Annotated in this window: 51 protein-coding genes, 1 pseudogene and 1 riboswitch (1 of these 53 running past the window's edge); of the genes and pseudogenes, 30 read left to right on the forward strand and 22 right to left on the reverse strand. The window is 65.3% G+C overall.

Annotated elements, in window-relative coordinates:
* The first annotated feature begins 207 nt into the window (after positions 1 to 207).
* Positions 208 to 990, forward strand: a complete 783-nt coding sequence (locus tag ASC89_RS00310; protein ID WP_055993712.1) for a hypothetical protein — start codon at positions 208 to 210, stop codon at positions 988 to 990.
* Here ASC89_RS00310 and ASC89_RS00315 read toward each other — a convergent pair.
* Positions 987 to 1,373, reverse strand: a complete 387-nt coding sequence (locus tag ASC89_RS00315) for a hypothetical protein (RefSeq protein WP_055993717.1) — start codon at positions 1,371 to 1,373, stop codon at positions 987 to 989. The two genes, ASC89_RS00310 and ASC89_RS00315, sit on opposite strands and share 4 nt — an antisense overlap.
* Positions 1,374 to 1,516: 143 nt before the next feature.
* Between ASC89_RS00315 and ASC89_RS00320 the strand changes: the two genes are divergently transcribed.
* From ASC89_RS00320 to ASC89_RS00355, 8 genes are all read left to right on the forward strand, one after another.
* A complete protein-coding gene (locus ASC89_RS00320) occupies positions 1,517 to 1,990 on the forward strand; it encodes a hypothetical protein (RefSeq protein ID WP_156384438.1) in 474 nt (157 codons plus the stop codon).
* Positions 1,991 to 2,244: 254 nt separating this feature from the next.
* Positions 2,245 to 3,297, forward strand: a complete 1,053-nt coding sequence (locus tag ASC89_RS00325; protein ID WP_055993723.1) for a LacI family DNA-binding transcriptional regulator — start codon at positions 2,245 to 2,247, stop codon at positions 3,295 to 3,297.
* 110 nt (positions 3,298 to 3,407) lie between these two features.
* Positions 3,408 to 5,084 carry an ABC transporter substrate-binding protein gene (locus ASC89_RS00330; protein ID WP_055993726.1) on the forward strand — a complete coding sequence of 559 codons (1,677 nt, stop codon included), beginning with the start codon at positions 3,408 to 3,410 and terminating at the stop codon, positions 5,082 to 5,084.
* Between the two features lie 180 nt (positions 5,085 to 5,264).
* Positions 5,265 to 6,248, forward strand: a complete 984-nt coding sequence (locus tag ASC89_RS00335) for an ABC transporter permease (RefSeq protein ID WP_055993729.1) — start codon at positions 5,265 to 5,267, stop codon at positions 6,246 to 6,248.
* A 58-nt stretch (positions 6,249 to 6,306) separates the two neighbouring features.
* On the forward strand, positions 6,307 to 7,326 hold the full coding sequence (locus ASC89_RS00340) for an ABC transporter permease (protein WP_082533098.1): 1,020 nt from the start codon (positions 6,307 to 6,309) through the stop codon (positions 7,324 to 7,326).
* Positions 7,319 to 8,287, forward strand: coding sequence for an ABC transporter ATP-binding protein (locus ASC89_RS00345; protein WP_156384439.1), 969 nt, complete (start codon positions 7,319 to 7,321; stop codon positions 8,285 to 8,287). Before ASC89_RS00340 ends, ASC89_RS00345 begins: the two co-directional genes overlap by 8 nt.
* Positions 8,269 to 9,255, forward strand: a complete 987-nt coding sequence (locus ASC89_RS00350; RefSeq protein WP_055993737.1) for an ABC transporter ATP-binding protein — start codon at positions 8,269 to 8,271, stop codon at positions 9,253 to 9,255. Before ASC89_RS00345 ends, ASC89_RS00350 begins: the two co-directional genes overlap by 19 nt.
* Before the next feature lie 19 nt (positions 9,256 to 9,274).
* On the forward strand, positions 9,275 to 11,002 hold the full coding sequence (locus tag ASC89_RS00355) for a glycoside hydrolase family 9 protein (RefSeq protein WP_082527888.1): 1,728 nt from the start codon (positions 9,275 to 9,277) through the stop codon (positions 11,000 to 11,002).
* 23 nt (positions 11,003 to 11,025) lie between these two features.
* On the opposite strand, the gene ASC89_RS00360 is transcribed toward ASC89_RS00355, so the two are convergent.
* Positions 11,026 to 12,081: an acyltransferase gene (locus ASC89_RS00360; RefSeq protein WP_055875437.1), complete on the reverse strand. Its 1,056-nt coding sequence runs from the start codon at positions 12,079 to 12,081 to the stop codon at positions 11,026 to 11,028.
* 220 nt (positions 12,082 to 12,301) lie between these two features.
* Between ASC89_RS00360 and ASC89_RS00365 the strand changes: the two genes are divergently transcribed.
* The 3 genes from ASC89_RS00365 to ASC89_RS00375 all read left to right on the forward strand — a co-directional run bounded on the left by ASC89_RS00365 (position 12,302) and on the right by ASC89_RS00375 (position 16,334).
* Entirely contained in the window at positions 12,302 to 12,997 is a 696-nt protein-coding gene (locus ASC89_RS00365) for an ABC transporter ATP-binding protein (RefSeq protein ID WP_055993740.1), read from the forward strand.
* Positions 12,994 to 15,549: an ABC transporter permease gene (locus ASC89_RS00370; protein WP_055993743.1), complete on the forward strand. Its 2,556-nt coding sequence runs from the start codon at positions 12,994 to 12,996 to the stop codon at positions 15,547 to 15,549. Before ASC89_RS00365 ends, ASC89_RS00370 begins: the two co-directional genes overlap by 4 nt.
* A gap of 176 nt (positions 15,550 to 15,725) precedes the next feature.
* Positions 15,726 to 16,334 carry a hypothetical protein gene (locus ASC89_RS00375; protein ID WP_055993746.1) on the forward strand — a complete coding sequence of 203 codons (609 nt, stop codon included), beginning with the start codon at positions 15,726 to 15,728 and terminating at the stop codon, positions 16,332 to 16,334.
* Between the two features lie 250 nt (positions 16,335 to 16,584).
* Here the strand turns inward: ASC89_RS00375 and ASC89_RS00380 are convergent, their stop codons facing one another.
* Positions 16,585 to 17,478 carry a carbohydrate kinase family protein gene (locus ASC89_RS00380; protein WP_055993749.1) on the reverse strand — a complete coding sequence of 298 codons (894 nt, stop codon included), beginning with the start codon at positions 17,476 to 17,478 and terminating at the stop codon, positions 16,585 to 16,587.
* Positions 17,475 to 18,398 carry a pseudouridine-5'-phosphate glycosidase gene (locus tag ASC89_RS00385; protein ID WP_055993752.1) on the reverse strand — a complete coding sequence of 308 codons (924 nt, stop codon included), beginning with the start codon at positions 18,396 to 18,398 and terminating at the stop codon, positions 17,475 to 17,477. Before ASC89_RS00385 ends, ASC89_RS00380 begins: the two co-directional genes overlap by 4 nt.
* Before the next feature lie 507 nt (positions 18,399 to 18,905).
* Between ASC89_RS00385 and ASC89_RS00390 the strand changes: the two genes are divergently transcribed.
* From ASC89_RS00390 to ASC89_RS00410, 5 genes are all read left to right on the forward strand, one after another.
* Positions 18,906 to 19,994, forward strand: coding sequence for a polyamine ABC transporter substrate-binding protein (locus ASC89_RS00390; RefSeq protein WP_055993755.1), 1,089 nt, complete (start codon positions 18,906 to 18,908; stop codon positions 19,992 to 19,994).
* A 51-nt stretch (positions 19,995 to 20,045) separates the two neighbouring features.
* Positions 20,046 to 21,194, forward strand: a complete 1,149-nt coding sequence (locus tag ASC89_RS00395) for an ABC transporter ATP-binding protein (RefSeq protein WP_055993758.1) — start codon at positions 20,046 to 20,048, stop codon at positions 21,192 to 21,194.
* Between the two features lie 151 nt (positions 21,195 to 21,345).
* The gene (locus ASC89_RS00400) at positions 21,346 to 22,302 is read left to right on the forward strand and encodes an ABC transporter permease subunit (RefSeq protein ID WP_055993761.1); all 957 of its coding nucleotides are present in this window, start codon (positions 21,346 to 21,348) and stop codon (positions 22,300 to 22,302) included.
* Positions 22,303 to 23,112: an ABC transporter permease subunit gene (locus ASC89_RS00405; RefSeq protein ID WP_055875408.1), complete on the forward strand. Its 810-nt coding sequence runs from the start codon at positions 22,303 to 22,305 to the stop codon at positions 23,110 to 23,112. It abuts the gene before it with no gap.
* Between the two features lie 327 nt (positions 23,113 to 23,439).
* A riboswitch (FMN riboswitch) is annotated at positions 23,440 to 23,591 on the forward strand.
* 112 nt (positions 23,592 to 23,703) lie between these two features.
* The gene (locus ASC89_RS00410; protein ID WP_055993764.1) at positions 23,704 to 24,687 is read left to right on the forward strand and encodes a DMT family transporter; all 984 of its coding nucleotides are present in this window, start codon (positions 23,704 to 23,706) and stop codon (positions 24,685 to 24,687) included.
* 64 nt (positions 24,688 to 24,751) lie between these two features.
* Here ASC89_RS00410 and ASC89_RS00415 read toward each other — a convergent pair whose 3' ends face one another.
* From ASC89_RS00415 to ASC89_RS00430, 4 genes are all read right to left on the reverse strand, one after another.
* Positions 24,752 to 25,870, reverse strand: a complete 1,119-nt coding sequence (locus ASC89_RS00415) for a Gfo/Idh/MocA family protein (RefSeq protein ID WP_055993767.1) — start codon at positions 25,868 to 25,870, stop codon at positions 24,752 to 24,754.
* Positions 25,871 to 26,044: 174 nt separating this feature from the next.
* Positions 26,045 to 26,950, reverse strand: a complete 906-nt coding sequence (locus ASC89_RS00420) for a sugar ABC transporter substrate-binding protein (protein WP_055993770.1) — start codon at positions 26,948 to 26,950, stop codon at positions 26,045 to 26,047.
* A gap of 81 nt (positions 26,951 to 27,031) precedes the next feature.
* On the reverse strand, positions 27,032 to 28,045 hold the full coding sequence (locus ASC89_RS00425; protein WP_055993773.1) for an ABC transporter permease: 1,014 nt from the start codon (positions 28,043 to 28,045) through the stop codon (positions 27,032 to 27,034).
* Between the two features lie 156 nt (positions 28,046 to 28,201).
* Positions 28,202 to 28,978 carry an ATP-binding cassette domain-containing protein gene (locus ASC89_RS00430; protein WP_055993778.1) on the reverse strand — a complete coding sequence of 259 codons (777 nt, stop codon included), beginning with the start codon at positions 28,976 to 28,978 and terminating at the stop codon, positions 28,202 to 28,204.
* A 242-nt stretch (positions 28,979 to 29,220) separates the two neighbouring features.
* On the opposite strand from ASC89_RS00430, the gene ASC89_RS00435 reads away from it, so the two are divergent.
* Positions 29,221 to 30,066, forward strand: coding sequence for a MurR/RpiR family transcriptional regulator (locus tag ASC89_RS00435; protein WP_156384440.1), 846 nt, complete (start codon positions 29,221 to 29,223; stop codon positions 30,064 to 30,066).
* A 187-nt stretch (positions 30,067 to 30,253) separates the two neighbouring features.
* On the opposite strand, the gene ASC89_RS00440 is transcribed toward ASC89_RS00435, so the two are convergent.
* The 3 genes from ASC89_RS00440 to iolG form a co-directional block, all read right to left on the reverse strand.
* A complete protein-coding gene (locus ASC89_RS00440; protein WP_055993781.1) occupies positions 30,254 to 31,084 on the reverse strand; it encodes an SDR family oxidoreductase in 831 nt (276 codons plus the stop codon).
* Positions 31,085 to 31,171: 87 nt separating this feature from the next.
* Complete coding sequence (locus tag ASC89_RS00445; protein WP_156384441.1) at positions 31,172 to 31,525, reverse strand: hypothetical protein; 354 nt, start codon at positions 31,523 to 31,525, stop codon at positions 31,172 to 31,174.
* Between the two features lie 155 nt (positions 31,526 to 31,680).
* Positions 31,681 to 32,667: an inositol 2-dehydrogenase gene (iolG, locus tag ASC89_RS00450; RefSeq protein ID WP_055993787.1), complete on the reverse strand. Its 987-nt coding sequence runs from the start codon at positions 32,665 to 32,667 to the stop codon at positions 31,681 to 31,683.
* A 160-nt stretch (positions 32,668 to 32,827) separates the two neighbouring features.
* Between iolG and iolC the strand changes: the two genes are divergently transcribed.
* The 6 genes from iolC to purU all read left to right on the forward strand — a co-directional run bounded on the left by iolC (position 32,828) and on the right by purU (position 39,832).
* Positions 32,828 to 34,708 (forward strand): 5-dehydro-2-deoxygluconokinase, encoded by a 1,881-nt coding sequence (gene iolC, locus ASC89_RS00455; protein WP_055993790.1) that lies wholly within the window; start codon positions 32,828 to 32,830, stop codon positions 34,706 to 34,708.
* 157 nt (positions 34,709 to 34,865) lie between these two features.
* Positions 34,866 to 36,710 carry a 3D-(3,5/4)-trihydroxycyclohexane-1,2-dione acylhydrolase (decyclizing) gene (gene iolD / locus ASC89_RS00460; protein WP_055993793.1) on the forward strand — a complete coding sequence of 615 codons (1,845 nt, stop codon included), beginning with the start codon at positions 34,866 to 34,868 and terminating at the stop codon, positions 36,708 to 36,710.
* 118 nt (positions 36,711 to 36,828) lie between these two features.
* Positions 36,829 to 37,746, forward strand: coding sequence for a myo-inosose-2 dehydratase (gene iolE / locus ASC89_RS00465; RefSeq protein WP_055994850.1), 918 nt, complete (start codon positions 36,829 to 36,831; stop codon positions 37,744 to 37,746).
* Positions 37,747 to 37,806: 60 nt separating this feature from the next.
* On the forward strand, positions 37,807 to 38,058 hold the full coding sequence (locus ASC89_RS28330) for a hypothetical protein (protein WP_055875375.1): 252 nt from the start codon (positions 37,807 to 37,809) through the stop codon (positions 38,056 to 38,058).
* A complete protein-coding gene (gene iolB, locus ASC89_RS00470; RefSeq protein WP_055993796.1) occupies positions 38,039 to 38,833 on the forward strand; it encodes a 5-deoxy-glucuronate isomerase in 795 nt (264 codons plus the stop codon). Before ASC89_RS28330 ends, iolB begins: the two co-directional genes overlap by 20 nt.
* 147 nt (positions 38,834 to 38,980) lie before the next feature.
* Entirely contained in the window at positions 38,981 to 39,832 is an 852-nt protein-coding gene (gene purU, locus ASC89_RS00475) for a formyltetrahydrofolate deformylase (protein ID WP_055875369.1), read from the forward strand.
* 140 nt (positions 39,833 to 39,972) lie between these two features.
* On the opposite strand, the gene ASC89_RS00480 is transcribed toward purU, so the two are convergent.
* Entirely contained in the window at positions 39,973 to 40,854 is an 882-nt protein-coding gene (locus ASC89_RS00480; protein ID WP_055993799.1) for an NmrA family NAD(P)-binding protein, read from the reverse strand.
* A 145-nt stretch (positions 40,855 to 40,999) separates the two neighbouring features.
* Between ASC89_RS00480 and ASC89_RS00485 the strand changes: the two genes are divergently transcribed.
* Positions 41,000 to 41,359, forward strand: coding sequence for a helix-turn-helix domain-containing protein (locus tag ASC89_RS00485; RefSeq protein ID WP_244488393.1), 360 nt, complete (start codon positions 41,000 to 41,002; stop codon positions 41,357 to 41,359).
* Between the two features lie 190 nt (positions 41,360 to 41,549).
* Positions 41,550 to 42,488, forward strand: coding sequence for a DMT family transporter (locus ASC89_RS00490; RefSeq protein WP_055993805.1), 939 nt, complete (start codon positions 41,550 to 41,552; stop codon positions 42,486 to 42,488).
* 130 nt (positions 42,489 to 42,618) lie between these two features.
* Here the strand turns inward: ASC89_RS00490 and ASC89_RS00495 are convergent, their stop codons facing one another.
* The 9 genes and pseudogenes from ASC89_RS00495 to ASC89_RS00535 all read right to left on the reverse strand — a co-directional run bounded on the left by ASC89_RS00495 (position 42,619) and on the right by ASC89_RS00535 (position 51,798).
* Positions 42,619 to 43,665, reverse strand: a complete 1,047-nt coding sequence (locus ASC89_RS00495; RefSeq protein WP_055993808.1) for a sulfate/molybdate ABC transporter ATP-binding protein — start codon at positions 43,663 to 43,665, stop codon at positions 42,619 to 42,621.
* Positions 43,666 to 43,697: 32 nt separating this feature from the next.
* Entirely contained in the window at positions 43,698 to 44,591 is an 894-nt protein-coding gene (gene cysW / locus ASC89_RS00500) for a sulfate ABC transporter permease subunit CysW (protein ID WP_082533101.1), read from the reverse strand.
* Positions 44,584 to 45,537, reverse strand: a complete 954-nt coding sequence (locus ASC89_RS00505; protein ID WP_055993811.1) for a sulfate ABC transporter permease subunit CysT — start codon at positions 45,535 to 45,537, stop codon at positions 44,584 to 44,586. The genes cysW and ASC89_RS00505 overlap by 8 nt, the downstream gene beginning before the upstream one ends.
* Before the next feature lie 4 nt (positions 45,538 to 45,541).
* Complete coding sequence (locus tag ASC89_RS00510) at positions 45,542 to 46,573, reverse strand: sulfate ABC transporter substrate-binding protein (RefSeq protein ID WP_082533103.1); 1,032 nt, start codon at positions 46,571 to 46,573, stop codon at positions 45,542 to 45,544.
* A 403-nt stretch (positions 46,574 to 46,976) separates the two neighbouring features.
* Positions 46,977 to 47,405 (reverse strand): Rrf2 family transcriptional regulator, encoded by a 429-nt coding sequence (locus tag ASC89_RS00515; RefSeq protein WP_055993814.1) that lies wholly within the window; start codon positions 47,403 to 47,405, stop codon positions 46,977 to 46,979.
* Positions 47,406 to 47,946: 541 nt separating this feature from the next.
* A pseudogene (locus ASC89_RS00520) lies at positions 47,947 to 49,698 on the reverse strand (cation:proton antiporter); the annotation flags it as partial.
* Positions 49,699 to 49,879: 181 nt separating this feature from the next.
* On the reverse strand, positions 49,880 to 50,893 hold the full coding sequence (locus tag ASC89_RS00525; RefSeq protein WP_055993819.1) for a zinc-dependent alcohol dehydrogenase family protein: 1,014 nt from the start codon (positions 50,891 to 50,893) through the stop codon (positions 49,880 to 49,882).
* A gap of 178 nt (positions 50,894 to 51,071) precedes the next feature.
* Positions 51,072 to 51,362, reverse strand: coding sequence for a 4a-hydroxytetrahydrobiopterin dehydratase (locus tag ASC89_RS00530; RefSeq protein WP_055875348.1), 291 nt, complete (start codon positions 51,360 to 51,362; stop codon positions 51,072 to 51,074).
* A 115-nt stretch (positions 51,363 to 51,477) separates the two neighbouring features.
* Positions 51,478 to 51,798 carry a hypothetical protein gene (locus ASC89_RS00535; RefSeq protein WP_055875345.1) on the reverse strand — a complete coding sequence of 107 codons (321 nt, stop codon included), beginning with the start codon at positions 51,796 to 51,798 and terminating at the stop codon, positions 51,478 to 51,480.
* An 86-nt stretch (positions 51,799 to 51,884) separates the two neighbouring features.
* Between ASC89_RS00535 and ASC89_RS00540 the strand changes: the two genes are divergently transcribed.
* The 4 genes from ASC89_RS00540 (at position 51,885) to ASC89_RS00555 (ending at position 56,333) form a co-directional block, all read left to right on the forward strand.
* Positions 51,885 to 52,328 (forward strand): MarR family winged helix-turn-helix transcriptional regulator, encoded by a 444-nt coding sequence (locus ASC89_RS00540; RefSeq protein WP_055993822.1) that lies wholly within the window; start codon positions 51,885 to 51,887, stop codon positions 52,326 to 52,328.
* 33 nt (positions 52,329 to 52,361) lie between these two features.
* The gene (locus ASC89_RS00545; protein ID WP_055993825.1) at positions 52,362 to 52,934 is read left to right on the forward strand and encodes a hypothetical protein; all 573 of its coding nucleotides are present in this window, start codon (positions 52,362 to 52,364) and stop codon (positions 52,932 to 52,934) included.
* Between the two features lie 124 nt (positions 52,935 to 53,058).
* Entirely contained in the window at positions 53,059 to 55,389 is a 2,331-nt protein-coding gene (locus tag ASC89_RS00550) for a bifunctional diguanylate cyclase/phosphodiesterase (RefSeq protein WP_055875336.1), read from the forward strand.
* Positions 55,390 to 55,541: 152 nt separating this feature from the next.
* On the forward strand, positions 55,542 to 56,333 hold the full coding sequence (locus ASC89_RS00555; protein ID WP_156384442.1) for an N-acyl amino acid synthase FeeM domain-containing protein: 792 nt from the start codon (positions 55,542 to 55,544) through the stop codon (positions 56,331 to 56,333).
* Between the two features lie 183 nt (positions 56,334 to 56,516).
* Here the strand turns inward: ASC89_RS00555 and ASC89_RS00560 are convergent, their stop codons facing one another.
* Positions 56,517 to 57,671, reverse strand: partial view of a glycoside hydrolase family 127 protein gene (locus ASC89_RS00560; RefSeq protein ID WP_055993828.1) — the 3' portion only. 750 nt of this gene lie beyond the right edge of the window; the window shows 1,155 of its 1,905 coding nt (coding positions 751-1,905); the start codon falls outside the window, past its right edge; it ends in the stop codon at positions 56,517 to 56,519.

The raw sequence follows: 57,671 nt of genomic DNA on the forward strand, positions 1-57,671 counted from the left end.
CCCGCCTCGGTTACGGCTCTCAAACCAGCTCGATTCGACTGTCGCTGAACAATCGCTGTCCCACCGCCCATCGGTGATCCAGCAGTTCCGTGCGTTTCAGTCAATTGTGGATGCCGCGACAATAGAGCAAACGAACGGCGACGCTTTCCATCGCCTTGACTTTGAAAGGAGCAATCGTATCGTTGCCCCCCGGACGAGGGGCAAATAATGACGCAACCGCAGCATCAACGGCACAGCGGCTGGCGCAACTGGCTATGCACGGCTGCGGTCGCCCTGACTGTCATCGCAAGCTCCGCGGTGTTTGTCTTCGGTCAGTATGCATACGTGTCGAATGGCGTTCTGTTCTGGACGACGATCGCCTCTATTGTAGCCTTGTCGTTCTGGTCGAGCTGCATGGAAGCCGCCTATTCGACGATCAATAGCGATCAGAACCCCGTCGCTGAGAAAGCCACAGCAGAACTCGACGCGCTTGGCCAGACCTGGGTACAGACCACTGCGGAAGCGGGAAATGCCGCCGCCATGACCAAGAAGACCGTCAAGGTTCTGGCACAACTCCAGGCGCGCCGGAACGTCCTGGTGGGGCGACATCGAATGGCCAGCGGAATCGATCGCGCGGAGATCGTTGGTGCCTTTGCATCCCTTAGCGTCCTGCTCAACCTATCCTTGGGCATTGTTTTGCCGATTGCGTTAGCGAGCCAAATCGCCCCTACTTTGGTGATCGACCTCACCGCCATTTATGCGTGGCTTCAAAGTTACCTCGTCCTGCCACCCGGCATTCCAATGAAGTTCGATCTGACGAGCCAAAAATCGTTGGTCTTCGTCGCGACGACCGTTCCCATCCTCCTCGCCGGAAAGATCATCCCAAAGACAATCGGGTTGAACTCAGCCGGGTTTTGGATCGGAAAATTCTCGGGACTCGCAAGGATCGTCCAAGTCGCTCTTGGCTGGATCAGCGTCGGCACCAGTTGGGTGTTCCAACCTAAAAGTTAGCCTTGAAAGAAAAAGAGATCCCGGAACACGTCATCTGGGCCCTTCCGACGCATGACAGAGGCTCCCTGAGCTTCCACCGTTATCAACGCATCGGACGTCAGTTTGAACGCCTTGTCGTCGAGCGTGAAATTGAAAACCTTCACCTCGCGTCCCGGATTGCCGTGGGATGGAATCGTGCGTAGGTAAACGGAGCCGCCAACACCGTTGCCGGACACAGTGTCTTCGTTGATAACAGCTTGGGAAATATCACGATAATCGATCGTAATATTCTCGATCTGAATGGACCTTCCATTCGGATGCACTTTGCCTTCCGGTACCAAGTGGGTTACGGGCCGGGAGAATGCGCTGGTGAGATCACGCTTCCTGCCAAATGAAAACTTCATGGCCCGCTCGGTCCTTCGATCTATTCTTTCATAAGATAACACCAGCACATTGACTCTTCAAGGCGATTGCTGAAGTGTGACGGTGGCGTCACAATGCCCCACATGATCCAACAAGGACCACCAAGATGGGCTTAGGGAGCCCGGTGCAACCGCTCTATACCCGCAAGGCACGCCTTATTGGTGGCGAAGCGCTCCTGGCGAGTGCGGGCGCGACTCTGGACGAAATCGGGACCTTTGCTGAGTGCCACGTGAACACTGTCAGCGACGCGCTTCGAGGACGAGCGAAACTCTATGTCAAAGCGCACCAGATATTTACGGCGCTGAACATGAGGCTGTTTAATTCGGCGAGACGATCGGCTCATGTCGAATATCAAACTGCGGGAACCTTCCAGACCGACCCTACACTGGAGGACTGCCTCGTATTCTACGGACTCGAGCGCCACATGAAGGCATCCCGATTGAGCGTGCCCACACTCGCAAGTGAGGTTGGAGTGCAGCCGGTGCTCGTTGAGAATGCGAGACGACAATGGCCTGTCGACAAGGACGTCGTCTCGGCAATCCGTGACGCGTTGGAGAAGCGCGGCAGTGAGATCGATCCGCTCCATATAGTCAATTAAGCCTTGATGACCGCGAAAACTGGCCTTGGAGGCTAGGCCCATTGGTGGCTGCGGCGTCTGAGACTCTCTTCGGGCGGGTCAGACGCTAGATGCGCTCTCAGTGGGCGACCTCCATGGCCTCGGGAACAAGCGCGGGGTTCTCTCCGGTTGAACAACTGAACATGTCTACCGGATTCCGGTCAGCTCACCGCACCCCGTTGACAACGCCATCCGCATCACGCTGATATGTGGGATCGATCTCATGTCGGGTTCCCATGGCGACGATTACCGACGTCTCGAAGAAGGCCGGCGTTTCACGATCTACCGTTTCACGGCTGATCGCCGGCAACGGCTACGTCTCGGACGAAGCCCGCAAGGCAGTCGAAGCGGCGATCCAGGAACTCGGCTATCGCCCCAATACCATGGCACGCGGCCTCCGCTCCAACCGATCCGACATTATCGGCGGCGTCGTCGTCAACGTCTCGAGCCCGTTCTATGCCCAGATGATCGGCGGTATGCAGGAAACGGCGCGCAGCGCCGGCAAGAGCATCATCGTCGCCTCCGGTTATGCCGATCGCGATGAGGAGGCGCACGCCATCATCGAGTTACTTGATCGCGCCTGCGATGGACTGATCCTCTATCTCGAAAACGCCCTGCGCGACGACGTGCTGGAGATCATCGCCCGCTCGAAGACCCCGGTGGTCACCGTTGGCGGCAACGAGTGCCCACCGGCCCGCGCCCGCGTCACCATCGACAACGCCACCGGTGCTGAAGCCGGCATGCGGCTGCTGCTCGACCAGGGCCACCGCCACATCGCCTATCTCTCCGGCGGCACCATCTATCGCGACACGCACGAGCGTCTCAGCGGCATCGACGCGGCACTGGCCGGCTTCGGGCTTGCCCGCGACGATATCTATGTCGAGCATGGCAGCTTCTCCGAAACCTTCGGCCAACAGGCGTCCGCCCGGCTGCTGGTCGAGCGCCCCGAGACCACCGCCATTTTCGCCGGCGACGACGACGTCGCGGCCGGCGCGCTGCTGGCGCTGAAGGCCGCCGGCAAGCGGGTCCCCGAGGAGATCTCGCTGCTCGGCTTCGACGACAATTTCCACGCCCGGCATCTGACCCCCGGGCTCACCACGGTGCGCCAGCCGGTCGACGAGGCCGGCCGCGTCGCTACGCGCCTGCTGCTCTCCATCCTCGATGGCGAACCGCCGGCTGCACCTGTCATCACCATCCCCACCGAGCTGATCATGCGCCAGAGCGTCGGCCCGGCCCGGAGCCTTTCGCCGACGCCCCGCACGGTTGCGCCGGCGCTGACTGCCAGTTGACCAGAGCGAGATCAGGATCTCGCGACAAAACTAGAACTACGCCTCAGGAGCTTCTTCGACTGCAAACGGCTGATCGATATGGGATCGATCTCACAGGGAGAGACAAAGCCATGCACCGACTGCGTTTACTGACCCTTCTCGCCACCACCGCGCTCACTGCCGCCGCCTTCGCGACAACGGCCGACGCGGAAGTGATCATCCGCATCGCTCCGGTCCATACCGACGCGCATGTCGAGAACTACAACCCCTACAACCTCACCGGCCCGCACGCTTACGTGCAGGATTTCGCCTATGAGCCGCTGTGGATCGACAATGTCTGGCACCCGGACAACGATTTTCCGGCGCTCGCCACCTCATATGAAGTCGGCGCCGACCTGAAGAGCGTCACCTACCACCTGCGTGAGGGCGTCAAGTGGTCCGACGGCGAGCCGTTCACCGCCGCCGACGTGGTCTTCACCTTCAACTACGCCAAGGCGCATCTCGATTTCCCCATCGGCTATGACATCTACAATGCCGAAAAGGACACCGGCTCGATCGTCGACGTGGTGGCGGTCGATGACCACACCGTCCGCTTCGAGCTGAAGACCGCCGACTCGCTGGCGCGCCTCAATATCGGCCCGGTCTTCCCGCTGCCCGAGCATATCTGGAAGGACATCGCCGACCCGGTGAACTACGCCAACCCCAAGGTGGTGGCGACCGGCCCCTTCACCGAGGTGCGCGATTTCTCGCGCAACGCCTTCAAGCTCTGCAAGAACCCGCTCTATCGCGAAGCCGCCGAGGTGAAGGTCGACTGCATCGAATACCCGCAGCTTTCCGACAACCTGCAGGTGATCGCCGCCATCACCAATGGCGATCTCGACTGGGCCACCGACGGCATCACCGATCCCGAGATCACTTACGCATCGAAGAGCCCGGACAACCACTATTGGCTGCCGCCCGACGCCGGCACCAACCTCCAGCTCAACACCACCAAGGCGCCGTTCAACAACCTCGAGTTCCGCAAGGCCATGTCGATGGCAATCGACCGCGGCACGCTGGTCGACATCGCCACTTTCGGGCTCACCACGCCGGCCGAGTACCCGATCGGCGAGGGCATGTTCTACAAGGACTGGATCGATACCGCGGCGCTGGCGCCCTACCAGTACCTGATGACCTATGATCCTGAAGCGGCCAAGAAAGTGCTCGATGACGCGGGCTTCGTCGACAAGGATGGCGATGGCTGGCGCGACAACCCCGACGGCACCCCGATCGCCTTCAAGATGGCCGTGCCGGCCGGCTGGGACGACTGGGTGAACACCCTGCAGACCGTCTCGGAAAACCTGCAGGATATCGGCATCAACGGCGAGATGGAGACGCCCGAGGAAGGCGCCTGGTTCGACAACATCCCGACCGGCAATTTCGACGTCTACATCATGTGGACCAACCTGAGCTCGACCCCCTGGTTCACCTATTATTCAATGTTCAACCCGCGCTCGATGGTGCCTGGCACGCTCAACGAGCAAGCCATGCACCAGATGAAGATCCCTGGCATCGAGGCTGATCTTGCCGCCATCAGCGCCACCGCCGACGTCGCGGTGCAGAAGGAAAAGATCACCTCGGTGATGAAGCAGGTGGCCGAGAACCTGCCGGTGATCACGCTGTTCTCGAACCCCGCCTGGTACGAGTATTCGACCCGCAACTTCACCGGCTGGCCGGACGAGTCCAACGCCTGGGCCCGCCCCAACAACCCCGCCGGCATCCACGAACGCGTCAAGGTGCTGCTGAGCCTGACGCCGGTGGCGAAGTAAGCTGATCTCGGATGGCCCTGCATGACGCCGGGCCATCCCTCTCGACTGCGCATCCCCCACCGGCGTCATTCCCGCGCAGGCGGGAACCTAGTGGGATGGTGCCGCAGATACGGCGCAAGTGGCCAGGCTAGGTTCCCGCCTTCGCGGGAATGACGCCGGTGCAGGCAGACAGGAACAGGAATGGCCTTCCTCCTCCGCAGACTGGGCTTCTATTTCGGGGCGTTCTTCGTCGCGATCACCCTCAATTTCCTGATCCCCCGGCTGATGCCGGGCGATCCGGCCACCCGCATCCTGTTGTCGCTGCGCGGCAAGCTCCGGCCCGACCAGATCGACGCCATCCGCAAGACCTATGGCTTTTCGGGTTCGCTGTGGGACCAGTACCTGCAATATCTCTGGCGCCTCGCACATTTCGATTTCGGCATCTCGACGGTCAATTTCCCCGAGCCGACGGCGAGCCTGTTGTTCTACGCCGCTGGCTGGACCCTGGTCCTCGTCGGCGCCGCTACCACCCTCTCCTTCGGCATCGGTATCACCATGGGCATCTGGTCGGCCTGGCGCCGTGGCGGCTTCTTCGACACCTTCTTCACTCCGATCAACGTGATGCTCAACGCCTTCACCCCGGCGGTCGTGGCGCTGCTGCTCTGGTACGCTTTCACCATGCAGTGGCCGATCTTCCCGCTCGGCCGGGCCCACGAAATGAACCTCACCCCCGGCTTCAACCTCGAAACGCTGCTGAGCGTCGCCTGGCATGCCGTGCTGCCCGTCGCCTCGATCGTCATCGTCAGCTTCGGCGCCTGGCACCTGGGCATGCGCAACACCATGATCAACCTGCTCAACGAGGATTTTGTCCTCCTCGCCAAGGCCAAGGGCCTATCCGACCGGCGCATCCGCAACCGCTACGTGGCGCGCAACGCCATCCTGCCGCAGATCACCTCGCTGGCGCTGTCGATCGGCTTTGTGCTGGGCGGCGCCTTCATCACCGAGGTGGTGTTCAACTATCCCGGGCTCGGCAAGTTCACCCTCAACGCCATCCAGACCCGCGACTATTCCTTCATCCAGGCGCAACTGATCCTGCTGACCATGAGCGTGCTCGTCGCCAACCTCGCCTCCGACGTCCTCAACGTCATCCTCGACCCCCGTCTTCGTTCGGCAGGGAGGGCATGATGATGGCTCTGTGCAAGCTGCCCCCGCTCGCACCGGCCTGGCTGTTGGAGGTCACCCCATGACCGACATCCTCCCCGCCATTACCACCACGCCACCGCGCGCCGAGCTCACCGCCCCGACCCAGCGCGAGCTGATGGCCGAGCTCGGCCTCAAGCCGCGCTCGCGCCTCCTCGCGAGACTCCCCGGCTGGGCCCAGCTGTTCGTCACCAACAAGAAGGGCCTGTTCGGGCTCGCCATTCTCGCCATCTTCATGATCCTGGCGCTGCTGGCGCCGCTGATCACCCCCTATGACCCCTATCGCCGCGCCGGTAAGCCGCACGTGCAGCCGGGGGTCGAGCACTTCCTCGGCACCTCGCGCCAGGGCAAGGACAATTTCAGCCAGTTGCTCGAAGGCAGCCGCGCCAGCCTCACCGTCGGCTTCATCGCCGGCTTCTCGGCCACCCTGATCGGCCTCGCCGTAGGCATTTCCGCCGGCTATTTCGGCGGCAAGACCGACGAGGTGCTGACCTTCTTCGTCAACGTCTCGCTGGTGCTGCCGGCGCTGCCGCTGATCATCGTCCTCGCCAGTTTCATCGAGGAGGCGTCGCCGACCGTAATCGGCCTCGTCCTTGCCTTGACCGGCTGGGGCTGGAGTGCGCGCACCATCCGCACCCAGACTCTGGCGCTGAAGAACCGGGAATTCGTGCTCGCCGCCGAGCTGATGGGCGAAAAGAAGTGGCGGATCATCGTGCGCGAGATTCTGCCCAACATGAGCTCGTTCGTGGTCGGTGGGTTCGTGCTCGCCACCATTTACGGCATCCTCGCTGAGGCGGCGCTGGAGTTCATCGGGCTGGGCAGTCCCAACTCGGTGACCTGGGGCACCATGCTCTACTGGGCCATGCGGGCGCAGGCCCTGCAGACCGGCGCCTGGTTCGAAATCTGGCCGCCTGCCATCGCCATCATGCTGACCGGCGCGGCGCTCGTCATGGTCAACTTCGCCGTCGACGAGATCACCAACCCGCAGCTCGCCGCCACCCGCCGCATCGGCCCCATCCGCCGGTTCTTGAGGCGCCGCAACCGGAGGGCCGATTTTGTCTGACGCACCCCTCGTCGAGGTCCGCAACCTCACCGTCGACTATGTCGGCGCCAACACCGTGTCGCGCGCCGTCAACGGCATCGACTTCGACATCCGCCCCGGCGAGGCCTTCGGGCTCGCCGGGGAAAGCGGCTGCGGCAAATCCACCGTCGCCTTCGCGCTGGCCCGGCTTACCCGGCTGCCCGGCCTCGTCTCGGGCGGCGCCGTGCGTTTCATGGGAGAAGACGTGCTGAGCTTTTCGGCCGAGCGGTTGCGCCGCTATCGCTGGAGCGAAGTCAGCTTCGTCTTCCAGTCGGCGATGAATGCCTTGAACCCGGTGATCAAGGTGTCGGAGCAGATCGAAGACGCCATCCTTGCGCACCGGCCGAAAGCCAGCCGCGCCGAAACCCTGGCCCGTGCCGCCGAACTGTTCGAGCTGGTCGGCATCAGCCCGCGCCGTCTCGACGATTATCCGCACCAGTTCTCGGGCGGCATGCGCCAGCGCATCTGCATCGCCATGGCGCTGGCGCTCGAGCCCAAACTGATCATCATGGATGAGCCCACCACCGCGCTCGACGTGGTGGTGCAGCGCGACATCATCGAGCAGATCTGCGAGCTCAAGGCCCGCTTCGGCTTTTCGGTGCTGTTCATCACCCACGACCTCGGGCTGATGATCGAGTTCTGCGACCGCATCGGCGTGATGTATGCCGGGGAGCTGGTGGAAGTGGCGCCGGCCGGCGCTATCCTCACCGCCCCGCAGCACCCCTATACCAGGGCGCTCGGCCGTTCCTTCCCGCCGCTCAGCGGGCCGCGCGTCCGTCTCGAAGGCATTGCCGGCTCGCCGCCCAGCCTCAGCGCCCTGCCCGAGGGGTGCCGCTTCTCGCCGCGCTGCGGCGAAGCCATCCCGGTCTGCATGCGCCTTGCCCCTGAACTCCGCCCCACGCCCGCCACCGGAGGAGAAGCAGCATGCCATCTGCTGTCATGAGCCAAGCGCCCATCCTCGAGATGCGCGATGTCGACATGCGCTTCGTGCTCGGCGGTCTCGTCGGCAAACGCACGACGCTGCGGGCGCTGAGCGGCATTTCGCTCCAGCTCACCCCCGGCCGCGCTTTGGCGCTGGTCGGCGAATCCGGCTCCGGCAAATCCACCTGCGCCCGCATGCTGGCCCGGGTCTACGAGCCGGCCGCCGGCGAGATCAGCTTCCGCGGCACCGATGTGGGAAAACTCACCGGCAAGGCGCTGACCGACTATCGCGCCGAAGTGCAGATGATCTTCCAGGATCCATTCGGCTCGCTGAACCCCACCCAGACCATCGGCTATATCCTCGAGCGGCCACTGCGCCTCCATCGCCCCGAGCTCAGCAGCAAAGCGGTGCGGGCCGAGAGCGAAGCCCTGCTCACCCAGGTCGGTCTCGTCCCCGCTCCGGAGTATCTGAAGCGCCGCCCGCACGAACTCTCCGGCGGCCAGCGCCAGCGCGTCGCCATCGCCCGCGCCCTGTCGGTCAACCCCACCGTGCTGCTGGCCGACGAGCCCACCTCGATGCTCGACGTCTCGGTTCGCCTGGGGATCCTCAACCTGCTCGAAGACTTGAAGCGCGAGAAAAACCTCGCCGCGCTCTACATCACCCACGACATCGCCACCGCCCGCTACTTCGCCGAGGAAACCGCCGTGATGTATGCCGGGCACCTGGTCGAACAGGGGCCGAGCGAGGCGATCACCGATCACCCCCGCCACCCCTATACCCAGCTGCTGATCGCGGCGGTGCCCAACCCCAAGCACAAGATCACCGGCGCCGCGGTCCGTCGTGCGGCCGATATCCCGCTCTGGACCGCCGAAAGCCGTGGCTGCCCGTTTGCGCCGCGCTGCCCGCGCGCCACCGACATCTGCCGCGAAATCATGCCCGACCCCACACCCGTCGGCGACAGCCACATGGCCCGCTGCCACCACCTCTGACCTGACCGGACCCCCAAGGATGAACCAGCTCCTGGCGATCAACGCCCAATACCCTCAGCTGTTTTCGAGCCGCGCCATCGCCACCAACCAGGTCGGCTACGAAGCCGCCGGCCCGAAATTCGCCGTCCTGGCGCTCGGCGACGGCCCCGGCTTCACTGCGCTCCGCCTGCGTGACGCAGCGACCGGCGAGCTCGTCTTCGAGACGACGCCCGACGCGGCCGCCGGCGTCGACCGCTGGAAGACCCAGCGCTGGCAAAGCGCCGAGTTCACCGCCTTCACCGGCACCGGCCGTTTCCTGCTCGAAGCCCTCGATGCCGCCGGCGCCCGCCTCGTCTCGGAGCCGTTCGAAATCGCCGAACAGCTCTACGCCGAGCGCTTCTCTAGTGCGCTGCTCGGCTATTTCCGGAGCCAGCGCACGGCGGAGCCTTACCTCGGCGCCGACCGCGCCATCGCCTTCATCGGCAACAAGCGCAACGCCCGTGTCGACGTGCATGGCGGCTGGTACGACGCCTCGGGCGACGTGTCGAAATATCTGAGCCATCTGAGCTACGCCAACTTCATGAACCCGCAGCAGACCCCGCTGGTGGTCTGGGCGCTGTCGAAGGCGGCGATCTGCCCGCATCTCGATACCAACCTCCACGCCGCCTTCCGTATGGAAGCGCTGTGGGGCGCCGATTTCTTGGTGCGCATGTGCGACCCCGCGGGCATGTTCTACATGACGGTGTTCGACCGCTGGTCGGGCGATACGGCGCAGCGCGAGATCTGCTCCTACTCCACCCAGAAGGGCCATAAGCACGACAGCTGGGAAGCCGGCTACCGGCAGGGCGGCGGCATGGCCATCGCCGCCCTCGCCCGTGCCGCGCGGCTCAGACAGGACGGCGAATTCACCGCCGCTGAGTATCTGGCGACCGCCGAGCGCGCCTTCGCCCACCTCGAGGTGCACAACCTCGCATACCTCGACAATGGCGAGGAAAACATCATCGACGATTACTGCGCGCTGCTCGCCGCCACCGAACTCAGCCGCTCCACCCACAAGCCCGAATACCTGGTGAAGGCCGGCGAACGCGCCACGAGCCTGCTCGACCGCCTGACCGGCGGCCATGGCTATGATGGCTGGTGGCGCGCCGACAACGACACCCGGCCGTTCTTCCACGCCTCCGACGAAGGCCTGCCGATTGCCGCCTTGGTGGATTACCTCGCCATCGCCCCCGAGGCCGATCGGCCGCGCGTCTCCGCCGCGCTCGGCAAGGTGGTCCGCCAGCTCGCCAAGATCACTGCCGAGGTGGCAAACCCCTTCGCCTACCCGCGCCAGCTGGTGAAGCGCAGCGATGGCGAGATCGGCACCCAGTTCTTCTACCCGCACGGAAATGACAGCGGCTATTGGTGGCAGGGCGAGAACGCCCGCCTCGGCAGCCTCGCCTACGCGCTGCGCCGCGCCATGCCGCATGTCGATGCCGAAGCCGCCGAGCTTGCGCGCGTGCAGTCGCAGCGGACGCTGGACTGGATCCTCGGCCTCAACCCCTACCACGCCTCGATGCTGCAGGGTTTTGGCCGCAACTGGGCGATTTACGGACCCGCCAAGTTCCCCAATGCCGATGGCGGCATCTGCAACGGCATCACCTCCTCGCTTTCAGACGAAACCGATATCGGCTTCTGCGAGACCGAGGACCCGTTCCAATCCTGGCGCTGGAGCGAGCAATGGCTCCCGCACGCCGCCTGGTTCCTTCTCGCGATGACCGAGTACTGAGCCACCCGAGCTGGCGGCCGGCGCTACTGCGCCGGCACCGCCGCGCGCACTGCCGCCGGCCGCTTGTGCAGCATCCGCAGCAGCGGCTTTTCGATGCGTTCGTGGACGATCACTCCGGCGAGCAGCGCCAGGCCGATCGCTGCGGCGACCATGCCGAAATAGCTGAGCGGACCATCCGGCAGCAGGCGCGTTCCGACCCCGACGACCGCCCCGACCACGAACATGTGCACCAGGTAGGTGGCGTAAGAGGCATCTCCGAGCCTCTCCAGCCAGGCGCTGCGCGGTAGTACCGCCTCGCGCACCAGCCCCAGCACCAGCAGCGCCACCGCCAGGATGACCAGCGCCACGAAGACCGGCGCCGTCTCATGGGGAGTCTGGTCGAGCCCGAACGCCATGACCGTCGCAACGACGGCCAACCCCACCAGCCCCAGCATCGCCGGGCTCGGCAACCGCGCGAACACGCCCTTGATCTGTCCGAGGCCCACCCAGGCGCCGGCAACGAAGGCCAGCACCGCATGGGTCATGTAGAAGCTGAGCAGCGGATCGGTCGGCTTGAGCGTCGCGCCGGTCACGTAGAGCACCACGAATGCGATCGTCAGCGTCAGCACCCGTCCGGTTGCCGCCAGCGCGGCCAGCAGCGCGAATGCCAGGTAGAAGAACACCTCGTAGTTCAGCGTCCAACCCAGGCTCAGCAATGGGCTGGTGCCGCCACGCCCCGGCGCCTCGTGCGGGATGAACAGCATCGACTGCACATAGTGCGGCAACGTGAACACCGTGCTCTTGAACAGCGTCGGCACCAGCAGCGCCAGCAGCGCCGCGAGCGTGGTGAAGATCCAGTACAGCGGCACGATGCGGATCGCCCGGCGCTTCAGGAATTCCAGCGCCGAGAACGGCCCCGAACCCGAGATCGCCACCATGATGAAGCCGCTGATCACGAAGAACAGATAGACCCCGAACTGGCCCAGCCGCAGTTGCAGGTAGGTCGGGTCTGCCAGCGGATGGGCCGAGGCATGCGCGATCACCACCAGCAATGCCGCGAGGCCGCGCAGGTACTGGACCGAGTAGAGCTTGCCAGCCATCCGGGTAACCTTTCGTTTACCCTCTGCCATAGCATTCCCGCCGCCCCGCCCAAGCCCTCGTCGCGCGCTACGGTTAAGATGGCGGCGCAAACCTCGTCACAGCTGCGGCACCGCCGGAACCCGAAGGCCGCGCCATGGATTAGTCCCTCGCCAGGCCTTTCCATTGAACGGCAGCGGCGACACACTATGTGCTTGTGAATACCAGCAAACCGGCCGTCCCATGCCCGCTCCCGTCGTCGATGCCAAAGGCATCAACCTGCATCTGAAGAGCGGCGCCACTTCGCTGCACATCCTCCGGGATGTCGACCTCAGCCTCGCCGCCGGCGAGGTGACAGCGATCGTCGGCCCGTCGGGCAGCGGCAAGACCTCGCTGCTGATGGTGCTGTCCGGCCTCGAACAGGCGAGTACGGGCGCCATCACCGTCGCCGGCACCGATATCGCCAGGCTCAATGAAGACCAGCTCGCCATCTTCCGGCGCAATGCACTGGGCATCCTGTTCCAGAACTTCCACCTCATCCCGTCGCTGACCGCGCTCGAGAATGTCGCCCTCACCCTCGAGATCGCCGAGCCGTCGCTGCCCTGGGCCGAAATCCAGAGCCGCGCCGCTGCCGCGCTCGGCGATGTCGGCCTCGCCGGCCGCCTCACCCATCTGCCGAGCGCCCTTTCAGGCGGCGAGCAGCAGCGGGTCGGCCTCGCCCGCGCCATCGTCGGCAACCCCAAACTGCTGCTGGCGGACGAGCCCACCGGCAACCTCGATCAGGAAACCGGCGCCCATGTCATCGAGCTGATGTTCGGCATCGCCCGCGAGCGCGGCACCGCCATCCTGTTGATCACCCACGATCCCTCGCTGGCCAGGAAGGCCGACCGCCAGTTGCGCATGAACGAGGGCCATCTCAGCGAGCGGGTGCCGGCGTGAACACTGCCGCCGCGACCCTGCGCGGCTGGCTGCGGGTGGCGCTGAAAGACCTGCGCGGCGACCTCCGCCGCTTCACCATCCTGCTTGCCTGCCTGGCGCTTGGCGTCGGCACCATCACCCTTGTCGGCTCGGTGGGCGCAGCGCTGCAATCGGCGCTGCTGCGCGATGCCCGCACCCTGCTGGGGGGCGATATCGAGGCCCAGCTCTCCTATCGCGCCGCCAACCCGGAGGAGCGGCAGGCTTTCGCAGGGCTCGGCAAACTCGGCGAAGTCATCGAGGTGATGGGCCGCGCCGATGCCGGCGAGCAGAACAGCTTCCTCGCCATCCGTGCCGTCGATGCCAACTATCCGCTGATCGGCAGCGTCACCGTCAAGGATACCGACGCCCCGCTGCCCTCGCTCCTCGCCCCTCGCGCCGACGGCAGCTTCGGCCTCGTCGCCGATCAGTTGCTGCTCGATCGCCTGGGCCTCAAGCTTGGCGACCAGCTCACCATCAGCGACGCCACGTTTACCCTCACCGGCATTATCGGCACCGAGCCCGACCGCATCACCGCCGGCCTGCAGTTCGGCCTCCCCGTGCTGATGTCGGTCGATGCGCTCAACGCCACCGGCATCCTGGCGCCCGGCGTCCTCGCCAGCTACCGCTACAAGATCCTGCTCAATGGCACCGATCCCGATGCCGCGATGCAATCGATCGAGATCAGCTTCCCCAAAGCCGGCTGGAAGCTCGCCGGACCCAAGGACGCCACGGCCGATCTCGCGCGCTTCTTCGACATGTTCGCCCGCTTCCTCACCATCGTCGGGCTGTCCTCGCTGCTGGTCGGCGGGCTCGGCGTCTCCAATGCCATTTCCGCCTATGTCACCGAACGCCAGCGTTCCATCGCCACCATGAAGGCGCTCGGCGCCACCGGTCCGCGCATCCTCGTCCACTTCCTGACCCAGGTGATGCTGCTCACCCTCGCCGGCATCATTCTGGGCCTCCTGCTCGGCACGCTCCTCACCATGGTGCTGCTGCCCATTCTCGGTGGCCTGCTGGGCCTCGGGCTGCCGCCGGTGGTCGACATTGTTACGCTGTGGACCGCCGCCGGCTTTGGCGCCCTCACCGGTTTCGCTTTCGGCTACCTGCCGCTGCGCCGCGCCGAGAAGCTGAAACCGGCACTGTTGTTCCGTTCCGCCGGCTCGGCCGTCGAAGGCGGGCTCGATTGGCGCGATGTGCTGAAGCCCGGCCTGTGGCTGCCGCTCGGCCTCGCCGCCGCCGGCATCTATGCGCTGGCCGCCCTCACCACCGGCCGTCCGCTGCTGGTGCTGTGGTACGCCATTGGCGTCCTCGGCGCCTTCCTCGTGCTGCGCGGCGCCGCCTGGCTGCTGCAACGCGGCCTGAGGCTGATCCCGCCGCTCGGGAACGCCGCGCTCCGCAACGCCATCAAATCGATCTGGCGCCCCGGCGCCCCGGCCCCGGTGGTCATCCTGTCGCTCGGGCTCGGCCTCGCCTTGCTGCTGCTCATCGCGCTGATCGACGGGAACCTCCGCCACCAGCTCGCCCGCGAGTCGATCCCCAACGCCCCGAGCTTTGTCTTCATGGACCTGTTCGAGGACGAGGTGGACGCACTGAAAGAGTTTTCGGTGGGCGACAAATCGGTCGAGAGCTTCGCCTCGCTGCCCATGGTCACCGGCGCCATCGAAGCGATCAACGACACGCCGATCGCCGAGCTCAACCGCAAGCCGCCGGCCGAATTCGCCTTCGTGCTCGAGGGTGAAATCCCGCTCTCCGCTTCCGACACCCTGCCCGACCAATCCACCATCACCGAGGGCAGCTGGTGGCCGCCCAACTTCATCGGCACGCCGGAAGTTTCGGTGTTCCAGCGCCTCAAGGAACCGCTCGGCCTGAAGCTCGGCGACGTCCTCACCTTCCGTGTTTTCGGCGAGGAGGTGAAGGCCAAGATCGGCAGCTTCCGCGATTACGCCTGGCGCTCGGGCAGCGTGAACTTCGGCTTCGTGTTGTCGCCCAACGCCTTTGCCGATTTTCCGCTGAGCTATCTCGGCCTGCTCAAGGCCGTACCCGGCGAGGAGGTCGCGGTGCAGCAGCGCCTCGTCGCCGACTTCCCCGAGCTGTTGTTCCTGCCGGTCGGCGAGGCGCTCGAAACCTTTGCCGCCATCCTCGCCAACGTCACCACCGCGGTCGAGGTGATCGGCGGCCTCGCGGTGGTCAGCGGCGTGCTGGTGCTCGCCGGCGCCATGGCCGCCGGCCGCAAGCAGCGCGAATCCGACGCCGTGGTGATGAAGGTGCTCGGCGCCACCCGCGGCGACGTGCTGCGCGCCTACCTCGTCGAATATGGCCTGCTCGGCCTCCTCGCCGCGGTGCTCGCGGCGTTGCTCGGCCTTGCCGGCACCTGGGCCTTTGTCGAGTTCGTGCTGGAGATCGACTTCTGGGCCGATCCGGCGCTGCTCGTCTGGGTCACTGTCGGCACCATCGCGCTCGCCATCGCCGTCGGCATGCTCACCACCTGGTCAGCGCTTTCCACCCGCCCCGCCAGCTTCCTGCGCGAGGAGTAACGGGCACAGGCCTTGAGCCTGACTGCTGACCCACCCACCGGGGTCATTCCCGCGAAAGCGGAAACCTCTGTTTTCTGGCCTGCGGCACCATCGCAAACGGCTTTCGCGGGGATGACATCGCAGGCAGTGCACTCCGTTCGTGAATGCTCTAGCGTTCACTGGAACGGAGACCTCCGATGCGCCGACTGCTCTTCGCCCTGACCCTGCTGCTCACGCCCGCAGTACAAGCCGCCGAACCGCAGATCGACGAAGTGCGCGCCGCCTGGGACGCATGCTCGAAGCTGCTCGAAAGCGCTCCCAACGACTGGACCGGCTGGCGCCGCAATTTCGACGGCGGCTATGCCGACCATTTTGAGTTCCACGATGGCGGTGACGCTGCCCCCTCGGTGCTGGTGCAGACCTGGCTGATCGATGCCATCGCCACCCAGACCGACACCTCGTGCTACCGCCCCGACGGCAGCCTTGCCTTCATCTATTCCGAGATGGTCTCCCCCAACGTGGCTGAGGGCGCCACCGGCCCCGCCCTCACCCGGGAAGGCCGGCTCTACTTCGCCCCCGACGGCCACCTGCTGCGGCTATTGAAACGCATCACCGAAGCCGGCAAGGAGGTCGCCGCGATCGACAACGCGCAATACCAGCTCGCCCGCGGCTGCGGCCTCACCGCCCCGCACGCCACGGTAGATGACGTCCGCTCGCATCTGATCGCCGAACTCGGCGACATCGAAGGCACGCGCGGCAAATATGTGCAGGAGCCGCTGGATTGGTGCGGGATGGAAGTGGAGTAGTTGGGCTCTCGATCGCCCACCCACGGGCTGTCATCCCTGCGAAGCGGATCCACCAGACGGCGCCCCAAACTCGGTGTCATCCCTGCGAAAGCAGGGACCCAACTCGCCGCAGCGCAAGCGGATAGATGGGTCCCAGCTTTCGCTGGGATGACAGCCGGTGGGTGGGCACGACCATAACGTAGGGCACATAGGCCTGCGCCAGGATGACGGCCGGTTTATGCGGCTAACCCAGGGCTCAGCTCTCAACCCCCTAATCCGGCTGCCCACCCACCTTGGTCACCGCCGCCGACCCGGCCTCGATCCCCCGCCTGAGGCAGGTCTCGAGATCAACCCCGCGCAATTCCGCCGAAACGAAAGCCGCGGCGAACGCATCGCCGGCACCGGTCGTATCAACCACCTTCACTGCCGGTGCCGGCAGCTTCAGCTTGATACCCGAGGTATCACCCACTGCCGCGCCGCCGGCGCCGAGCTTGACCACCACCCGCCCGTAGTTCGGCCCGAGTACCCGCATCTGCGTCTCGAGATCGTCGCTGCCGGCCAGCGCCACCGCCTCATCGGCATTGGCGAACAGTGTCGAGAACCCCTTGGTCCACTCGAGGAATTTTTCGGCCCCGACCTCCTCCACGAACCCCACCGAGGCCGCGTCCACCGCCACCGGGATACCGCGCGATTGCGCCTCGCCGGCCATCCAGCGCGCTGCATGCCGCGGCTTTTCCGCAAACAGCGAATAGCCGGAAACCAGCACGTAGCGCGTCTCTTCGAGCAGCCACACCGGCATATCCGAATGCGACAAATCGAGGTTCGCCCCGCGATCGGTGAGAAAACTCCGCTCCCCGCCCGCATCGACGATGACCACGAGGATGCCCGACGGCTTGACCGGATCGGCGATCAGCACCGGATCGACATGAAAGCCGCGCAGATACGCCTCGAGGTGCGGCTTGTCGCGCGCCCCGACGCGGGCGACGAAGCTGACCGGCGTATCCATCGACCCCAGCCACACCGCCTGGTTGGCGCCCGAGCCGCCCGGGCGCTGGGTAATCTGCGCGCGCCGGTCCGAGCCGCGCACCAGCGGGCCCTCCGGGATCACGATGACATCGGTCATCACGTCGCCGATGACGATGACCCGCCCGGTGCTGTCGCTCATTTGTTGAGCTTGGCCAGTGCCACTGCGATTTCGGCCGCCACGCGCGCATTGTTCTCGACCAGCGCGATATTGGCGACCAGACTCTTGCCGTCGGTCAATTCGAAGATGCGCTTCAACAGGAACGGCGTCAGCTCCTTGCGGCTCACCCCTTCCTTTTCGGCGCCCTTGATCGCCTCGTTGATCCGGCCCTCGATCTCATCCTTGTCGAGCGCCGCGCTCTCGGGGATCGGGTTGGCCACCAGCACGCCGCCCAGCCCGAGCGCGAACTGCAGCGCGATCACCCTGGCGGCGTCCTTGCCGCTCTCCACCCGATGATCGACCTTGCCGCCCGACTGGCGGGCCCAGAACGCCGGGAAATCCGCGGTCTGGAAGCCCAGCACCGGCACGCCCTTGCTCTCCAGCACTTCCAAAGTCTTGGGGATATCGAGGATCGACTTGGCCCCGGCGCACACCACCGCCACCTGGGTGCGGCCAAGCTCCTCGAGATCGGCCGAGATATCGAAGGTGGTCTCGGCGCCGCGATGCACGCCGCCAATGCCGCCGGTGGCGAACACCTGGATGCCGGCGGCTTCCGCCGCCATCATCGTCGTCGCCACGGTGGTGCCCGCCACTTCGCCCGACGCCAGCAGCGCCGCGACGTCACGACGCGATGCCTTGGCAGCCTTGCCGCCGGTCTGCGCCAGCCGCTCGAGATCCTTGGCCGTGACGCCGACCTTGAACTTGCCGTCCATGATGGCGATCGTTGCCGGCACGGCGCCGTGCTTTTCGATCACCGCCTCGACGTTCTGCGCCATCTCGAGATTCTGCGGATAGGGCATGCCATGCGTGATGATGGTGGATTCGAGCGCCACCACCGGCTGGCCGGCGTCGAGCGCCTTCTTGACCGCAGGCGAGATGGACAGATGCTTCTTGAGGCTCACGAGGGTTGCTCTTTCGGAAAGGACTTTTGCCCTTCCCTTGAACCGAAAACCGCCCGAGTTCAACTCCCCGGCCCCGGGCGCCAATCCCGTCCCTGTGGCGGCGCGTCGCATCCCGACTTTGTGGCCCGCCGCGCGGGGCTCCGATGCCCCTAAGACCCTTGCCCGACGTCGGATTTCCCACTAGGTTTCAGCCCGGCTGGAAGGCCTGTCGCGAGGGGTCACGTCACTGCTTACCGTCATTGTTGATCCGGAGCCTCCGCCGGATCGATGGGCGCCCGGCTCCGGGCACATTGCGAACCCGAATTCTCCCGGCGCGACACCCGCGCTGCTTGGCCTACCCTCCCGCGCACCCGCTCCCCGACATTTTCGTCACCTGAGCCGACCGCACCCAATACATCGCTATTCGCCGGGCCCTGCGCCCACGATCCGTCAACCGGCGCCGCACGCGTCCGGGCTATGAGGCAATAACCGCTGGCCACCCGCGGTACTGATCAAGGAGAGACCACCATGCACAAACCGCTGCTCGTTGCCCTGGGAGCGCTGCTCATCGCAGCGCCGGCCCTGGCACAGGACAATGTCGTCAACATCTACAACTGGTCGGACTACATCGCCGAAGACACCATCGCCAATTTCGAAGCCGAAACGGGCATCAAGGTGAACTACGACGTCTACGACAATAACGAGATCGTCGACGCCAAGCTGCTGGCCGGCAATTCCGGCTACGACATCGTCGTTCCCTCGGGCAATTTCCTCGAGCGCCAGATCAAGGCCGGCCTGATCCTGCCGCTCGACAAGTCGAAGCTGACCAATCTCGGCAACCTCGACCCGGCCGTGATGGCGACCGCCGCCTCGCAGGATCCGGACAACGCCCACGGCGTGCCCTATATGATCAACACCATCGGGCTCGGCTACAACGTCGCCAAGGTGCAGGCGGCGCTCGGTGACGGAGCGCCGATCGACAGCTGGGACCTGCTGTTCAAGCCCGAGGTGGTCGCCAAGCTCAAGGATTGCGGCGTCGCCGTGCTCGACAGCCCGTCGGAAGTCACCGGCATTGCGCTGCACTATCTCGGCCTCGACCCGAACTCCGAGAGCGAGGAAGACCTGGCCAAGGCCGAAGCGCTGCTGACCAGCATCAAGCCGTCGATCCGCTACTTCCACTCGAGCCAGTACATCGACGATCTCGGCAACGGCGAAATCTGCCTGGCGCTCGGCTATTCGGGCGACATCTTCATTGCGTCCGACGCTGCCGCACAGGCCGCCCAGGGCAACGAGGTCAAGTACCTGATCCCCAAGGAAGGCGCCGCGACACTGTTCGACTTCCTCGCCATCCCGGTCGACGCACCGCACCCGGATAACGCCCTGAAGTTCATCAACTACATCCTCGAGCCCAAGGTCGTGGCGGCGATCACCAACTACGTGTTCTACGCCAACCCGAACCTGCCCGCGCTGGAGTTCGTAAACGAGGAAGTGAAGTCGAATCCGGGCATCTATCCGCCGGCCGAGACTATCGCCAAGGCCTTCGTGATGAAGGCGCACTCGCCTGAGTTCGAAGAGGTCTTGACCCGGACCTGGACCCGCATCAAAACCGGTCTGTAATCTCCTTCAGGGGGCGGTCCCGCAACCGCCCCCTTCCTCATCAGGTGCCGCATGGCCAAGAAGCCGCAGCTCGCCATCGACACGCGCCCCTGGCGCGATCCGTCGGCCAAGCCGTTTGTGCGCATTCGCAACGTCTCGAAGAAGTTCGGCGACGTCTCGGCGGTGCATGAAGTGTCGCTCGATATCTACAAATCCGAGCTGTTCTGCCTGCTCGGCGGCTCGGGCTCGGGCAAATCGACGCTGCTGCGCATGCTGGCCGGCTTCGAGCAGCCGACCTCCGGCACCATCGAAATCGACGGCCAGGACATGACCGCCGTGCCGCCCTACCAGCGGCCGGTCAACATGATGTTCCAGTCCTACGCGCTGTTCCCGCATATGAACGTCGAGCAGAACATCGCCTACGGCCTGAAGCGCGATAACATGCCGCGTGGCGAGATCGCCGATCGCGTCGCCGAGCTCCTGAGCCTCGTGAAACTGCAGGATTACGGCAAGCGCAAGCCGAACCAGCTGTCGGGCGGCCAGCGCCAGCGCGTCGCCCTCGCCCGCTCACTGGCCAAGCGGCCAAAACTCCTCTTGCTCGACGAGCCGCTCGGCGCGCTCGACAAGAAGCTGCGCGAAGAAACCCAGTTCGAACTGGTCAAGATCCAGGAATCGCTCGGCGTCACCTTCATCGTCGTCACCCACGACCAGGAAGAGGCGATGACGCTGGCCACCCGCATCGGGGTGATGAACCAGGGCGAGATCGCCATGATCGGCGAACCGCACGACATCTACGAGTTCCCCAACTCGCGCTTCGTTGCCAGCTTCATCGGCTCGGCCAACATGGTCGAAGGCATCGTCACCGAGGACGAGCCGGACCATGTCCGCATCCGCTCGCCCGAGCTCGGCTGCGACATCTATGTCGGCCACGGTGTCGATTGCGCTCCCGACCAGATCCTGTGGTGGGCCATCCGCCCCGAGAAGATGGAGCTGAGCCGCGAGAAGCCCGAGGCGCTGAACGGCGCCAACGTCACCAAGGGCGTGGTCGAGGACATCGGCTACCTGGGCGATATGAGCGTCTACCAGTTGCTGCTCGACAGCGGCAAACGCATCCGCGTCAGCCAGACCAACACCGCGCGCGGCAACCCTGACGCCATCACCTGGGAAGAACAGGTTTACGTCACCTGGGGCGACAGCTCCGGCTCGGTACTGACGGTATGAGCGGGGCAGGGTTCCAGCTTTGCCACCCCCACGGAGTCATTCCCGCGAAAGCGGGAACCTCTGTTTGCGGTGGTCGCGGCCAAACGAAGATCCCAGCTTCCGCGGGGATGACGCGGTGCGCATTGCGCAACCGCGAAGGGGACCTTCACCCATGACCCTCACCGGCAACCAGTTGCCGCCGCCGCGTCGCCTCCGGCCCTGGAGCGGGCTGGAGCGCCGGCTGCGCGATGTCGGCATTTCCGGCCGCACCCTGGTGATCGCCGCGCCGGCGATCTGGCTGACCGTGTTCTTCCTCGTGCCGCTGTTCGTGGTGTTCGGCATCTCGCTCGCCACCAAGCAGTTTGGCCGCCCGCCCTATTCGCCGCTGCTCACCACCGAAGGCGGCACCGTGCAGCTGACGCTGCACCTTTCCAATTACCTGAAGCTCTTCACCGATCCGCTCTATGTCGCGGCTTATCTGAGCTCGATCCGCATCGCGCTGATCGCCACGATCATCACTCTCTTCATCGGCTACCCGATGGCCTATGCCATCGCCCGCGCCCCGGACAAATGGCGCAACATCCTGTTGATGCTGGTGATCCTGCCGTTCTGGACCTCGTTCCTGCTGCGCGTCTATGCGCTCAGTGGCTTCATGCGCGGCAACGGCGTGATCAACCAGATCCTCGCGGTATTCGGCATCGAGCCGCTGGTGATGATGCAGACCGATTTCGCCGTCTATGTCGGCATCGTCTACACCTACCTGCCGTTCATGATCCTGCCGCTCTATACGACACTGGTGAAGCTCGACACCTCACTGCTCGAGGCCTCGGCCGATCTCGGCTCGCGCCCGTGGCAGACCTTCCTGTCGGTCACCCTGCCGCTGTCGCTGCCCGGCATCATCGCCGGCTCCATGCTGGTGTTCATCCCGGCGATCGGCGAGTTCGTCATTCCCTCGCTGCTCGGCGGTCCGGAAACGCTGATGATCGGCCGCGTCCTGTGGGACGAGTTCTTCGGCGCCACCAACTGGCCGCGCGCCGCGGCAGTCGCCGTCGCCATGCTGGTGGTCGTCGTCATTCCCATCCTGCTGCTGCAGAAGGCGCAGGATGCCGTGGTCGAGAAGGGCAAGTAGATGCGGCGCGGCTGGTTCCTTCCCATCGCGGCAACCCTCGGTTTTGCCTTCCTCTATCTGCCGATCATCTCGCTGGTGGTGTTCTCGTTCAACGAGAGCAAGCTGGTCACCGTCTGGTCGGGCTTTTCGACCAAATGGTATGGCGAACTGTTCGCCGACGAGCAGATGCTGGGCGCCGCCTGGCTGAGCCTCCGCATCGCGTTCTTCTCCGCCAGCTTCGCCCTGGTGCTTGGCACCCTCTGCGCCGTGGCCTTGGTGCGCTTCAAGCGCTTCCGTGGCCGCACCGTGCTCGCCGGCACCGTCTCGGCCCCGCTGGTGATGCCGGATGTGATCACCGGCCTCGCGCTGCTGCTCTTGTTCGTCGGCATGGAATCGACGCTCGGCTGGCCGGCCGGCCGCGGCATCGTCACCATCATCATCGCCCACACCACCTTCTGCATGGCCTACATCACCGTGGTGGTGCAGTCGCGCCTCTCCGACCTCGACTTGAGTTTGGAGGAAGCGGCGATGGATCTCGGCGCGACGCCGTTCCGGGTGTTCTTCGACATCACCCTGCCGATCATCGCCCCGGCTCTGGTCTCCGGCTGGCTGCTCGGCTTCACCCTGTCGCTCGACGACCTGGTGATCGCGAGCTTCGTCTCCGGCCCCGGCTCGTCGACCCTGCCCATGGTGATCTTTTCCAAGATCAAGCTCGGCGTCTCCCCCGACGTCAACGCGCTCGCCACCATTATCATCGGCGTCGTGGCGCTCGGCGTCGTCGCCGCGACGATCATCGGCCTGCGCGGCAGCAGCAAGGTGAAGCGAGCCTGACGACGTAAAGGCGACCCTCCCTTCTCCCCTCCAAGGGGGCGCAATAGCGCCTCCCGAGGGAGAAGGTGGCCGAAGGCCGGTTGAGGGGTGAAGCGTCGCAACGCGCGCTCGCTGAGAAACTGAACCCCTCACCCAAGTTCCGCTACGGACCTTCGGTCCGAGCTCCACTACCCTCTCCCCTCCAAGGGGGCGCGAGAGCGCCCCCGAGGGAGAGGGGGCACCTCCACTCGGCGCCGAGCGCGTGCGCCCCCAGTTTCGTCTTTGTGCCTGCTTGCGCCGACGCCCCGTGAGGTCTATGTGAGCCTCTGTCAGCCGAGCAATCGGCCGGCAAGTTCTCAGGGCGGGGTGCAATTCCCCACCGGCGGTAGATGGGTCGAAAGCCCAAAGCCCGCGAGCGCCTTGTGGTTCACCCCACAGGGGTCAGCAGATCCGGTGTAACTCCGGAGCCGACGGTATAGTCCGGATGAAAGAGAACGGGATTTACGCTGGCTCTGCCGGCGCGGCCCCTCATTTCGGAGGGTTTCCGCGTCGCCATTCCCCATCGCGATTCCCCGTAACCCTGAGGAAACAGGCTACGGAAAGGATCGATCGATGAGCCAGGTTTCCTCGACTACCAAGTCCGCCGCTGCAAGCGGCGCCACCTTCATGCTGGTTGCCGCCTTCGCGTTCGCCGGCTCCAACGTGCTGCAATCCGTCCTGCCCACCCCGGTCGAATATGGCGGCTTCGGCATGGCCTCGACCGGCATGGTGTTCTGGCAATACCTGATCGCCGGCGTGCTCAGCCTGCCGCTGATCTTCCGCATCGGCATCGACAAGCTCCGCACCAGCCACCCGCTGGCGCACGAGATCCGCGCCTTCGTCTCGGCGCTCGGCGCGCATGTCTTCGTCTATGGTTTCGCCTCGGGCGTACCGATCTGGCAGATGGTGACCCTCCTCGCCGCCGGCCCGCTGTTCATCATCCTCGGTTCGACCGTCTTTCTTGGCGAGCGTGCCTCAGCCGCCCGTCTCGTCGCGGCGCTGGTCGGCTTCACCGGCGCCATCATCGTCTCCGGTATCGGCAGCGAAAGCCTCGGCTGGCACACCCTGATCCCGATCGTCGCCGCGGCGCTCTGGGCCACCACGGACGTCTTGACCAAGTACCTGACGCTGAAGGGCGAGAGCCCGGAAACGCTGACCATCTCGTTGCTGGTGCTGGTCACCCCGAACCACCTGCTGATCCTGCTCGCCGTCAACGCACTCGGCTGGCTGGCGCCGACGGTGCTGCCGGCCGGCCTCGCCACCGGCTTTCCATTCGCTCTCCCCAGCGGCGATGGCCTCTGGCTGCTGTTGCTGCTCGGCGTGCTCACCGGCGTGGCGCAATACCTGATGGCCTTCGCCTACCGGGCGGCCGACGCGACGTATCTGCAGCCCTTCGCCGACCTCAAGGTGCCGCTCAGCGCCCTGGTCGGCTGGATCGCCCTCGGCCAGGTGCCGTCGGTCTGGTTCTGGCCCGGCGCGGCGCTGATCGTCGCCGCCTCGGTGTTCATCTACTGGGTCGAAAGCCGCAACCGCACCCCGACCCTCGCCACCGCCTGAGGCCGCTGCACGCCCTCAGGCTCCCGGGGCCGCCGTGACTGCGGCCTCGGGACTTACGTCTCTGTCAGTCGACCGCCACCCACCGCCCCTCGCGGTGCGACTGCGCCATCGCATGCACCGCCCGCTCGATTTCGAGCCCTTTGTCGAACCCGACGATCTGCGCCCCGGTGTCGCCGCCGATGGCCTTCAGCAGCTCGTGGCACTCGATGATCTTCAGCTCGTTGAATCCCAGTCCATGCCCCGGTGCCGGAATGAACCGGTCATAGGGCGCATGCACCGGCGCGGTGAGGATGGTGCGAAAACCCTGCTCCGCTGCAGGATCACTGGCTTGAAACAGCTGGAACTCGTTCATCCGCTCCTGGTCGTAGGCGATGGTGCCGTTCGAACCAAAGATCTGCACCGCGATCCGGCCCTTCCGCCCCCAGGCCGAACGATCGAGCGCCATCACCCCGGACGCGCCGTTCCTGAGCTCCAGCAGCACCGAAGCAATATCCCAGGTCTCGACCTTCCGCCGCCCGCCATCCCGGCTCGGTCGGTCGGCATAGGGCATGGATAGCTGCGCCATCACCCTTGTCACGCCGCCGAACAGGAACTGCATCAGGCTCAAGGGGTGGACGCCGAAATCGTCGAGCGCGCCATAGCCGGACGAGGCCTCGCTCTTCCAGTAGAACAGCGCCTCGGGGTCGGCCATGAAGTCCTCGTCCATCTCGAAGCGCACATGGCTCACCGTGCCGATGGCGCCCGCCTCGAGCAGCTTTCTGATGTGCCGGATCACCGGGTTCTGGATGTAGTTGTAGCCGAGCGCCGTGACCTTACCCGACGCCCGCGCCGCCGCGACCATCCGCTCCGCCTCGGCAAACCCTACTGCCATCGGCTTCTCGCACCAGACGTGCTTGCCGGCCTCGAGCGCCGCGATCGCCATCTCGGCATGAAAGGCGTTGGGCGTCGTCACCGACACCACCTCGACCTCCGGGTCGGCGATCAGCGCCCGCCAGTCCGAAGTGGATTTCTCGAACCCGAACTCCTCGGCCCGCCGCGCCGCCAGCTCCGGCGACACCTCCGCCAGATGCACCAGCCGCGGCTTCGGCCCATCCCCGAACACCGGCTTCACCCCATTCCAGGCCAGCGCATGGCACTTGCCCATATAGCCCGTACCAATCAGGCCGACGCCGATGCTGGTCATCTCTGTTCCTCAAAACCGTGGGTGCTGCCCACCCCTCCTGCCCTCAGTCGGGCCTTCTCCCTTGATGGGAGAAGGTGGCCGAAGGCCGGATGAGGGTGGGGCAACACGCTGATATCCAAGAAAAACGCCCGAAGCCCTTGCGGACCCCGGGCGCCAGGCGCTCTGGAGGAGAGCTTACTTGTAGTCCGCGGCGTTGTCCTTGGTGACCAGCACGGTGCCGGTGTCGATCCAGGCCTCGAGCGTCTTGCCTGCCTTCAGGTCGACCAGCGCCTGGATGCCGAAGCCGCCCATGTTGGCGGGCGCCTGCGCAATGGTTGCCGCCATGTCGCCGGCAAGGATCGCCGCCGCCGCATCGGGGTTAGCATCGAACCCGACAATGGTGATGTCAGTGCGGGCTGCGGCCTTCACCGCTTCCGAAGCACCCAGCGCCATGTTGTCGTTCGAGCCGAAGATCCCCTTGATGTTGGGGTTGCCGGCGAGAATGTTCTCGGTCACCGACAGGCCCTTGGCGCGGTCCCACTCGGCGGTCTGCTCGGCGACAACCTTGAGGCCGCAATCGGTCAGCCCCTTCTTCGAACCGTCGGCGCGCGCCTGACCGGTCGACTGCGAGATCAAGCCCTGCAGGATCGCCACTTCCGAGCCGGCCGCGAGATTGTCGCAGAGGTACTTGGCAGCGAGCGCGGCGCCCACTTCGTTGTTGGTGCCGATGAAGGTGACGCCCTCATTGGTGCCGCGGGTATCGACGAACACCACCGGGATGCCGGCGGCCTTGGCCGCATCCACCACCGGGGCGAGCGCGTTCGGATCGGTCGGCGCCAAAGCGATGCCGTCCACCTTCTGCGCGATCAGGTCTTCGATCTGGGTGATCTGCGCCTGCACATCGGACTCGGCCGGCGGCGCCACGACGATCACTTCGACGCCCAGCTCGGCGGCTTTGGCCTTGGCGCCGGCTTCCACCGCCGCCCAGAACGGATTGCCGGCGCCCGGGCCTTTCATGCCCAAGACGTACGCGGCATTGGCCGAACCGGCCATGGCGAGCAGCGCACTCAGCGCAACGCCCGTAAGCAGCAGTTTTTTCATGGGTTTGGTCCTCCCTGAACCATTGATGTCTCCGTTCCCTTTGGACGCCGGCCGGGAGACACGGCCGGCGCCAAGTTCCTCCTAGCGACGGACGGCAGCGCGCCGCCGTAGCACGTCGATATAGACGGCGATGATGATCACCAGACCGATCAGGATCTGCTGCCAGAACGCCGAGACATTGTTGATGTTGAGCCCATTGCGCAGGATGCCCATGATCAAGACGCCCGCCAGCACCCCGAGCACCGTGCCGCGCCCGCCGAAGAACGAGGCGCCGCCGATGATCACTGCCGCAATCGCATCGAGCTCGATACCGATGCCGGCATTGGGGAAGCCGCTATCGGTACGCCCGGCGAGCAGCAGGCCCGAGAGCCCAGCCATGAAGCCCGAGATCATGTAGACCACCACCAGGGTGCGATCGACATTGATGCCCGAGACCCGCGCCGCATGCGGATTGCCGCCGATGGCGAAGATGTGCCGGCCCATATTCGTCTTCTCGAGGAAGAACCACAGCCCAATCGCGCAAACCGCCACGAGGAGCATGCTGGCCGGAATGCCCGCCGGCGGCGCCATGCCGAAGCCGAAATAGGCCTGCCCGATAAAGCGCACCTCCGGCTGCAGGCCCGAAATCGGCGCGCCATTGGAGATCAGGTAAGTGAGGCCGCGCGCCACGTTCAGCGTGCCTAGCGTCATGATGAACGGGTGCGGCAGCTTCAGCACGGTGAGGCCGACGCCGTTCACCCAGCCGACGAGCAGCCCGATGGCGGGCCCGATCAACAGGACGATCGGCCACGGCACCCCGGCCTTCGAGGCAACCGCCAGGCAGACCATCGAGAGACCCATGATCGAGCCGACGCTCAGATCGATGCCGGCGGTGACGATCACCACATACATGCCGAGCGCCAGGAGCGCCAAAGAGGCATTCTGTTTCAGGATATTGGTGAGGTTCTGCGCCGAGAGGAACACCTCCGGCTTGATGACGGCGAGCACCAGCATCATCACCACGACGACGAGGATGATGCCGTAGACCTCGAGAAATTTCGACATGCCGGGGCCGCGCAGCGAGAACCCGGATTTGGTGGCGGGAGTGTCAGACATCGGTGCCCGCTCCCACTGAACGACCAGCTGTCCGCTGGGTCATCCCCGCGAAAGCGGGGACCTCTGTGTTGGTGCTCGTGGCAAGATCGCAAACGGAGGTTCCCGCTTTCGCGGGAATGACACCGTGGGTGGGGGACGTGTGAAGCATGATCCCCCTCAATGCATGTTGTCATGGGCGAGGGTCGCGGTGTGACCCTTGGTGCCCATGATCCAGCCGATGACCTCGTTGCGCGAGGTCTGCGTCAGCTCCGCCTCGGCGAAATTGGTGCCCTGGTAGAGCGCCATCACCCGGTCGCAGCAGTAAAAGATATCGTCCATGCGGTGCGAGATGATGATCACCGCCACCCCGTGCTCCTTCAGCGAGCGCACCAGGTCGAGCACCTTGCCCACTTCCTTGATAGCGAGGGCCGCGGTCGGCTCGTCCATGATCACCAGCTTGGCGTCGAACGCCGTGGCGCGGGCAATGGCGACGGCCTGCCGCTGCCCGCCCGAGAGATCCTCGGTGTTCTGCTCCACCGATTTGACGTGAATGTGCAGCCGGTCGAGGTGATCGGTCGCCATCTGCCGCGACCGCTTGTGGTCGACAATGGTCAGCGGCCCGAACTTGGTGCCGGGCTCCCGGCCGAGATAGATGTTCTCGTAGATCGGCATGTTCCCGGCGAGCGCGAAGTCCTGGTAGACCATCTCGATGCCGAGCTTCTGGGCGTCCTTGGGGCTTCCGAACTTCACCGGCGCGCCGTTGAACACCAGCTCACCCTCCGATGGCGTGAACAGGCCGCTCAGGATCTTCATCAGCGTGGATTTGCCGGCGCCATTGTCGCCGACCACGCCCAGCACCTCGCCCGGCGCCACGTGGAAGTTCACGTCACGCAGCGCCGTGATGGCGCCGAAATACTTCGAAATGCCCTTGGCTTCGAGCAGCATAGCCGCCATGTGCTTCGGTCCTCCCCGACCTTAGCTGCAGCCCGTTCTCGTTGAATGGAACGTCTAGTGCTGCATTCCCTGTTGATGGAATGTTTATTCCATTCTACGGTGGATCGTCAAGCACGGCGTGTTCCAAATTCGGCAGTGTTCAAAGCAGGAACGTTGGAAAACCCCGCTGGCGCCGGCAGAAGTTCATGGACTTTGGCCGTGCTTTTGTTGGACTTTGCGACGGCACCCGCTATGAGGCCGGAATGGACGACGGGGATATCAAGCTGGACGATGCCGTGCCGCGGGATTTTCCCGCGCTGCGCGCGCTGATCGCTGCCCGCGCGCCCACCTTGCCACGCCGGCTGACCCAGGTGGCGAGCTTCGCTCTCGACAACCCCGACGACATCGCCTTCGGCACCGCGGCGAGCGTTGCGCAGCGCTCCGGCGTGCAGCCCTCGACCCTGGTGCGCTTCAGCCAGGCCCTTGGCTATCAAGGTTTTTCCGACCTGCAGGAAGTGTTCCGGGCCCGCCTGCGCGATCGCGTGCCGAGTTACGAGGAGCGGCTGAAGCAGCTGCGCGAGCATGGCGGCTCATCGAAGAGCGGGTTGCTGCTGCAGGGCTTCGCCGACGCGGCCGAGCGCTCGGTTGCCGACCTCCGCCTCAAGCTCGACCCCGAGACCCTCGATGCCGCGGTCGAGATCCTCGCCAAGGCCGAGACCATCTACCTCGTCGGTCTCCGCCGCTCGTTCCCGATCACCAGTTACATGGCCTATGCCATGGGCAAGCTCGGGATCCGCAACCTGCTGGTCGATGGCATTGCCGGGCTGGGGGCCGAACAGATCGGCTTCATCTCGCCCCGCGATGCGGTGCTGGCCATCAGCTTCACCCCCTATGCCAGCGAGACGGTGAACCTCGCCCATGCGGCGAAGGCGCGTCACGCCAAGGTGGTGTCGATCACCGACTCGATCTTCTCGCCGATCGCCCCGATCGCCGACACCTGGCTGGAAATTGTGGAGGCGGATTTCGAGGGGTTCCGCTCGATGGCGGCGACCATGGCGCTGGCCATGACGTTGACGGTAGCTGTGGCGAGCCGGCGCGGCGAGAAGTAGGGCAGCCGTCCTCTAGGAGGGCACTACCTCTCCTCCTCACCGGCTGTCATCCCAGCGAAAGCTGGGACCCAACTCGCAGCCCGTGCCAGAGGATAGATGGGTCCCAGCTTTCGCTGGGACGACATCTGGTGGCTGCGGCAGTTCCGTGCCTCACATGGCCGTCTGGCGACCGAGCCTGCGGCCGGCCTCAGTTCTTCTTCACCGGATACCCGGTCGCCAGCCCACCGCCGCCGGCGCCGACCACGGTCTGCTCGAACTCGACGCAGGAGCCGGTCATCGGCGCCGATTCGGCTCCACCGAGGAAGGCGATGAGCCGCGCCACGTCTTCCGGCTTGATCAGCTTACCGAACGGCCGCGACGCCTCGGCCTTCACCAGCCAATCGTCCGCCGCGTCGTGGAAGGTCTTCAGCGTCACATGCTCGCCCGGCGTATCGGCCCAGCCGAGGATGATGCCGTTGACCCGGATGCGCATCAGGTTCACCGCATTGGCGGTGTTCTTGGTCAGCGTCATCAGCGCGCCCTTGCTGGCGCTGTAGGCGGCGAGATTGGGCGAGCCGATATAGGCGTTGACCGACAGGATGTTGACGATCGTCCCCTCGATCTTTTCGCGCTGCATCACCTTGATGACGTCCTGCATCAGGAAGAACGGCGCCCGCACATTGATGGCGAACATCCGGTCGTAAAGCGCGATATCGGTATCGAGAATGGTGCCGCGATCGGTGAGGCCGGCGATATTGGCGAGGATGTCGACCCGCCCAAACGCCTTGTCGGCGGCAGGAACGATTTTGGCCACCGCCGCCGGGTCAGCCAGATCGGCTTGAACGAAGATGGCTTTGGTGCCGGCGTCGTTCAGCGATTTGGCAACCGCCTCGCCCTTCTCAGCCTGCCGGTCGACCAGCACCACGCCGGCCGCACCGCGCTGCGCCAGGAGCCGCGCCGTCGCCTCGCCGATTCCCTGCGCGGCCCCCGTGACAACGGCAATCTTGCCGGCAAATGGGGCGGAGGCATTCTCGGTCATGTCGGGACTCAAATTCTGTAAGGAAAGCGCCCGGACACTAGGGATTTGGGGGGCGTAAGCCAAGCCCTATCGTGCCGGTGCCGGGCTCTAGAGGATCACCGCCGGCCGCGGCTCGTGCACGATCAGCTTGGCGCCGGGCAGCAGCCTGGCATGCGCGCGCCGCGCCGCGATTTCGCAAGCGCTGGCGCAGAGTCCCTTCACCACGAATTGGCGGCCACGCGCCAGGTTGGTGTCGACATGCCGCTCCCACACATCGGTGATGCCACCATTGCCGGTGAGAACACACGGATCGGCATTGCAGGCGGGCGGCCAATAGCTGGCATCGCCGATCATTTCGCGCACCGTTACAACGTTGCCCGAACAGCCCGCAGCGAGGACGACCAGCGACAGACCCGCAGCCATTGCACGCGGCGCTCGCCAGCGCACGCGAATACCCGGCATGATCCAATGCTCCCCGTACGCAGCCCGCAACCCCGCAGCAAGAAGTCCCCATGCGTGTGTTCGTCAGGCTGTCTGGAAAGCGCCCACACGCCACCTATCGAGTGCGAATGGGCAAATCTTTGGGCTTCCTCGAGCCGTTTGCAACCACAAACAGGTCAGCTGACCTTAACCGCCTGTCCCGTCACAGAACTTTTTGTGGCGGCCTCCGCCAGCTTCTGCGCCTGCAATCCGTCATGCCCGGACGGGGTCGGCGTAACCCCCTTGGTCATCGCGTCGATGAAGCTGTTCACCTCGGCGGCGTAGGCCGCGACATAGCGGTCGATGAAGAAGTTCTGGATCACGTCCTGGGTGAAGCCGGCGCCATCGGCCCGCTCAAGCGTCGTCATGTGGACGTTGCCGGCGCGCAGCATGCCCTTCGAACCATGCACTTCGACGCGCTGGTCGTAGCCATAAGTGGCGCGGCGGGAATTGGTGATCACCGCGATCCTGCCCGAAGCGGTCTGCATCTGCACCGCCGCGGTATCGACGTCGCCGGCAACGCCGATCGCCTTGTCGACCAGGGCGCTGCCCAGCGCATGCACCGAGACGAAATCCTCGCCGATGAGGAACCGCGCCATGTCGAAATCGTGGATCATCATGTCGCGATAGAGCCCGCCGGAGCGCTCGATGTAACTCACCGGCGGCGGCGCCGGATCGCGCGAGATGATGGTGACGATCTCGACGTCGCCGATCTCGCCGCCCTTGATCCGCTGCTGCACGGCGGCAAAGTTCGGATCGAACCGGCGGTTGAAGCCGATCATCAGCGGCACGCCGGCCGCTTTCACCACCGGCAGGCAGGCTTCGATCCGCTCCACCGACAGCGACACCGGTTTCTCGCAGAGGATCGCCTTGCCGGCCCGCGCCGCCTGCTCGATCAGGTCGGCATGCGTGTCGGTGGGCGTGGCAATGAGGATGGCTTCGACGTCGGATGCGAGGATCTGGTCGATCGAGGCAACCTGTGCCCCGACGCTCGCGGCCAGCGCTGCAGCAGCATCGGGAATCGCGTCCGCCACATAGGCGACATCCGCCCGGCTGGAGTTGGCGATGGTTCCCGCGTGCACCTTGCCGATGCGCCCCGCCCCCAGAATGCCAAACCTGACCACGGGATTGCCTCCTTGCTGCACGCTCCTGGAGCGCCCGGTTCAAATGGATCAAACATGGAACGTTCATTCCGAAAAGAGCAACTTCGGAATTGACGTTTCATTCGCGCGAGGGATACAACGGCCGCTGAAAGCTGTCCAGTCAGACCATGCGGGGGAGATCATGCCGGAGGCCAAGCTCGATGTCATCACCATCGGGCGCTCGTCGGTGGACCTCTACGGCCAGCAGATCGGCAGCCGGCTCGAGGATATCGGCTCGTTCGCCAAATCGGTCGGCGGCTGCCCCGCCAATATCGCTGTCGGCACCGCCCGGCTCGGGCTGAAATCGGCGCTGATCACCCGCGTCGGCGCCGAGCAGATGGGCGGCTTCATCAAGGAACAGCTCAGTCGCGAAGGCGTCGACACCTCAGGCATCGCCACCGACGACAAGCGATTGACCGCCCTGGTGCTGCTCGCCGTCGAGGCCGAAGGCGTCTCGCCGATGATCTTCGTTCGGACCGATTGCGCCGACATGGCGCTAGACGAAGCCGATATCGATGCAGATTTCATCCGCTCCGCCAGCGCCATCGTCGTCACCGGCACGCATTTCTCCACCCCCAATGCCGAGGCTGCGCAGCTCAAGGCCATCCGCATCGCCAAGGCGGCTGGCCGCAAGGTGGTGTTCGATATTGACTATCGGCCCAACCTCTGGGGCCTCGCCGGCCATGCCGCCGGCTTCGAGCGCTATGTGAAATCCGACTACGTCTCGGCCAAGATGCGGCCGGTCCTCGCCGATTGCGACCTGATCGTCGGCACCGAGGAAGAGGTGCTGGTGGCGGCCGGCGAGAGCGACCTGCTCGAGGCGCTGAAGGCGATCCGCGCCGTGAGCGACGCCACCGTGGTGCTGAAGCGCGGCGCCAAGGGCTGCATCGTCTATGACGGCCCGATCGGCGACGACCTCGAACAGGGGATCGTCGGCCAGGGTTTCCCGATCGAGATCTACAATGTGCTGGGCGCCGGCGACGCCTTCATGAGCGGGTTCCTGCGCGGCTGGTTGAAAGGCGAAAGCCACCAGACCTCTGCCACCTGGGCCAATGCCTGCGGCGCCTTCGCCGTCTCCCGACTGCTCTGTGCGCCTGAATATCCGAGCTGGACCGAGCTCGACTACTTTTTGAAGCACGGCAGCAAGTTCAAAGCGCTGCGCAGGGACGAGAACCTCAACCACCTGCACTGGGCGACGACGCGCCGGCAGCACTGGCCGCGCCTCACCGCCTTCGCCATCGATCATCGGAAGCAGATCGAGGATATTGCCGGCGCCAGGACCGACCGCATCCCCGACTTCAAGGTGCTGGCAGTGAAAGCCGCGGCTCAGGTGGCCAATGGCCGGCCGGGCTTCGGCATGCTGCTCGATGACAAATGGGGCCGCGACGCGCTGTTCGAAGTGCCCAAAAGCTTTTGGATCGCCCGGCCGGTGGAGCTGCCCGGCTCGATCCCGCTCGAGTTCGAGTTTTCGCAGGATATCGGCAGCCGGCTAGTCGACTGGCCGGTGGATCATGCGCTCAAGGTGCTGTGCTTCTGGCACCCCGATGACCCCTCGAGGATCAATGCCGGCCAGCTCGAAAAGCTGCGCGCCGCACATGATGCCTGCCGCAAGGTCGGCCGCGACATCCTGATCGAGATCATTCCCTCCAAGGTCGGTCCGGTCGACGACACCACCACCGCCCGAGCGCTGGGCCAGCTCTATGCCGCCGGGTTGAAGCCCGACTGGTGGAAGCTCGAATCGCAGCCGAGCACCGCAGCCTGGGAAGCGGTCGATACGGTGATCGAGGCCAACGACCCGCTCTGCCGCGGCGTCGTGCTGCTCGGCCTCGATGCCCCGCAGGACGAGTTGGCGCGCGGCTTTGCCGTTGCGCGATCCGCCCGCACGGTGCGCGGCTTCGCCGTCGGCCGCACCATATTTGGCGAAGCCGCCAAGGCGTGGTTTGCTGGCACCATGACCGATGAACAGGCGATCGCCGATATGGCGGCGCGGTTTTCGGCGCTGGTGGGGATCTGGGGGGAGTGATCGTGCACCGGAGTGTGTGGCCACCCCCACCCTTAATCCCTCCCCACAAGGCGGAGGGAGACGCAGCAACCGTGGCGATGCAGCTATCGCCTCCCTCCCCCTCGTGGGGAGGGAAGGAGGGTGGGGGTGCCCCACGCACTGAAGTGGGAGAGACACCATGACCAACAAGACCATCCGCCTCACCATGGCGCAGGCGCTCGCGCGCTTCATGACGCGGCAGATGACCATTATCGACGGCAACAAGGTGCCGATCTTCGGTGGCGTGTTCGCCATCTTCGGGCACGGCAATGTCGCCGGCTTCGGCGAGGCGCTGTACCAGGTACGCGAGGAACTACCAACCTATCGCGCCCATAACGAGCAGGGCATGGCGCATGCGGCAATTGCCTTCGCCAAGGCGAGCTTCCGCCGCCGCTTCATGGCCGCCACCTCCTCGATCGGGCCGGGCGCCACGAATATGGTGACGGCGGCGGCGCTGGCGCATGTCAACCGGTTGCCGGTGCTGCTGTTGCCCGGTGACGTGTTCGCCAACCGCGCCCCCGATCCGGTGCTGCAGCAGGTGGAAAGTTTTGGCGACGGCACGGTGAGTGCCAATGACGTGTTCCGCCCGGTCAGCCGCTATTTCGACCGCATCACCCGCCCCGAGCAGATCATCCCGGCACTGAACCGCGCCATGCAGGTGCTGACCGACCCGGCCGAATGCGGCCCGGTGACCCTCAGCCTCTGCCAGGACGTGCAGGCCGAGGCCTATGACTATCCCGAAGCCTTCTTCGCCGAACGGGTGTGGACGCCGCGCCGGCCGATGCCGGACGTGAACGAGCTGGATGCGGCGGTGGCTGCGATCAGGACGGCGGAAAAGCCGGTGATCATCGCCGGCGGCGGCGTGCTGTACTCCGAGGCAGCCGAAGGGCTGCGCGCCTTTGCCGAGCGTCACGGCGTGCCGGTCATGGAGACCAATGCCGGCAAATCCAGCCTGCCGCACGACCATCCGCTGAACATGGGATCGGTGGGCGTAACGGGGTCGTCGGCGTCGAACCTGCTGGCCGAGCAGGCCGACCTGGTGCTGGCGGTGGGCTCGCGCCTGCAGGACTTCACCACCGGCTCGTGGGCGCTGTTCAAGGCCGACAATGTCAGGATCATCGGGCTGAACACGCAGGTGTTCGACGCCTATAAGCATCGCGCCGTGCCGCTCATCGCCGACGCCAAAGTCGGGCTCGACCTGCTCGATGGTAAACTGGGGCCCTGGCACGCGAGCGACGCGTGGCAGGCAACCGCCAAAGCGGCCAAGGCCAGATGGCTGGTTTCCGCCAAGGCGGTGACCGACCCGACCAATGCGCTGCCCTCGGATGCGCAGGTGATCGGCGCGGTGCACCGGGCCCGCGGTTCGGGCGCGACGCTGGTCTGCGCTTCGGGCGGACTGCCGGGCGAGCTGCATAAGCTCTGGCCGGCCGGCGCCCCGGGCAGCTACCACATGGAATATGGCTACTCGACCATGGGCTACGAGATCGCCGGCGGGCTGGGCGTGAAGCTGGCTAAGCCGCATGACGATGTCATCGTCATGCTCGGCGATGGCAGCTACATGATGATGAACTCCGAGATCGCCACCTCGGTGATGCTGGGGAAGAAACTGACCATCGTGGTGCTCGACAACCGCGGCTTCGGCTGCATCAATCGGCTGCAGATGGCGACCGGCGGCGCCAACTTCAACAACCTGTTGAAGGACACTTTCCACGAGACGCTGCCCGAGATCGACTTCGCCGCCCACGCCGCGTCGATGGGCGCCTGGGTGCGCAAAGCCGCCTCGATTGCCGAGCTCGAAAGTGCCCTCGCCGAGGCCGACAAGGTCGAGCGCACCACCGTGCTGGTGATCGACACCGACCCGCTGATCTCCACCGAGGCCGGCGGCCACTGGTGGGACGTGGCAGTGCCGGAGGTTTCGGTACGGCCGCAGGTGAACGCGGCACGCAAGGATTATGAGGAAGCGCTGAAGGGTCAGCGGCTTTAGGTAGGCAGTCGGCAGTCGGCAGTCGGCAGTCGCGACTGCAGGTACCGGTTGTCCCCGCCTACTGCCTACTGCCTACTGCCTACTGCCGACTGCCGACTAAGAGGAACACGACAGCATGCTGAAAGCCAAACTGGGCATGTCCCCCATTGCGTGGTGGAACGACGATCTGCCGGAGCTGAGCGATGATGTGTCGCTGGAGGAGTGCCTCAGGCAATCGCGCTCGGCCGGCTTCACCGGCATGGAAAAGGGCCGCCGCTTCCCTGACGATCCCGGCATCATGCTGCCGATCCTCAAGGCGGCGGATGTGACGCTGTGCGGTGGCTGGTTCTCCGGCACACTGGTCAATGAGGATATGGCAGCCAACCAGCGGCGCATCGCGCCGATGATCGAGCTGTTCAAGGCAGTGGACGCGCCCTGCATCGTCTATGGCGAAGTCGGCCGCTCGATCCAGGGCGACCGGACGAAGCCGCTGGCGACCAAGCCGAAGCTGAGCGACGACGAGATGAAGGCCTATGCCGGAAAGCTCACGACGTTCGGCGAGTGGTGCGCGGCGGAGGGTATGCCGCTGAGCTACCATCACCATATGGCCGCCGTGGTCGAGACCGAACCGGAGCTCGACGCCTTCATGCGCCATTCCGGCCCCGGCATCCCGCTGCTGCTCGATGCCGGGCACCTGGCCTTTGCCGGTGGCGATGTGCTGCGCGCCATCGATAACCACCACGCCCGCATCAGCCATGTGCACGTCAAGGATATCCGCCGCGCCGTGGTCGATGGTCTCGATCGGACGAAACAGAGTTTCCTCGATGCTGTGGCGCTCGGCGCCTTCACCGTGCCGGGCGACGGCTCGCTGGATTTCGCGGCCATCGTGCAGAAGCTCGCCGACTATGGCTATGAAGGCTGGTTCGTCGTCGAGGCCGAGCAGGATCCCAAGGCCAACCCGCCGCTCCGCATGGCCCAGGTGGGTCACCAGGAGCTGATGCGGGTGATGACGCTGGCCGGCTACACGGTGGAGACGCAGGGTTTTCCCAACCGCTGAACGGAGCTGTTGCGACGGCCGCCCGATAGACTAGGTTCGGGGCTTTCCGGAGGGATCGGCGTGAGCGACGACAACCAAGAGAACAAGAAGCCAGGCCTGTTCACCATGGGGTGGTTCAAGCCGTTGTACCGGCGGGTCATCGTGGTGGTGGTTATCGCCGCCTGGTCCAGCTTTGAGTGGTTCATCAACCAGAACCCGGACCACCAGTTCTGGGGCATCCTGACGCTGGCGGCGCTCGCCTATGGCATCTGGACCTTCTTCATCAACTTCGAGAACGAGCTCAACAAGACCAATGGCAAACCTAAAAGCTAGGCCGGCGGCCGAACAGGGCCACGTCCACCACATCACCCCCGAGAATGCCGGCTGGACCTATGTCGGGTTCGACCTGCACAAGCTGCCCAATGTCGGCGATGTGGCGCGCGGCGGCGGCGACGACCGCGAGGTCTGCATCGTGCTGATCTCGGGCCGAGCCAACGTGACCGTCGATGGCCAGGATTTCCTCGTCGGCGGCCGCATGAGCCCGTTCGAGGGACCCGGTTACTCGGTCTACGCTCCGGCGGGCGCCAACTGGCGCATCGAGGCGCTGACGCCGCTCGAGGTCGCGGTCTGCTCGGCCCCCGGGGTGCGCGGCGCCCGGCCGCCGCGGGTGATCGGCCCCGGCGATGTCGAAAAGCTGACCCGCGGCCAGGGTACCAATACCCGCTACCCCACCAATATCCTGCCCGAGACCGCCCCGGCGGATTCGCTGCTGGTGGTCGAGGTGATCACCCCCGGTGGCCACACCTCGAGCTATCCGCCGCACCGGCATGACGAAGACGACCTGCCGCGCCAGAGCTTCCTCGAGGAGACCTACTACCACCGCTTCTCAAAGCCCCAGGGTTTTGGCTTCCAGCGCGTCTACACCGACGATCGCTCGCTCGACGAAACCATGCTGATCGAAGACGGCGACGTGGTGATGGTGCCGAAGGGCTATCACCCGGTGGCGGCGGTGGCGGGCTACGACATCTACTACCTCAACGTCATGGCCGGCCCGAAGCGCACCTGGAAGTTCTACAATGCGCCGGAGCATGAGTGGATGCTGGGGTAGATCGGCAATCGGCAGTAGGCAGTACGCAGTCGAGTTCAGCTCTGACTTCGACTGCCGACTGCCAACTGCCAACTGCCGCTCTCCCTCTTGACCCCGCGCGCCCCCGCGTGCATCGCTCCGCGACTTTGTTTCCTGGAGCGCTTTTAGATGTCGTCCAATTTCGTTCTCACCCTCTCCTGTGCCGATCGGCCGGGGATCGTTGCCGCGGTGACCACGGAACTGGCGGGCCTCGGTTGCAACATCGCGGAATCGAACCAGTTCTGGGACAAGGAGACCGGCCAGTTCTTCATGCGGCTGGCCTTTACCACCCCCGATGGCGTCGATCGCGATGCGCTGGAGCGCGGCCTGAAGCCGGCGATCGAGCGCTTCGGCATGCGCACCACGCTGGTCGACGAGGCGAAGAAGAAGAAGATCCTGGTGATGGTCTCTAAGTTCGACCACACCCTCCTGCACCTGCTCTACCAGATCCGCGTCGGTTGGCTCGATGCCGAGGTGGTGGCGATCGTCTCCAACCACGAGGATAGCCGCAAGACTGCCGACTATGAGGGCATTCCGTTCCACCTGCTGCCGGTCGGCAAGGACAACAAGGCAGCGCAGGAAGACCAGGTGATCGCGCTGTTCAAGGAGACCGGCGCCGATCTGGTGGTGCTGGCGCGCTACATGCAGATCCTGAGCGACCGGTTCGCCACCCGCCTCTACGGGCAGATCATCAACATCCACCACTCGTTCCTGCCCAGCTTCAAGGGCGCCAAGCCCTATCACCAGGCACATGAGCGCGGCGTCAAGATCATCGGCGCCACCGCCCACTACGTGACGCCGGAGCTCGACGAGGGCCCGATCATCGAGCAGGAAACCGCGCGGGTGACCCACGCGCTGAGCCCCGACGACCTGGTGGCCGCCGGGCGCGATGTCGAAAGCCGGGTGCTGGCGCGCGCGGTGAAGCTCCACCTCGAGAACCGGGTGATGCTGAACGGCAAGAAGACGGTGGTGTTCGGCTGAGGCTGGTGCGCGGGCCTTCCCCCACCCGGCTTCGCTATGGCTCCGCCTAGCTCCGCTACCGCCCGGCGAGGGCCGCAGGCCTCGTCCGGCTCCCCACAAGGGGGAGGGATGGGTGGAGCAGGACGCGCTGAGCACTCCGCTCAGGCCGTCTGCGTCAGCGCTGCCTTGTTCGCCTCGAGGAACGCCTTCAGCCCCTGGGGCTTCTCACCCCACAGCGTCTCGACCGCATTGGTGGTGAGTGCCACCCGGCCGAGCCGCGTGTTGACGTCGAACGGCACGATAAAGCCATGCACCACCGGCTCGGGCACGCCCGCCGCGACGGCACCGGCGGCGAGTTGCTCGTCGGTGACGTCGACCACTTCGATTGGCTTGCCGGTAACTTCCGAGGCGACCGCGGCGATCTCGCGCGAGGTCAGCGCGGCCGGCCCTGTGACGGTCAGCGTGCGGCTGGCATCGCCGGTAAGCAACGCCCCGGCGGCGGCCCGTGCGGTGTCCTCGCGTGACACATGCGCCAGCGTGCCGCCACCGGCCGAGGTGTACCACTTGCCGGACTGCAGCGCCGAGGGCAGCGAGCTCAACAGGTTCTCAGCGTACCAGTTCATCCGCAGGATGGTGTAGCCGACGCCGGAGGCCTTGATCGCCTCTTCGGTGCCAAAATGCTCGGACGCGAACGGGATTGGCGACGCCGGTTCGGGTGCCGGCATCGAGGTGTAGACGATGTGCTTGACCCCGGCGGCCTTGGCCGCGGCGACCGCGCTGGTCTGCAGCGCCGTGCGGCTCGCGCCGAGGACATCGATCGAGATCAGCAGCAGCCGATCGACGCCATCCAGCGCCTTGATGAAGCCGGGCACGTCGCCATAGTCGGCCTTGCGGGTCTCGACGCCTGAGAAGTTCAGTTTCTCCGGGTGGCGCGAACCGGCGATGATCTTGCCCGCATAGCCGCGCTCCAGCAGCAGCTCGACGACGCGACGGCCCAGCTTGCCGCCAGCGCCGGCGACGAACAGGGTGGGTGAGGTGGTCATGGGGAGTCTCCTAGGTTGTCTCTTTTTGAGACTACGTATACAATAGGAACTACCCAAGCTGTCGCAAGACGGCAGTTTCAACGCCCCTGGTTACCTCGAAGGAACCACCCCAATGCCAGTCAGCCCGATTGCCCCGCTGAGCCAGATGATGGCCGAGTACTCCGACCCCTCGCAGTGCCCGGTGCGCAACGTGCTGGACCAGCTCGGCGACAAGTGGAGCGTCTTGATCATCAGCGCGCTGGCCCACCGCCCCTACCGCTTCGGAGAACTGAAGCGCGAGATCAGCGACATCAGCCAGCGCATGCTGACCCAGACGCTGCGCGACCTGCAATCCGACGGGCTGATCGAGCGCACCGTGTTCCCGACCACCCCACCGAGCGTCGAGTACAAGCTCAGCCCCATGGGCCACAGCTTCCTCGTGCCGCTCTCGGCCATGGTCGACTGGGCCTTCGAGCACTTTCCGGCGATCCGCGAAGCACGCCAGGAATTTGCCAAGGCGGCGTGAGGGCGCTGACTGAAACAGACGGCCCCCTCCCATCCTCCCCCATAAAGGGGGAGGTGAAGACTCGAGGCTCTGTCTTCGATCGTGCCCACCACTCGATGCGGCACCTCCCCCTTCATGGGGGATGGGAGGGGGCCGTCTCTATCAGTTCGTCACCCTTGCCCTGCCCCGGCAAATCCCTCACAACCCGGCGGTGACCCAGCCCTCCCCCTTCTCCGACCGCCGCATCGTCGTCGCCATCGCGCTGTTCTGCTGCTTGTTGTGGGGGAGCGCCGTGCCGGCGGTGAAGATCGGCTACGGGCTGTTTGCCATCTCCGCTTCCGATACGCCGTCGCTGATGCTGTTTGCCGGGGTGCGGTTTTTCCTCGCCGGGCTGATGCTGCTGGCCTACTCGGCCTTGACCCGCAAGCCGATCTGGCAGCCGGCGCGCCGGCTCGGGCAGCTGGGGCTGCTCGGGCTCATCAGTACCGCCGGGCAGTACCTGTTCTATTACATCGGCCTCGCCCACTCGACCGGCGTCAAGGTGTCGATCACCACCTCGACCAGCACGTTCTTTTCGGTGCTGATCGCGCATTTCCTCTATGCCAACGACAAGCTGACGCCGCGCCGCATCCTGGGTTGTCTGCTCGGCTTTGCCGGTGTGGTGGCGGTGAACCTCGCGGCAACCGGCATCGACCTGCATGTGAGCCTCCTCGGGGAAGGCTTCATCGTCATCGCCGCGCTGCTCTTCTCGGTGGCTGGCGTCTACGGCAAGGGGCTGAGCGCCGACATGGACGCTGGCGTGATGACCGGCTGGCAGCTGCTGCTCGGCGGCGCCATGCTCGGGATCGCCGGCTTCGCGCTCGGCGGCAAGCTCGGCGCTTTCGGGCTGGAGGCGGCGCTGCTGCTGGCCTATCTCGCGGCGCTGTCGGCGGCGGCCTTCGCATTGTGGAGCGTGCTCTTGAAGCACAATCCCGTCGGCTCGGTCGCCATCTTCAACTGCGCCATCCCGATCTTCGGCGTGCTGCTTGCCGGCCTGTTCCTCGGCGAGAGCATTTTCGAGTGGAAGAACCTTGCCGCGCTGCTGCTGGTCAGCGTCGGGATCTGGATGGTGACGGCGGCGCGGGTAAACCGGACGGTCGGTGCGAGCTGACCCCCACCCTTGATCCCCTAAGAAAGCGGAGGGAGACCCTCGCACTGATATCGAAGCTGGCGTCTCCCTCCCCCTGTTTGAGAGGGAGGGGACAGGGGTGGGGGTCAGCCCGCGCCGGACGCAGCAGCTATCAGGCCTGCTTCGGAAACACCCGCCAGCGCTTCGGCCTGAAGGCGATGCGGGTCTTTTCGCCGGCCGGGTGGTCGAATGGCAGATCTATTTCCACACGCTCCGGCAATCCACCGATCTCAAGTTCGACGCGCCGGGTGCCGCCGACCCGGCGCGAAGCGACGACCACGCCGGCGAGTGCGGCGCCGACCCCATCCTCGACCAGCTCGACATCATGCGGCCGGAAGAACAGGCTGGCTTCGCCGACGGCATCATTGGGCGCCGGCAGGCCGATGGCGCGGCCGCCGACCCACAGCTCATGGTTCTCCACCGTCACCGGCAGCGAACTCGACTCGCCGATGAACGAGAAGACAAATGGCGAGTTCGGGCGGTCATAGACGTCGTCGGGGGTGCCGACCTGCTCGATCTTGCCCTGGCTCATCACCACCAGCCGATCGGCCAGTTCCAGCGCCTCTTCCTGGTCGTGCGTCACGAACACCGTGGTGTGGCCGGTACGGTCGTGGATCTCGCGCAGCCACTTGCGCAGTTCCTTGCGCACCTGGGCGTCGAGCGCACCGAACGGCTCGTCGAGCAGCAGCACGCGCGGCTCGATGGCCAGCGCCCGCGCCAGCGCCACGCGCTGCCGCTGGCCGCCCGAGAGCTGCTGCGGGAAGCGCTTCTCGAGCCCGCTCAGCTGCACCAGGTCGAGCAACTCCATGGCGCGACGGCGGATCTCGGCTTTGGGCGGACGGGTGGCGCGCGGCCGCACCTTCAGCCCGAACGAGATATTGTCGAGCACCGTCATGTTGCGGAACAGCGCGTAGGCCTGGAACACGAAGCCGACATTGCGCTCCTGCACCGTCTTCGATGACGCATCCTCGTCGCCGAAGAAGATGCGGCCAGCGGTCGGCATTTCGAGCCCGGCGATCAACCGCAGCAGCGTGGTCTTGCCCGAGCCTGACGGCCCCAGCAGCGCAATCAGTTCGCTCGATTTGACCTCGAGCGACACGTCGTTGAGCGCCGGGTAGTGCGAGAATTCCTTGCGGACGGTGTCGACGCGGATATCCAAACTGGGAGGCCCTTTTCTTCTGCTCAGTCGCGCTAATGTCGGCGAGTGCCCGCGAGTTCGTCGCCGAAGCGGTACTCGAGGATGGTTTTGAACACCAGCGTCACCAGCGCCAGCATGGCGAGCAGCGAGGCGATGGCGAAGGCGGCGGTGAAGTTGTACTCGTTGTAGAGGATTTCGATGTCGAGCGGCATGGTCGTGGTCTTGCCGCGGATATGGCCCGAAACCACTGACACCGCCCCGAACTCGCCCATGGCGCGGGCATTGCAGAGCAGCACGCCGTAGAGCAGCCCCCATTTGATGTTGGGGAGCGTCACCCGGGTAAAGGTCTGCCAGCCGGTGGCGCCCAGCGACAACGCCGCTTCCTCGTCGGTATTGCCCTGGTCCTGCATCAGGGGGATCAGTTCGCGCGCTATGAACGGGAAGGTGACGAAGATCGTCGCGAGCACGATGCCCGGCACCGCGAAGATGATCTCGATGTTGTAGGCCCTGAGCAGCGGATGCAGCGCACTCTGCGCCCCGAACAGCAGCACATAGACCATGCCCGAGACCACCGGCGACACCGAGAACGGCAGGTCGATCAGCGTGGTGAGGAAGCTCTTGCCCCAGAACTCGTACTTGGCGACACACCAGGCGGCGGCAATGCCGAACACCAGGTTGAGCGGCACCGCGATCACCGCCACCAGCAGCGTCAGGACGATGGCCTGCTGCGACTGGCGATCGGCGAACGCCGCGAAATAGGTATCGGCGCCTTTGCGGAAGGCTTCGGTAAACACCAGCACCAGCGGCAGCACCAGCACCGCCGCCATGAACACCACGGCGATACCGATCAGCAGCCGCCGGATCCACACCCGCTCGGTGGTCGGCCTTGTGTGCTCCTCGGGGGGAATGAGCCGGCGGCTGTCGTAGATGACATCAGGCTCAAACATTGCCGAACCTCCGGCGGGCCCAGGCCTGGATCAGGTTGATCACCAGCAGCATGACGAAGGCGATGATCAGCATGATGCCGGCAATGACCGCCGCACCCGCCTGGTCGAACTCTTCGAGCTTGATGACGATCAGCACCGGGGCGATCTCCGAGATGTTGGGCAGATTGCCGGCGATGAAGATCACCGAGCCGTATTCGCCGACCGCGCGGGCGAAGGCCAGCGCAAAGCCGGTGAGCAGCGCCGGGGTGAGCCGCGGCAGGATCACGCTGGTGATGGTCTGCCAGCGATTGGCGCCGAGCGTCGCGGCGGCTTCCTCGAGTTCCTGTTCAAACTCCTCAAGCACTGGCTGCACCGTACGCACCACGAACGGCAGGCCGATGAAGATCAGCGCGATGACGATACCGGTCGGGGTGTAGGCGATTTTCCAGTTGAGCGAGAACTCACTGAGCCCGAACGGCAGCCAGGTCTGGCCATGCCACCACTGCCACAGCGCTCCCTTGTCGGAGAACAGCGAGCCGACCCAGCCCTTGGGGGCATAAAGCGTCGAGAGCGCGATGCCCGCCACCGCCGTCGGCAGCGCGAACGGCAGATCGACAATGGCGTCGAGCAGCCGCCGGCCCGGGAACTTGTAGCGCACCAGCACCCAGGCGACGATGATGCCGAACACCACGTTGACCAGCGCCGCGATCAGCGACGAGCCGAAGCTCACCTCCAGCGCCTTGAGGGTGCGCGGCGAGGTGGCGATCCTGATGATCTGCTCGAGCGGCGTCGTTGCCGCCTTGAGGAACAGCCCGGCGATTGGGATCAAGACGATCAGGCTGAGATAGAGGATGGTGTAGCCGAAGGTCAGCCCGAACCCCGGGATGACGCTGGGCTTTACAAAGCTCCACCCCGCTCGCGCGGGGTGGGATGACTTTCCGGAGGCGCCGCGAGGCGCCCCTGCCACTGCATTACTGCGCAGGGGTGTAGACCTGGTCAAAGATGCCCCCGTCCCCGAAATGCTTGGGCTGCGCCGTCTTCCAGCCGCCGAAAAGCGGATCATCAATAGAGATCAGATCGATCTTTGGGAAGGCTTCGACCAGCGCCTGGTCGGTGACGACGGACGGGTCGGACGGGCGATAATGGTTCTTTGCCGCCAGCGTCTGGCCCTCGGGTGAGTAGAGATATTCGATATAGGCCTTGGCGAGATCGGCGGTGCCGTGCGCCTCGACGTTCTTGTCGACGATCGCGACCGGCGGCTCGGCGAGGATCGACGACGGCGGATAGACCACGTCGAAATTGTCGGCGCCGAATTCGTCGAGCACCAGGAACGCTTCGTTTTCCCAGGCCAGCAGCACGTCGCCCAGTTCCTTCTGTGCGAAGGTCACGGTCGAGCCGCGGGCGCCGGTATCGAGCACCGGCACATGGCTATAGAGCTGCTTGATGAAATCGGCGTTCTTGGCTTCGTCGCCGCCGAAGGCCTTGTCGGCGTAAGCCCAGGCCGCGAGGTAGTTCCAGCGCGCGCCACCCGAGGTTTTCGGGTTCGGGGTGATGACTTCGACGCCGTCCTTGACCAGGTCGCCCCAGTCGTTGATCGCCTTCGGGTTGCCCTTGCGGACGAGGAACACGATGGTCGAGGTGTAGGGCGTCGAGTTATTGGCGAACTCGGAGCGCCAGTTGGCGTCAATCAGCCCCGACTTCTCGGCGATGGCGTTGATGTCGCCTTCCAGCGCCAGGGTGACGACATCGGCAGAAAGCCCGTCGATCACGGCCTGGGCCTGCTTGCCCGAGCCGCCATGGCTCTGCTCGATGGTGACGTTGCCGCCGGTGGTGTCTTTCCAGTGCTTGGCAAACGCCTCGTTGAACTGCGCGTAGAGTTCGCGCGTCGGGTCGTACGAGACGTTGAGCAGGGTCTGATCCTGGGCGCGGGCAGTGATTGCGCCGGTGAAGGCGAGCGCCACGGCGAGGCCGCCAAGCGCGAGAATTCGGGCCGTTCTCTTCATCATGTCCTCCTGGTGAAGATTAACTACCGTAACTCTACCTGGTCAGTCGGCATTCTCAAGGAAGCCGCAGGTTGCGGCGGCGCGACGAAGCGGAAAACCTTTCTCTGCGAAGGCTACCAGCAGCACCGCCATTGCGCAAACCTCGATTCCACCCCTGTGGATGAGCATGGCTTTGCGCGAAGTGAAACCGCGTTCAGTCGCGCGATCAGCAGTAAACGCACGGGACTGGAGCTGGGTTGCAGGGGCTGATGGGCTGGTGGCTGCGGCCTCCCACCCTTAATCCCTCCCCGCAAGGGGGAGGGAGACGCAGACTGCGATGCTGGTGTGAGGGTCTCCCTCCCCCTTGCGGGGAGGGGACAGGGGTGGGGGTCCACAGCCACCGGCGTATCGGCAGATGGAGGAACTACACCAGCACGTCGTTGGCGACCACGGCATCGGCCAGCGTGGTGCGGTCGAGCACTTCGCGGGTGGCGATGGTGACGCGGGCGAAGACGTGGCGGATTTCGCAGCTCGATTCCTCGGCGCAATCGACGCAGCGGCGATAGGCTATCTTCGAAAGGCACGGCAGCGGGGCGATCGGCCCGTCGATCAGCCGCAGCACTTCGCCGAACGTCACCTGCTCGGGTGCCCGCAGCAGCACATAGCCGCCGAGCCGGCCGCGGCGGCTCATCACGATGCCGGCGCGCTTCAGCTCGAGCAGGATCTGTTCGAGGAACTTCTTGGGGATCGCCTGGCCACGCGAAATCTCCGAGATCATCAGCGACTCGCCGGCCGGGATCTTGGTCAGGGCCACCAGCGCCCTCAGCGCGTATTTTGCCTTCTGCGAAATCATCGCGGGCGGAATCCGGAACGGCCGCCAACTCGGCCGTTACTCTTGGCTATAGCGCTCCCGGCGTGAACAAACCATTGCGTCCTGCTACGTGGGGCTATGCCTTTTCTTCTTCAGCCACCGGCGGGGGGACTTCCGGGTTGAACGGGGAGCCTGGGGTGGTGGCCGGCCGATCGGGACGCGGCGCTGCCGGCTCGGATACGGGCGGCGCTTCGGGCGCGACGTCTTCGACCGGCGCGTCCAGCGCCTCGAGCTCGGCGATTTCCTCGGCGTCGACGGCCTCGGGGTCAGGCTCGGCCGGCGCCTCGAAAGTCTCGTCGGGCTCTTCGCCATAGGCGGAGACCAGCGCCGGCGGCTCGGCCGGGCCGCTGTCGACGTGCTGCACTTCAGCCTGCGCCGCCTCGATCGCTTCGGCCAGCAGGTTCGGGTCGGACGGCAGCTTTGGCGTCGTCGCAACGGCTGCGGCGACCAGCGGCGCCAGCACCGACTCGACGGCGTCTGACGCGGTGATCTCGGCCACCGCCTTGCTGTCGCGGTTGATCACATCGACCATGCCGAGACCGATCTCGCGCTCGCCCAGGATCACCACATCGGCGCCGAGCGTCTTCAGGTGCGTCTCTTCCTCGTCGGAATGGGCGCGCGCCACGATCAGCACCTTGGGGTTTTGCTTGCGCGCCTGCTCGACCGCCTGCCCGGCCTCGAAGGCATTGGGGATGGCGATCACCACCGTGATCGCTTCGGCAGCATTGGCGAGGGTCAACACCTTGGAGGCGGCGGCGTTGCCCACCACCACCTCGATGCCCAGCGCCCGCGCCGCGTTGACGCGTCCCTCGGCGTCTTCGACCACGAGGAACGGCGTCTTCGCCTCGAGCAGCGCTTCACCCACCACCGAACCGACCCGGCCGAAACCGACGATGATGACGTGCCCGGACTGCCCGGTGGGCACCTGCGTCGCCTCGGCCTCCTGCGGCACTTCCGGGGCAGCGGCGCGCGGCGCGCTCGCCACCAGGTCGGGCTCGGTGCGTTCCGCCGCGGCGGCAACCACCTCCGGCCGGCCAAACCGGCTCTCGAGCGCCGGACGAAGCATATCGAGCACGAAGAAGATCAGCGGGTTGAGGATGATCGAGATGATCGAACCGGCAAGGATCAGGTCGCGCCCCTCCACCGGCAGGATGCCCAGCCCGACGCCGAGCGCTGCGAGGATGAACGAGAACTCGCCGATCTGCGCCAGGCTCGCCGAAATGGTCAGCGCCGTGCCGACGGGGCGCTTGAACGCCACCACGATCAGGAACGCCAGCACCGACTTGCCGAAGATGATGATGAACACCGTCCCCAGCACCGGCAACGGATCGGTGACGAGGATCATCGGATCGAACAGCATACCGACCGCGACGAAGAACAGCACCGCGAAGGCGTCGCGCAGCGGCAGGCTTTCCTGTGCGGCGCGATGGCTGAGTTCGCTTTCGGAAAGGATCATGCCAGCAAAGAACGCGCCGAGCGCCAGCGACACGCCGAACAGGTATGCCGCGCCCGCCGCTACGCCCAGTGCGATGGCCAGCACCGCAAGGCGGAACAGCTCGCGGCTGCCGGTATGGGCCGTGTAGTGGAGAATGAACGGGATCACCCGGCGCCCCACCACCAGCATGAAGCCGACAAAGGCGGCGAGCTTCACCACCGTCACCGCCAGGATGCCGAAGATGTCGAGATGGATGGAGAAGATGTTCTCGACGAAATCGACGAACGGATCGTGCAGCGCCGCCCCTTCGACTCCGTTGATCGAGGCAATGGCCGGGATCAGCACCAGCGCCAGCACCATCGCGAGATCCTCGACGATGAGCCAGCCGACGGCGATGCGGCCCTTTTCGCTGTCGACCATGTGCCGGTCCTGCAGCGCCTTGAGCAGCACGACCGTCGAGGCGACCGACAGCGCCAGGCCGAAGAGCAGGCCGGCGCCGAGCCCCCAGCCGAGCAGGGTCGCAAGACCCAGCCCCATGATGGTAGCGCCGCCGATCTGGACGATGGCGCCCGGTATGGCGACGGCGCGCACGCTCAACAGGTCCTTGAGCGAGAAATGCAGGCCCACGCCGAACATCAGGAGGATCACGCCGATCTCGCTGAGCTCGGTGGCGAGCTCCGCATCGGCGACGAAGCCCGGGGTGAACGGCCCGACCAGCACGCCGGCCACGAGGTACCCGACCAGCGGCGGCATGCGGAGGCGGTTGGCGATCGCGCCGAGGATGAATGCCAGCACCAGACCCGCAACGATCGTCGAGATCAGGGGTGTGCTATGCGGCATCGGCAAGATCTCCGGCGGGGGTTACCCCAAAACTGGTTGAAAGCGGCTGAGAGCCTTGAAGATGAGGCATCGGCCGCCCCGCTGCAACCCAATGAGACCGGGAAAACTGCGGCAAAATCATGTGGGTGCGGGACAATCGCTCCGACTTTCGTCGAAAGCGCGGTTTCTCCGCCGGTCGCTGCTACGCCTGGCCCGCCATCACCAGCTTGATCTCACCGAAACCGGGCGTGCCGGCAATCGCCGCCGGCACCTCGTCGAGGCGGATGGTGCGGGTGATCAGCCGGTCGAGCGACAGGGCGCCGACGGCGATCAGCTCGGCGGCGCGCGGATGGGTCAGTGGGTTGAGCCAGGCGCTTTCGAGCCTCAACTCCTTGGTGAGGAGCTCGAACGGCGCCAGCGCCACCTGTTCGCCTTCGGGCACCACGCCGAACAGCACCACGGTGCCGCCACGCCGCGCCACCGCAATCGACTGGCGAACCGTCTCCCCCACCCCCGCGCACTCGAACACCACATCGGCGCCGCCTGGCACGAGCGCCGCGATCGTCACCACCGGATCGGCCCCCGCGTCCACCGCATGATGTGCGCCGAGCTGCAGCGCCAGGGCACGGCGCGGCGCCTGTCGGGTCGACAGCACCACCGCGCCGGCACCCGCCAGCAGCGCCAGTTCGACCATCAGCAGACCGATCACCCCGCCGCCGAGGATCACCACCGAGGCACCGGGCGCAATGCGCGCCACATCGATGGCATGCAGGCAACACGAGACCGGCTCGCAGAATGCCCCATGCAGCGGATCGAGCCCCGGCGGCAGCGCCACGGCCTGCCCGGCAGGGACCAGCACATACTCGGCGAAACCGCCGTCACGATGGACGCCAATGGCACTGAGCCCGGCGCAGAGGTTGGGCCGGCCGGCGAGGCAATCGGCGCAGGCTCCGCAGGAAATGTTGGGGTCGCCGGTGACCCTTGTGCCGATGCGGAACCCCTCGACCGCCGCCCCGGCTTCCTCGACAAGGCCGGAGAATTCATGCCCGAGCGTCACCGGCTTGGTCGTCGGAAACTCGCCTCGGAACATGTGGCGGTCCGAGCCGCAGATGCCGCAGGCTTCGACGCGGACCAAGAGGTCATGCGGCCCGGGCGTCGGCCGCGGCACCTCCTCGACGATCAACCGTTCCGGCGCATGTAGCCGCACTGCCCGCATCTCGATGCCTCCCGATCATGCCATCATGGAACAAGCCGGTGGCGCCGGCCAAGCCCCCTGCTCCGGCGTCATCCCCGCGAAAGCGGGGACCTCTGTTTTCTTTGCCAGCATCGCAAACGGAGGTTCCCGCTTTCGCGGGAATGACCCGGTGCGGGTGTCGACAACCATTGATCCGACGCTAGATCATCAGCCGGTCGATCTTTTCGGCGAGTTTGGTGTCCTTTTCGGTGAGCCCGCCGGCCGAGTGGGTGGTGAGCGTGATCCGCACCTTGTTGTAAACGTTCGACCATTCGGGATGGTGGTCCATCTTCTCAGCGGCGAGCGCCACCCGGGTCATGAACGAGAAGGCTTCGGAAAAGCTCTTGAACTTGAAATCATGGCTGATCGCATCGGCCTGCGGATCATAGATCCAGCCGTTGAGCTTCAAGAGGGCGGCTTCACGCGCGGCAGGCTCGAGCTTTTCGACCATTATCATTTCCTCTTTGCAACGAGTCGGGAGATTGGGGCCGCATAACGCCCGATCCGTGGCAAAGGGTTCCGACGCCCCCATCGGGGACGCCGGATCGGTTCAGTCTTTTGAACGCTCAAACACTCAGCGACGCCGCATCGCCCGGCACGATGCGCGAGACGCGGCCACGCTCGACCCCGCCGGCATCGACATAGCCGATGCGGCCCGGCTCGACATCGATCTGCCAGCCGGCGCTCGGACCATCGATCCAGTCGACATGGTAGCCGGTGTCGGTCAGCCGCCATTGGCCGGTGCGCCGCGTGCCGTCAGGCAGCGCCATGAACGCCTCGGCGGCGGTGCGGTAGTAGATCGCCGCCTCCTTGCCCGGCGCCATCTCGACATAGTGCGTGCTGCCCACCAGCAGCACGGTGAGGGTGTCTCTATCCTTGATGATCATCTGTGCATCCTTTTCGCGGGCCCGCTGGCGACCGGCATGGCGCCGTGCTAGTCAAGCGACTTGACGATTTAGCTGCGAGACGGAATTTGGTCAAGCACCTTGACGATAATGATCTCGCCAGCATCGATCATATCGGCCTCGCCCTGTGGCGGGCAGCACAGGGCTGGCGCAACCACATGCGCGCCGAACTGGCGGCCCGCGGCTATCCCTGGCACCAGAGCGCCGCCGGCGAAGTGCTGGCGCATCTGGGCCCCTCCGGCATTTCGCAGGCGCTGCTGACCGAGCGCATGGGGCTGAGCAAACAGGCGGTGCAGCAGCTGGTCGATCAGCTCGAGGCGCAAGGGGTGGTCGGCCGTGCGCCCGACCCCAGTGATGGCCGGGCCAAGCGGATCGTGCTGACCGAGTTGGGCCTCGCCGACTTTGCCGAGCGCAACAAGGTGAAGCGGCTGATCGAAAAGCAATATCGCGAGAAGCTGGGGCCGGAGGCGTTCACGGCGCTCGAGGCGGCGCTGGCCAAGCTCGCCGACTGACCAACGGTGATTCGAACCAGGGATGGACGGCGCATGAACGAAGACATCCTCCACACCATCGCCGGCATCGCCATGACGCTGGCGGGCTTTTCCGGTCTCGTCATCTTCTTCCGCCAGCAGGGGCTGCGAAACTGGTCCTCGGCCGAGCGGCGCTATCTATGGTTCCTGATCGGCGACAGCTTCCTTGTCGTGCTGTTCGCGCTGCTGCCGGCGCCGATGCTGCTCGCTGGCTGGTCCGAACCCACGATCTGGACGGTGTGCAGCGCCCTGCTCGGGGTCTGGTTCATCGTCGCCAACCTCGTGGCGCTGCGCGGCGAGCTGCGCGACAAAAAGCACGGCCAGCTCGACGTCATTCCGTTCGTGACCCCGATGCTCTACGGCCTCACCGCCCTCGCCGTGCTGATCGGCGTGGCGCTTTGGCTGTCGGTGTTCGATGTCATCGTGCCACGCGGCCAGGCCATCTACGTGACGGGGCTGTTGATGCTGCTGGCACTGGCAGCGCTCGAGTTCATGTTCTTCGTCGGTCGAGCCTCGCTGCGCGACCCGCCGGCGCAGCAGCCCGGCGACGATCCGGCGATTGCGATCGATCCACCCAACAAAGCATAAACCATTCGAGCAATTGCTGCGCTGGAACAGGGTTTTGCGACGACGCAAAAGGGCGGCCGCTCGCTGCCCCGAAAGCAGGCATTAACGCCTCGCCGGGCACAATCATTACACCTTGGTGAGGTCTATGTTCGAGCCAGCGCATAAGTCACTGCCGCCTGTCGATTACGTGTCGATGATCCGGTCGCTCTACGCGGACCGGCGCGTCATGATGCTTGGCGCCCTGTCGTCGGCGCTGGTCGCCGCGGTCGCCGGCATTGAAGGCAACTCCTGGGTGCTGCTCGCCGTCGCCATCGGCTTTGCCATTGTCGGCATCGCCCGCGACATCGATATGCGCGCCTTCGAACGCGCCGACCTCGCCGACGACGACGTTACGACCGCCACCCACTGGGAGCTGCGCGCCACCATCGGCGCCGCCGCCATCGCCGGGCTTTACGCCTTCTGGATGAGCTACAGCTTCCTCGTGGTGAACACCCCGTTCGCCGAGATGAGCTCGCTCTCGGTCACCGTGGCGGTGCTGGTGGGCGTTGCCGGCCGCAACTTCGCCATCGACCGGCTGGTCACCAGCCAGGTCATCCTGATCGGCGCCGGCATGGCCATCGGCATGCTGTTCGACGGCACGCTGCATACCGCCATGCTGAGCGTGGTGCTGATCGCCTTCGTCGTCTCGCTGCGCAAGGTTTCGGCCAATATCCGCGCCATCCTGCTGCGCGCTGTGCATGGTCGCATCGAGGCGACCCGCCTTGCCTCCGAACTCGACACGGCGCTCGAAACCATGCAGCACGGCCTCTGCATGCTCGACGAGAACGGCCTGATCGCCGTCGCCAACGATCGCGCCGAGTTGGTGTTCGGCAGCTTCATGCCGGGCAACTGGGCCGGCCGGCCGTTCGCTGCGATGATCTCGGCCGCCGCCGCGCGCGGCACCATCCCGCAGCGTTCCGCCAGCCAGCTGATGGATACGGTCGACGCCGGCGATGGCGGCAAGGTGGTGCTGCGCCTCTCCGATGGGCAGTTCTGCGAAGTCACTGTGTCGTCGCGCCTCGACAAGACCGTGCTGCTGTTCGAAGACATCACCGAGCGCGTCAAGGCCGAAGAGCGCATCAACTACATGGCGCATTACGACACCCTGACCGGGCTGCCGAACCGCGCCTATTTCACCGAGCAGGTCGAGGCCGACCTCGAGCGCCGGCGCCACCACGGCGACAAGCGCCCCAACGACATGGCCATGCTGATGATCGTCGACATCGACGACTTCAAGCACGTCAACGATACCCTGGGCCACCTGATCGGCGACCGCGTGCTGATCGAGACCTCCGAGCGGCTGAGCCGCGTCTTGGGCCGCGACAGCCTCGTGGCGCGGCTGGGCGGCGACGAGTACGTGGTCTATCGCTCGGGCGGCGTGCAGCTTTCCGATACCGTTACCGACCCCGAAGCGATCCTCGGCGGCTTCCGCGGCCCGTTCGAGGTCGAGGGCGAGGTGTTCTCGGTCAACGTCTCGGTCGGTGTGGTGACCCTCACCGACGGCAGCGACGATCTCGACGCCCTGATGACCAAGGCGGACCTCGCGCTCTACAAGGCCAAGGCGCTGGGCAAGGGCCGCAGCCAGGTGTTCCACGACGAGATGGACACCGACTACCGCTACCGCCAACGGCTGAAGGCCGAACTGAAGCAGACGGTGGCCGACGGCGCGCTGTCGCTGGTGTTCCAGCCCATCGTCGATCTGCAGACCCGGCGCGTGGTGAGCTGCGAGGCGCTGGCGCGCTGGCACCACCCGGAGCTGGGCTCAATCCCGCCCTCGCTGTTCATCCCGATCGCCGAGGAAACCGGCCTCATCTCCGAGATCAGCCGCTGGGTGCTGGCGACCGCTACGGCCGAATGCCGCAACTGGCCCGAGGAAGTCTCGGTGTCGGTCAACATCTCGGCCCGCGACTTCCGCAATGCGGACGTCGCCGGGATGGTGAAGACCGCCCTCACCAGCTCCGGCCTCGCGCCGCACCGGCTCGAGATCGAGGTCACCGAGACCGCGGTGATCGAAGAACGCGCCGCCGCCACCAAGATCCTCGCCAAGCTGGCGAAGCAAGGCATCGGCATCGCGCTCGACGATTTCGGCACCGGTTACTCGTCGCTGAGCTACCTGCAGGCCCTGCCCTTCACCAAGCTGAAGATCGATCGCAGCTTCGTCATGGACATTGCCGAGAACCCGCGCTCGCTGAAGCTCTTGTCCAACGTCGCCCAGCTCGGCAAGGACATCAACCTCACCGTCACCGCCGAAGGCGTCGAGACCGAAGAGCAGCTCAACCTGATCGCCACCCATTCCAAGGTCGACCAGATCCAGGGCTACCTGTTCGGCGTGCCACTGCCACGGCGCGAAGTCGCCGAGCTCATCGACCGCATGGCGGCCCGCGCTACGCTCGAGCGCGTGCTGACCGTTGGTACGACAAACCGCAAACGTGGTTAAGACGCCTAAACTCTTCTGAAATCTGAGGGATTCGGCGCTGGCCCTGGCGCTGTCCGTGCTTATGCGTAGGCGGCGCGGCGGCCGTGCGCATTTGGCAATTTTATTATGCCTAACGAAAGGTTAAACTCTGTTTGAAAGTTGCGGAGTTCCCTATGCGTTCGGACGTGGAAGGTTCGGCAGCGACGTCGGCTGCTCCGGTGTCTCGCTTCGCCGGCACGCTCATGGAGATACTGGACCGCGTTGAGTATTCGCGCGTCCGTATGGATGTCACCGACAATCCAATCTATCGCCTGCGCTACGAAGCCTATCGTCGCGAAGAATCCGTGCCGTTCAACGATGCCGGCATTGTGGTAGACGACCTCGATACTGCGCCTAACGGCATGAGTTTTGGTGTTCATATCGACGGCGAGCTGGTCAGTTCTATCCGGCTGCATCACGTCAGCGCCAAACATCCTTTCGGCCCGTCGATGAAGAGTTGCCCGGACGTGCTCGAGCCGCTGCTGGCGCGCGGCGAAACCTTCATCGACCCCTCGCGCTTCACCGCCGACTACGAGGCCTCGCTCGCCTACCCGGCGCTGCCGTTCCTGACGCTCAGGATCGCGGTGATGGCGTCGCTGTTCTTCAAGGCCGATGCCTGCCTGGCGCTGGTGCGGCCCGAACACACGGCATTCTACCGCCGCGTCTTCGGCTCCGAGGAAATGTCGGACGTGCGGGTCTATCCCGGCCTCGCCTTCCCGGTGGCGCTCTACGGCGCCTATGTGAACACCAAGCTGCCGGCGACGCTGCGCCGCTACCCGTTTTTCATGTCGACCGAGGAAGAGCGCGAAAAACTCTTCGCCCGCGCCATGGACGAACACTTCGAAGCCCCGCAACGCGCCAGCTCGCGCCTGGCCTATGAGCGGGCCCTGCTGGAGTCACAATTCGGCGGGCAGGCGGCGGAGTAGGCTGCAGTATCTGAGCGTGGGGCACCCCCACCCTAGCTTCGCTAAGGCTTCGCCTAGCTGCGCTACCCTCCCCACAAGGGGGAGGGACGGCGCAAGAACCGAACGCGCAGTACGCGTCTCCCTCCCCCTTGTGGGGAGGGATCAAGGGTGGGGGTGGGCCCCACGCTCTGGCTTAGGTGCCGCTCAGGCCTCCGGGATCCACACCACCATCGAGCCCTGCCCACGGTTGGCCCACAGGTAATAGGGTAGCGCGGTAAGCGTTGCCGGGGCTTCCCTGGGCGGGCTGGTGCGGTAGAGCGGCTTGAACTCGGCTTCGTCCACCGCATTGCCGCCGGCCGTCAGCTGGATGATGCCGTCGAACAGGTTCGACTGCTTGATCGCGATCTCGCTCTGTCGTGGCAGCTTGAAGCGCTGCACCGTGCCGCCCGGGTTGTCGGCTTCCTCGAGGCAGTAGACCAGGGGGCCGCGGGTCAGCGCCACACGGCCGACATCCATCACCACGTGCGGGTTGGCATAGACGCGCTCGACCGGCATCGGCAGCTCGAGGCTGATCTTGTCGCCCTTTGTCCAACTGCGGCTGATGGTGGCATAGCCGTTGACCGGGCTGAGCTGCACCGCCTCGCCATTGACCCTGGCCATGGCGCCCTTGCACCAGCCCGGGATGCGAAGCTTCACCTCGAACACCTTCTCCGTCGCCGGATCGATCTGGATGGCGATGTCGCCCGACCACGGATAGTTCGAGACCTCGCGCACCGTCACTTCCGTACCGCCGACATCGAGCTTGGTCGAAATGCCGCCATAGAGGTGGAAGGCGATGCCGTCGGGCGCAGTCGAAACGAAGTAGCCGCCGACCGAGGCGACCAGCCGGCTGACATTCATCGTGCAGCACGGGCAGGTGTGCCAGTCCCAGCGGGTCGGTGTGCCGTTGCTCTCCAGCGGGTTCATGTAGAAGTAGTGCTCGCCGTCGCGGCTGAGGCCCGACAGCGCGCCGTTGAACAGCGCCGTCTCCAGCACGTCGGCATATTTGCCGTCGAGATCGAGGTGCAGCATGCGCTGCGCCCAGAAGATCAGCGCCACCGAGGCGCAGGTCTCGGCATAGGCGGTCTGGTTGGGCAGATCGAAATCGAAGGTGAAGCCCTCGTTATGCGCCGACGGCCCGAGGCCCGCCGTCACATACATCTTGGTCTCCATCACGTCCTTCCACAGCGTCTCGCACGCCGCCTTGAGGCCCGTGTCGTTCAACTCGACCGCCAGATCTGCCATCGCCGTGTACATGTACATGGCCCGCACCGCGTGCCCGACCACCTTGTCCTGGCTGCGGACCGGCTTGTGCGACTG

Origin of the sequence: Devosia sp. Root413D1, from assembly GCF_001425235.1 — a bacterium.
Taxonomy (GTDB): Bacteria; Pseudomonadota; Alphaproteobacteria; order Rhizobiales; family Devosiaceae; genus Devosia_A.

Coding starts and splice junctions, on each gene's coding strand:
- ASC89_RS00535 (WP_055875345.1), bottom strand. CDS start 51,798: ATGATCATCAAGGATAGAGACACCCTCACCGTGCTGCTGGTGGGCAGC.
- ASC89_RS00530 (WP_055875348.1), bottom strand. CDS start 51,362: ATGGTCGAAAAGCTCGAGCCTGCCGCGCGTGAAGCCGCCCTCTTGAAG.
- ASC89_RS00440 (WP_055993781.1), bottom strand. CDS start 31,084: ATGACCGAGAATGCCTCCGCCCCATTTGCCGGCAAGATTGCCGTTGTC.
- ASC89_RS00405 (WP_055875408.1), top strand. CDS start 22,303: ATGCGGCGCGGCTGGTTCCTTCCCATCGCGGCAACCCTCGGTTTTGCC.
- ASC89_RS00355 (WP_082527888.1), top strand. CDS start 9,275: ATGAACCAGCTCCTGGCGATCAACGCCCAATACCCTCAGCTGTTTTCG.
- ASC89_RS00410 (WP_055993764.1), top strand. CDS start 23,704: ATGAGCCAGGTTTCCTCGACTACCAAGTCCGCCGCTGCAAGCGGCGCC.
- ASC89_RS00390 (WP_055993755.1), top strand. CDS start 18,906: ATGCACAAACCGCTGCTCGTTGCCCTGGGAGCGCTGCTCATCGCAGCG.
- ASC89_RS00315 (WP_055993717.1), bottom strand. CDS start 1,373: ATGAAGTTTTCATTTGGCAGGAAGCGTGATCTCACCAGCGCATTCTCC.
- ASC89_RS00400 (WP_055993761.1), top strand. CDS start 21,346: ATGACCCTCACCGGCAACCAGTTGCCGCCGCCGCGTCGCCTCCGGCCC.
- iolB (WP_055993796.1), top strand. CDS start 38,039: ATGGCAAACCTAAAAGCTAGGCCGGCGGCCGAACAGGGCCACGTCCAC.
- ASC89_RS00310 (WP_055993712.1), top strand. CDS start 208: ATGACGCAACCGCAGCATCAACGGCACAGCGGCTGGCGCAACTGGCTA.
- ASC89_RS00515 (WP_055993814.1), bottom strand. CDS start 47,405: ATGATTTCGCAGAAGGCAAAATACGCGCTGAGGGCGCTGGTGGCCCTG.
- ASC89_RS00555 (WP_156384442.1), top strand. CDS start 55,542: ATGCGTTCGGACGTGGAAGGTTCGGCAGCGACGTCGGCTGCTCCGGTG.
- ASC89_RS00340 (WP_082533098.1), top strand. CDS start 6,307: ATGACCGACATCCTCCCCGCCATTACCACCACGCCACCGCGCGCCGAG.
- ASC89_RS00525 (WP_055993819.1), bottom strand. CDS start 50,893: ATGCGGGCAGTGCGGCTACATGCGCCGGAACGGTTGATCGTCGAGGAG.
- ASC89_RS00545 (WP_055993825.1), top strand. CDS start 52,362: ATGAACGAAGACATCCTCCACACCATCGCCGGCATCGCCATGACGCTG.
- ASC89_RS00435 (WP_156384440.1), top strand. CDS start 29,221: ATGGACGACGGGGATATCAAGCTGGACGATGCCGTGCCGCGGGATTTT.
- ASC89_RS00325 (WP_055993723.1), top strand. CDS start 2,245: ATGGCGACGATTACCGACGTCTCGAAGAAGGCCGGCGTTTCACGATCT.
- purU (WP_055875369.1), top strand. CDS start 38,981: ATGTCGTCCAATTTCGTTCTCACCCTCTCCTGTGCCGATCGGCCGGGG.
- ASC89_RS00420 (WP_055993770.1), bottom strand. CDS start 26,950: ATGAAAAAACTGCTGCTTACGGGCGTTGCGCTGAGTGCGCTGCTCGCC.
- ASC89_RS00485 (WP_244488393.1), top strand. CDS start 41,000: ATGATGGCCGAGTACTCCGACCCCTCGCAGTGCCCGGTGCGCAACGTG.
- ASC89_RS00425 (WP_055993773.1), bottom strand. CDS start 28,045: ATGTCTGACACTCCCGCCACCAAATCCGGGTTCTCGCTGCGCGGCCCC.
- ASC89_RS00360 (WP_055875437.1), bottom strand. CDS start 12,081: ATGGCTGGCAAGCTCTACTCGGTCCAGTACCTGCGCGGCCTCGCGGCA.
- ASC89_RS00350 (WP_055993737.1), top strand. CDS start 8,269: ATGCCATCTGCTGTCATGAGCCAAGCGCCCATCCTCGAGATGCGCGAT.
- ASC89_RS00395 (WP_055993758.1), top strand. CDS start 20,046: ATGGCCAAGAAGCCGCAGCTCGCCATCGACACGCGCCCCTGGCGCGAT.
- ASC89_RS00330 (WP_055993726.1), top strand. CDS start 3,408: ATGCACCGACTGCGTTTACTGACCCTTCTCGCCACCACCGCGCTCACT.
- cysW (WP_082533101.1), bottom strand. CDS start 44,591: ATGTTTGAGCCTGATGTCATCTACGACAGCCGCCGGCTCATTCCCCCC.
- ASC89_RS00510 (WP_082533103.1), bottom strand. CDS start 46,573: ATGAAGAGAACGGCCCGAATTCTCGCGCTTGGCGGCCTCGCCGTGGCG.
- ASC89_RS00365 (WP_055993740.1), top strand. CDS start 12,302: ATGCCCGCTCCCGTCGTCGATGCCAAAGGCATCAACCTGCATCTGAAG.
- ASC89_RS00335 (WP_055993729.1), top strand. CDS start 5,265: ATGGCCTTCCTCCTCCGCAGACTGGGCTTCTATTTCGGGGCGTTCTTC.
- ASC89_RS00445 (WP_156384441.1), bottom strand. CDS start 31,525: ATGCCGGGTATTCGCGTGCGCTGGCGAGCGCCGCGTGCAATGGCTGCG.
- iolD (WP_055993793.1), top strand. CDS start 34,866: ATGACCAACAAGACCATCCGCCTCACCATGGCGCAGGCGCTCGCGCGC.
- ASC89_RS00430 (WP_055993778.1), bottom strand. CDS start 28,978: ATGGCGGCTATGCTGCTCGAAGCCAAGGGCATTTCGAAGTATTTCGGC.
- ASC89_RS00480 (WP_055993799.1), bottom strand. CDS start 40,854: ATGACCACCTCACCCACCCTGTTCGTCGCCGGCGCTGGCGGCAAGCTG.
- iolC (WP_055993790.1), top strand. CDS start 32,828: ATGCCGGAGGCCAAGCTCGATGTCATCACCATCGGGCGCTCGTCGGTG.
- ASC89_RS00380 (WP_055993749.1), bottom strand. CDS start 17,478: ATGAGCGACAGCACCGGGCGGGTCATCGTCATCGGCGACGTGATGACC.
- ASC89_RS00550 (WP_055875336.1), top strand. CDS start 53,059: ATGTTCGAGCCAGCGCATAAGTCACTGCCGCCTGTCGATTACGTGTCG.
- ASC89_RS00375 (WP_055993746.1), top strand. CDS start 15,726: ATGCGCCGACTGCTCTTCGCCCTGACCCTGCTGCTCACGCCCGCAGTA.
- ASC89_RS00415 (WP_055993767.1), bottom strand. CDS start 25,870: ATGACCAGCATCGGCGTCGGCCTGATTGGTACGGGCTATATGGGCAAG.